Source organism: Streptomyces sp. NPDC028298 (assembly GCF_055565895.1).
Map to the genome: position 1 here is coordinate 704670 of NZ_JBVHTL010000002.1, position 56080 is coordinate 760749.

The following is a 56080-nucleotide window of genomic DNA, read 5'->3' on the forward strand; positions in this document are numbered from 1 at the left end:
GTCCGGACCTTCAGCGCGTCGGCGTGCAGCAGTCGGGGTCCAGGCCGGACGGCAGACGCTCGCCGCCGAAGACCGCGCAGGTCGGCTCGTCGCCGCCCAGTGCTGCGACCGCCAGGAGCAGGGAGCCCGCCGTCCAGGTGGTGAGCTCCTCGGGCCAGACGGCCCGGTCCTCGAAGACGTAGCCCGTCCAGTACAGACCGGACCGCGGATCGCGCAGGTGCTGGATGGACTGGAGGATCTCCAGCGCACGGTCCGACTCGCCCACCGCCCAGAGCGCCAGCGCGAGTTCGGCCGACTCACCGCCGGTCACCCACGGGTTGGGGACCACGCAGCGCACCCCGAGCCCGGGCACCACGAAGCGGTCCCAGCCCTCCTCTATACGGGACTTGGCCTCGGCGCCCGTCAACGCGCCCCCGAGCACCGGGTAGTACCAGTCCATGGAGTAGCGGTCCTTGTCGAGGAACCGCTCCGGGTGCAGCCGGATGGCGTGCCGCAGCGCGCCGACGGCCAGCTCCCAGTCGGGCTGCGGCTCCTCACGCTGCTCGGCGATCGCGAGGGCGCAGCGCAGCGCGTGGTGGACCGACGAACTCCCGGTGAGCAGCGCGTCGTCGACCGGCGTTCCGTCGTCCTCGCGCTTCCAGCCGATCTGTCCGCCGGGCTGCTGGAGCCGCAGCACGAACTCCACGGCCGCGTAGACGGCGGGCCACATGCGGTCCAGGAAGACGTCGTCGCCGGTCGCCAGGTAGTGGTGCCAGACGCCCACCGCGATGTACGCGCAGAAGTTGGTCTCGCGGCCCCGGTCGGTGACGTCCTCGAAGTCCCCGTCGGCGTAGGCCGCGTACCAGGACCCGTCCTCGTTCTGGTGCCGTGCCAGCCACTCGTAGGCGCGCTCGGCGGCCTCGTGCTCGCCGGCCGCGTCGAGGGCCATGGCGGCCTCGGTGTGGTCCCACGGGTCGAGGTGGTGGCCGCGGAACCAGGGGATGGCTCCGTCGGGGCGCTGCACCGCGAGGATCCCGCGCACGGTGGCGGCGGCCTCCTCGGCGGTGAGGACCCCGGGCAGGACGAGGTGTTCTGTCCGCCGGGGAGTGGTCACGTGGCGTCCGCCTCGGAAGCGGCCTTCGCGGAGTCGGTCGTGTCCGCGAGCTTCGGCAGGTGCGGCTTGGTGGCGTACGCCACGAAGCTCTTGCCGATCACCGGGTTCAGCGCCTGCTCGACGACCCGGGTGGCCAGCGGCTTCTTCATGATGTCCCAGACCAGCAGCTTGTGGTACGCCCGCACGGGCAGCGCCTTGTCGTTGTCGACGCCGAACGCGCACTTCAGCCACCAGTACGGCGAGTGCAGCGCGTGCGCGTGGTGCGAGCCGTAGGGCCGCAGGCCGGCCTCACGGATCTTCGCGAGCAGTTCGTCCGCCTTGTAGATGCGGATGTGGCCGCCCTCGACCTCGTGGTAGGCGTCGGACAGCGCCCAGCAGACCTTCTCCGGGCCGTAGCGGGGCACGGTGATGGCGATGCGTCCGCCCGGCTTGAGCACACGGACCATCTCGGCGAGGACGCCCTTGTCGTCGGGGATGTGCTCCATGACCTCGGAGATGATCACGACGTCGAAGGACTCGTCGGGGAAGGGCAGCGCGAGCGCGTCGCCCTCCATGGCCGTCGCGGTGGCCCCGGCGGGCGCCTCCCCGGCCTCCTTCATCGCCGCGAACCACTTCGCGACCTCGCGGATCTCCTCGCCGTTCTGGTCCAGCGCCACGACCTGCGCGCCGCGCCGGTAGCACTCGAACGCGTGCCGGCCGGCACCGCATCCGAGGTCCAGGACGCGGTCGCCGGGGGCGAGCGGGAACCGGGAGAAGTCGACGGTCAGCACGTGGCCCTGCTTTCGCGGTTGGCTGCAACTAGTTCTTCGGCGGCGGGGGTGGCTTCCGCGGCCTCGGCGCGGTCGGGTCCCGGGGTCGCCGGGGAGCCGCCGCGCGCGTCGGTGCCCGCGGTGACGGCCGCGCGCGAGCGGAGCCGGGACGCGGGGAGGGCCATCGCCGCACGGTAGTGGGCCACCGTGCCCTCGGCCGCCTTGGCCCAGGTGAAGCGCGCCAGGACGCGCTCGCGCCCGGCGGCACCGAGCCGTGCCCGCAGCGCGGGGTCGCCGAGAAGTCGGCCGAGAGCCGCCGCGAGGGCTCCCGGGTCGCCCGGCGGGACCGCGAGACAGGTCTCGCCGTCGGGGCCCGCGACCTCCGGGATCGCTCCGCCGGTGGTGGCCACCAGGGGCGTGCCGGTGGCCATCGCCTCGGCGGCGGGAAGCGAGAAGCCCTCGTACAGGGAGGGCACGCAGGCGACTTCGGCCGAGCGGACGAGGTCGACGAGCTCGGCGTCGGAGATGCCCTTGACGAACTCGACGGCGCCGTCGAGGCCGTACCGCTCGATGGCCTGGGCCACCGGCCCGTCCTCGGCGCGCTTGCCGACGACGACGAGGTGCGCGCCCGGGTGCTCGGTCCGCAGCTTCGCGAGCGCCTCGACGAGGAACACCAGGCCCTTGAGGGGCACGTCGGCGCTGGAGGTGGTGACGATGCGGCCCGGTACCTGGGGCACGGACGGGTCCGGGGAGAACAGGTCGGTGTCCGCGCCGATGTGGACGACGTGGATGCGGTCCTGCTCGACCCGGAGGTGGTCGACGATCTCCTGGCGGGAGGTGCCGGAGACGGTGAGCACGGACGGCAGGCGGCGCGCGACGCGCTTCTGCATCCGGGTGAAGGCGTACCAGCGGCGCACGGAGGCGCGGCGCTGCCAGCCCTCGGCGGCGTCCAGTTCGAGCTGCCGGTCGACGGTGATGGGGTGGTGGATCGTGGTCACCAGCGGAGCGCCGACGTCCCCGAGGAGGCCGTAGCCGAGGGTCTGGTTGTCGTGGACGACGTCGAACTCGCCGCGCCGGGCCCGCAGATGCCGGCGGGCGCGCAGCGAGAAGGTCAGCGGCTCGGGGAAGCCGCCGGTCCACATCGTGCCGACCTCGAGGGCGTCGATCCAGTCGCGGTACTCGTCACGCGCGGGCGTGCGGAAGGGGTCCGGCTGGCGGTACAGGTCCAGGCTGGGCAGCTCGGTGAGGCTCAGGCCCGGCAGGCCCTCGTCGAGCACGGGGTAGGGCTGGGAGCCGATGACCTCGACGCGGTGGCCGAGGCGGGCGAGTTCGCGCGAGAGGTGCCGTACATAGACACCCTGGCCGCCGCAGAACGGGTTTCCCTTGTACGTGAGGAGCGCGATGCGCAGGGGTCGGTCCCCGTCGGCTGCCGCGCCCTCCCCGGGGTCCGCCTCCATGGCCTCAGCGGTCACTTCCGGTCCCCTTCTCCCTGCACTTTCCCGCGAGATTACGCCGGGACGCTAATCTAGAACAAGTTTCAGACTTGATCGTTCACGGAGCACTGAATCTACCGGCAGGTAGCGCCGCTGTGAGCGGTGGATCAGGTGATTCACGCCACGACCGGGCGGCTGGATCGCCTGGTTCACCCGGTGGTGTCACGCCCTGCCGGGCCGGCTCACCGCTCCCTCTCGCTGATGTCACGGAACGGACCCATGCCTGCGGAAGCCAAGGCGGACTCGAACAACGCGCGACCGGCGCCGGGGGCCAGCACGCCCGCCGCGTCCTCCGGCGCCGCGCACCACCGGCCGCACTCCATCGCGCATCCCGCCTCCCCGCCGCTCACCGAGCGCCAGGAGGCGCGCCGCCGCCGGATCCTGCACGCGAGCGCGCAGCTCGCCAGCCGGGGCGGCTTCGACGCCGTACAGATGCGCGAGGTCGCGGAGTCGTCGCAGGTCGCCCTCGGCACCCTGTACCGCTATTTCCCCTCGAAGGTGCATCTGCTGGTCGCCACGATGCAGGACCAGCTCGAGCACATGCACGGCACGCTGCGCAAGAAGCCGCCGGCCGGGGACACGGCCGCCGAGCGGGTGGCGGAGACCCTGATGCGGGCGTTCCGCGCCCTCCAGCGGGAGCCGCACCTGGCCGACGCGATGGTCCGCGCGCTCACCTTCGCGGACCGCAGTGTCAGCCCCGAGGTCGACCAGGTCTCGCGGCAGACCACGGTGATCATCCTGGACGCGATGGGCCTCGACGACCCGACGCCCGACCAGCTCTCCGCCGTCCGGGTGATCGAGCACACCTGGCACTCCGCCCTGATCACCTGGCTCTCCGGCCGCGCCTCGATCGCCCAGGTCAAGATAGACATCGAGACGGTCTGCCGCCTGATCGACCTGACGGGCCCGGACGACCGGTAGCTCCGGCGGCTCCGGCGTCTCCGGTACGAGGGGCAGCGCCGCCCGCCCGAACGGGAAGGCCGGTACTCGCAGGAGCGCCGGCCCGAGCGTCAAGGCCAGTACCTGCGGAAGCACCCGTACGACCGGGTGCGCCGCTCCGAGCCCACCCTCTCCTAGCCCACCCGCCCCTGGCCCACCCGTTCCAGGCCGCTCCAGCTCCGCCCGATCGCCGTCTCCCCGGCCCAGCGCTCCAGCAGCCGCCGCGCCTCCGGCTCCGGGGCCGCGAGCGACACCGCCTGGGCGCCCGCCCGGACATCGCGTTCCTGCTGATGGGTGCCCTCGCTGCAGCAGGCGCACAGGACACGTACGGAACTGGCGGGTTCGGCGCCGAAGCCGTGCTCGGTGAACAGGGTGAGCAGGGCGTCCAGGTCGTCGCTCTCGCCGGCCGCGACCGTCACCTCCAGCGTCGGCAGCGGTGAGGGTTCGAAGAGCGTGAGCTCGTCGAACACCGGGTACGCCGTGCCCTCGTAGACCCGTTCGCCCTTGGGCTCGCCGTCGTGCACGACGATCTCGCCGTACCGGCGCCCGCCCGTGACGGGCACGTTCACGACGCGTCCCCGGGTCGGGCACAACCGCTCGATCCACACGACCTCCCGCTGCCCGTCGGTGTCCAGCCGTACGCAGGCGGCGCCGAAGCGTCCCGCGATCTCGCCCTCACCCTCGGGGATCTCGATGCCGAAGCCGGCCCAGGCGTCGCGGGCCGTCGCCCAGTCCCGCAGGATCGTGGCGGCGATGCCGAGGTTCCAGTACGCGGGATCGCCCTCGCCGCGCGGGGAGCGGGCCGCCGCCGCCCGTCCGAGGTCGAGCGCCTTGTCCCAGTTCCGCAGGAACTTGTGGGCGAGCGCGGCGTCGTACCACCACACCGCGCTCCGCTCCTCGTCGGGGAAATGCGCCAGAACCCGCTCGTAGAGGTCGGCGGAGCGCTGCCACTCCTCGGCGTCCCACGCCGCCTCCGCTTCGCCGATCAGTTTCCTGGCCTCGGACTTCTGCACTGTTCCCGCCCCGGTCGATCCGTCGAAAGCCGGAGGATATCGGGGACGGTGGAGCGTCCCCGTGCCCGGCGGCCTATTCCTCCGGCGGGAACACCGGTTCGCCGCCGGCCAGCAGCGAGATCATGACGGCCTCCACCGGGCAGCCCTCCGCCGCTTCGAGGATCTTCTCGTTGGCGTCGGTCTCCGCCTCGACGGGGTGGGACTGCATGCCGGTGTCGAGGCGGAAGGCGTCCGGGGCGAGGTGGACGCACTGGGCCGAGCCGATGCAGACGGACCGGTCGACCTCGACCTGCCAGCGGTCGCCCATCCTCAGGCCTCCCAGCCGGCCGGCAGGTGGATCATCTTGTGCTCCAGGAACTCCCCGTACCCCTCGGGCCCGAACTCCCGCCCCAGACCGGAGTTCTTGTAGCCGCCGAAGGGGCCCAGCATGTCGAGGCTGAAGGTGTTCACCGAGTAGGTGCCGGTACGGACCTGGCGGGCGATGTCGATGCCGTGGGCGACGTCCGCGGTCCAGACGCTGCCGCTCAGCCCGTAGTCGGAATCGTTGGCGATCTTCACGGCCTCGGCCTCGTCGCCGTAGGGGAGCAGACAGATCACCGGGCCGAAGATCTCCTCCCGGGCGATGCGCATCGTGTTGTCGACGTCCCCGAACAGGGTGGGTTCGACGTACCAGCCGCGGTCCAGCCCCTGCGGACGTCCGCCGCCGGCCAGGATCTTGGCGCCCTCCTCCTGGCCGATGCGGATGTAGTCGAGGTTGCGCCGCTGCTGCCGCTCGGCGACCAGCGGGCCGACCTGGGTGGCCGGGTCGAGCGGATCTCCGACGACCAGCGCGTTCGCCGCCGTGGCGAAGGCGTCCGCGAACTCGTCGTAGCGCGAGCGGGGCACGAGGATGCGGGTCTGGGCCACGCAGGCCTGGCCGTTGTTCATCCAGGCCGCCGAGACGATCCCGGGGACCGCGGTGGCGAGGTCCGCGTCGGGCAGCACCACGGCCGCCGACTTGCCGCCCAACTCCAGCGTCACGCGGGTGAGATGACGGGAGGCGACCTCCATTACGCGTTTGCCGGCGGCGACCGAGCCGGTGAAGGAGACCTTGTCGACGCCGGGGTGTCCGACCAGGTACTCGCTGACCTCGCGGTCGGCCGGAAGGATCGACAGCACCCCTTCGGGCAGCCCGGCCTCCTTCGCGATCTCGCCGAGCAGATAGGCGTCGAGCGGCGATTCGGGCGACGGCTTCAGTACGACGGTGCAGCCGGTCAGCAGCGCGGGCGCGAGCTTGGCCGCCGCGACGAACTGCGGGACGTTCCAGGGCACCACGGCCGCCACCACGCCCACCGGCTCGCGGCGGACGAGGAGCTTGCCGAGGACTCCGTCGCGCTTCTCCTCGTACGGGTAGTCGCGCGCGACCGTGATCGCCGCGTCCCACACCATCATCGCGCCGAGGGCCTGCGCGAGGACGCTCCAGGAGTAGGGGGAGCCGTTCTCCGAGGAGATGACGCGGGCGATCTCCTCGTGCCGTACGGCGATGGCGTCCTTGATCCGGGTCACGACGGCGATCCGCTCGTCGAGGCTCGTCCGCGGCCAGGGGCCCTCGTCGAACGCCCGGCGCGCGGCGGCGACGGCACGGTCGACATCGGCCGTCGAGGCGTGCGGCACCCGGCCGATGACCTCCTCGGTGTGCGGCGAGATCACCTCGATGACGTCCTTGCCGAGCGGGTCGGTCAACTCCCCGCCGATGAACAGTTGTCCGTGTTCCACGAGCTCGGTCATGGCCGACTGCCTCCCAAGGACGCTCTCTGCCACTACTTCTGACGCTTCATCAGATACGAGAACTGATACCAGTTCCAGCCGGATGAGTCCACGCCGCGGACACGGCGACGGACCGCGGAACATGCGGACACGACAGTCGACTTGGGCTCCCATTGGAACCCGTTCTAGTTATAGTGGCGGGAGTCGGCGATGGGTGGGAGCGCATGACGCAGGTGACCGATCACGGCGGGGGCGTACGGTCGATCAGGGTCCCCATCCCGGACAATCCGCTCGGCCACACGCTGGTGTATCTCGTCGACACGGACGCGGGTCCCGTGCTCGTCGACACCGGCTGGGACGACCCGGCCTCCTGGGACACCCTCACCGAGGGGATCACCGGCTGCGGGACCTCCGTCACGGAGATCCACGGCGTGGTCATCACCCACCACCACCCCGACCACCACGGTCTGTCGGGCCGGGTCCGGGAGGCGTCCGGCGCCTGGATCGCGATGCACGCCGCCGACGCGGCGATCGTCCGGCGCACCCGCGAGACCAGGCCCGAGGGCTGGTTCGCCTACATGGCCGCGAAACTGACGGCCTGCGGCGCCCCGGACGAGCACGTGGCCCCGCTCCGCGAGGCACCCCGCTCCCTGCGCCGCCCCAGCACCCTGCCCGGATTCTCCCCCGCCCTGCCCGACCGCGAGATCGTCCCCGGCGAACTCCTGCCCCTGCCCGGCCGCCGACTGCGGGCCGTCTGGACCCCCGGCCACACCCCCGGACACGTGTGCCTCCACCTGGAGGAGGCCCACCCGGACCGACTGCCCGGCAACGGACGCCTGTTCTCCGGCGACCACCTGCTGCCGAGGATCACCCCGCACATCGGCCTCTACGAGGACCCGGACACCCACGGGCGCCCGCCCTACGCGGGCGGCGTCGACGGCCTCGCGGAGATCGCCGACCCCCTCGGCGACTACCTCGACTCCCTGGAGCGCGTCGGCCGCCTCGGCCCCGCCGAGGTGCTCCCGGCCCACCAGCACGTGTTCACCGACGCCCCCGCGCGGGTCACCGAACTGCTCGCGCACCACGAGGAGCGGCTCACCGGCCTGCTCGCCCTGCTCTCCGTACCGCTCACACCCTGGCAGCTCGCCGAGCGCATGGAGTGGAACCGCCCCTGGGCCGAGATCCCCTACGGATCACGGAACATCGCGGTCTCCGAGGCCGAGGCCCACATCCGCCGCCTGGTGAAACTGGGACGGGCGGAGGCGGTGGCGGGCAGCGACCCGGTGACGTACGCGGCGGTGTGAGACCACCCGGGCACCCACCGAGTCCCCGGCACTGCCGGACTCCGGTCCCCACCGAGCCGGCACCCACCCGCACCCGGGGCCGCCGATCGGCGCGCCCCACCGACTTCGCCGGCCCGCGCCCTCCTCAGCCCAACAACTCCCGTATCAACTCGTCTGCCTCGCCGAGGAGTTCGACCTCCCGCGGGCTCATCGTCGGGTTGGCCGCACGGCGCCGGCCCGCCTCGACGAGTCCCGCCTCGGTCACCTGGTCCTCGTTCCCGTCGAGCAGCGCCTCCAGCGTCTCCCCGGCCACGTCCCCGATCGCCTCGCCGCCGACGGCGACCTGGGCGAGGATCACGGCGGACATCGCCCAGTCGAGACCGGGCGGCCCCTCCTCGGCGTTGGACCAGTCGATGACCTTCGGCCCGTCCGGGGTCAGCATCACGTTGTCGGGATGCAGGTCCAGATGGAGAACGCGGACGCCGGGATCGTCGGAGAGCCGGGCGGGCACGGCGTGCAGCTTCCGCAGCAGCCTGGCCAGGGTCAGCCCCGCCTCCTGGGCGGAGAGCAGCCCCTGCCCGAAGGCCTCCAGCATGGTCGGCCCCGACAGCCGCTCCATCACCAGGTCCCCGCGGGTCGCGGCCCGCACACCCGGCACCGGATAGCCGTGCGAGCGCACGTGCTGCATCACCGCCGCCTCGGCCGTCGCGTCGCCCCAGCCCGCGCGGTCCCGCCGCAGCACCCACGCCTCGTCGATCTCGTAGACGTCCGCCGAACGCCCCGAGCCGAGCAGTCTCCCCGTTCGCATGGGCCCGAACCTAGCGGATGTCGCCCAGGTCACCCCGGGCCAGTGCCGAACGCGACAACCGACGGCCTCGGACCGGCCGGTAGAGTGTGCGCGTCGTCATCACACCCGTACGAGGAGAAGCCGGTGCAAATCCGGCGCTGACCCGCAACCGTGAGCCACCTTCGGTGGTGAGCCGGATCGCCTCGCCCGGGACGTGACCGGCTCGTGCCCTCGGCAGCCCGCCGACGGCCGGCATCGTCGAGGGATACGGAGCCGGAGCCGCCCGGAAGCCTCAGTGTGCCCGGTGCTGCCCGTCTCCCCGCAGGGAGAGTCATGTCTGTTCGCCGCACCGCAGCGGTACTGGCCACCACCGCCGTCATCGGGGCGGTGATCGCCCCGGCCGCCTCCGCCGCCGACTCGTCCCCGTCCCCGTCGCCCTCGGCGGCCCTCCCCTCGGGCCTGTTCGGCTCCGCCGACCCGACCTACGACGGCGTCTGGCGGCAGTCGCTCGCACTGCTCGCCCAGCACACCGCCGGCCAGAGCCCGGCCTCCTCGGCCGTGGGCTGGCTGACCGACCAGCAGTGCGCGAACGGCGCCTTCGCCGCCTACCGCGCCGACTCGAGCGCCGCGTGCGACGCGAAGACCCAGGTCGACACCAACAGCACGGCGGCGGCCGTCCAGGCGCTCGGCGGGCTCGGCGGGCACGACGACGCCACCGGCAAGGCCGTGACCTGGCTGAAGTCCGTGCAGAACAAGGACGGCGGCTGGGGCTACATGGCCGGCGGCCCCAGCGACACCAACTCGACGTCCGTCGTGATCGGCGCGCTGAAGGCGGTCGGCACGAAGCCCGCGAGCGTCACCAAGGACGGCAAGTCCCCCTACGACGCCCTGGTGAAGCTGTCGACGGCCTGCGACTCCGATGGTGAGGGCGCCTTCGCCTACCAGCCCGACAAGAAGGGCAAGCTGGCGGCGAACGCGGACGCGACCGCCGCGGGCGTGACCGCCGGCATGGGCCAGGGTTTCGTGGCGGAGACCGGCAACGCGTTCGACCTCACGGGCTGCCACGTCGGCGACAAGCCCAACCTCGCGGACGCCGCGGGGAACGGCGCCAACTATCTCGGCCAGGCGCTGGCGAAGACCTCGTACCTGAAGTCCGCGCTCCCCGGCGCCGAGGACCAGCCCGACTACGGCAACACGGCGGACGCGGTCGTGGCCCTCGCGGCCATCGGCGCGACGAAGGACGCGCAGAAGCCGCTCGCCTGGCTGGAGAAGAACTCCGCCGACTGGGCAGCCAAGTCCGGCCCCGCCGCGTACGCGCAGCTCATCTTCGCGGCACACGCCACCGGCACCGACCCGCGCGCCTTCGGCGGCAAGGACCTCGTCGCACAGCTCGCCGCCACGGGCCCGGGCCCGGTCGCGGCCGGCGCCTCGGCGAGCCCGAGCGAGAAGAAGAACGACGAGAAGAAGGACGACGGCAACGGGCTCGGCGTCTGGTGGATCATCGGCGTCGGCCTGGTCGCGGGCATCGGCATCGGCTTCCTGATCAGCGGCCGCAACAAGAAGAAGCAGCCGTGACCCGCCGTCGGACGGCCGCGCTCGCCCTGGCGCTCGTGCCCGCCCTCCTGCTCCTCGTCCTCGGCGGCGCGGGGCAGGCGGGCGCGGTCGGCTACCGCTACTGGTCCTTCTGGGACCTGACCGGCGGAAAGTGGACCTACGCCACCCAGGGGCCGTCGACCGCGCGGCCGTCCGACGGAGACGTCCAGGGCTTCCGCTTCGCCGTGAGCGAGGACTCCCGGCACGCCGTACAGCCGCGCGGGGAGCGGGAGTTCACCGCGATATGCGCCAAGACGCCCGCCCGGCCCGGCACGAAGCGGGTGGCCCTGGTCATCGACCCGGGCACGGCCGCCGACGCGCCGTCCGGCGAGCGTCCGCCGGCCGCGCGCACCGCCTGCGCCCAGGTCGCGCCCGACGCGAGCACGGCCGAAGCCCTGGCCGAGGTCGCCGCCCCCCTGCGCTACGACACCAACGCCCTCCTCTGCGCCATCACCGGCTATCCGCGTACGGGCTGCGGCGACCCCGTCGCGGCCGGCGGACCGACCGCGACCGCCCGCCCGGGCGCCTCCGCGCCGGCCCACCAGGGCCCCTCGGTGGGCCTGCTGGCGGGAGCGGCCGCGGTGGCCGTGCTGGGCGCGGCGGCCGTATGGCAGGCCCGCCGGCGCAGGGGCTAGGCACAGCTCATGACCGAGGCCGACCACCCCACCGCCCCGAAGCCGCGGACCTCCCGCCGACCCGAACCACACCGGGAACCCGGCATGCCGGTCCCTCGACACCCGGAGCCGGACGCGAGCGAGTCGAAGGCACCGCGGAGCACGAGCACGGCGGGATCACCGCCGGACACCGACCGGGCGGAGCCATCGCCGAGCGACGCCCCGGCGGGTTCGCAGCCCCCCGCCGCGCCCGCCGCCCCCGGCGTCCCGTCACGAGGCACCCGCACCCTCCCTGACCCCCGCCCTCGCCCCCATACCCTCGGTCCCGCTGCGGTGGCCCGGGCCGACGCGCTGCATCCCGGGGCCTGGTGGGTCTGGGCGCTGGGGCTCGGCACGGCCGCCTCGCGCACCACCAACCCGCTGCTGCTGGCGCTGCTCATGGCGGTGGCGGGCTTCGTGGTGGCCACCCACCGCAGCGACGCCCCGTGGGCCCGTTCCTACGCCGCGTTCGTGAAGCTGGCGGCGGCCGTCCTCGTCATCCGTCTGGCCTTCGCCGTCTTCCTCGGCTCCCCGATCCCCGGCACGCACGTGATCGTCACACTCCCCGAGATCCCCCTCCCGCACTGGGCGCAGGGGGTGCGCGTCGGCGGCCGGGTCACCGCCGAGGGCCTGCTCTTCGCGCTCTACGACGGCCTGAAGCTGGCCGCCCTCCTCGTCTGCGTCGGCGCCGCCAACGCCCTGGCGAACCCGGCACGACTGCTCAAGTCGCTGCCGGGAGCGCTGTACGAGGCGGGCGTCGCGGTGGTCGTCGCGCTGACCTTCGCTCCCCACCTGATCGCCGACGTCCAGCGGCTGCGCGCCGCGCGCCGGCTCCGTGGCCGCCCCGACCGGGGGCTGCGCGGCCTGCTGCACGTGGGACTCCCCGTCCTGGAGGGCGCGTTGGAGCGTTCGGTCGCACTGGCGGCGGCGATGGACGCACGCGGCTACGGGCGTACGGCACAGGTCCCGGCCGCCATACGCCGGACCACCGGCGCCCTGACCCTGGGCGGCCTGCTCGGTGTCTGCGCCGGAACGTACGGACTGCTGACCGCGGCGGGCGACACCTACGGCCTTCCGGTCCTGCTGGCCGGGCTCGGCGCGGCGCTCGGCGGCCTGTGGCTGGGCGGCCGCCGCTCACCGCGCACGCGGTACCGGCCGGACCTCTGGGGCGTCCGGGCCTGGCTGGTCGCCGGGTCGGGCGTGGCGGTCGCGGCCCTGATGATCGTGGCCGCCTCCCAGGACCCCGCGGCGCTGCGCCCCGGCGTCATCCCCCTGGTCGCCCCCGACCTCCCGCTCCTGCCCGCGGCCGCGATCCTGCTCGGCCTGCTCCCCGCCTTCGCGGCCCCGGCCGCCCGGCGAACCCCTGCCCCCGAGGAGTCATCGTGATCCGCTTCGAGGATGTCTCCGTGACGTACGCGGGAGCGGCCGAACCCGCCGTCCGGGGCGTGGACTTCGAGGTGCCCGAGGGCGAACTGGTGCTGCTGGTCGGCCCGTCCGGGGTCGGCAAGTCGACGGTGCTGGGCGCGGTGAGCGGGCTGGTCCCGCACTTCACGGGCGGAACGCTGCGCGGCCGGGTCACCGTCGCGGGGCGGGACACCCGGACCCACAAGCCGCGCGAACTCGCGGACGTGGTCGGCACGGTGGGCCAGGACCCGCTCTCCCACTTCGTGACGGACACGGTGGAGGACGAACTCGCCTACGGCATGGAGTCGCTGGGCCTCGCGCCGGCCGTGATGCGCCGCCGGGTCGAGGAGACCCTCGACCTGCTCTCGCTGGCCGACCTCCGCGACCGCCCGATCGCCACGCTGTCCGGCGGCCAGCAGCAGCGGGTCGCGATCGGTTCGGTGCTCACCCCGCACCCGCGGGTCCTGGTCCTCGACGAGCCCACCTCGGCCCTGGACCCCGGCGCCGCCGAGGAGGTCCTGGCCGTCCTGCAGCGCCTGGTCCACGACCTCGGCACCACGGTCCTGATGGCCGAGCACCGCCTGGAACGGGTCGTCCAGTACGCCGACCGGATCGCCCTGCTGCCCGCGCCGGGAGCGCCGCTGACGCTCGGCACCCCGGCCGAGATCATGGCCGTGTCCCCGGTGTGCCCGCCGGTCGTGGAGCTCGGCCGCCTGGCCGGCTGGTCCCCGCTCCCCCTGACCGTGCGCGACGCACGCCGCAGGGCGGGAACCCTGCGCGAACGCCTCACCACCACACCCCCACCCGAACCCACGACCCCTCGCCCCCTCCCCCTCCCCCAGACACAGTCACAGTCACCGAAACCCCCAGCCACCCCCACCCCCCTCCTCTCCCGCCTCTTCCGCGGACGGGGACGGGAACGCGGAGGAGGCGGGAGCGCGCCGACGACCACGCCCCCTCCCCCGCCGTCGGAGGTGGCCGTCGTCGAGTCGCTGGCGGTCCGGCGCGGGCGCGTCGAGGCGCTGCGGCGGGTCGACCTGACCGCGGGGCCGGGCGAGACCATCGCGCTGATGGGCCGCAACGGCGCAGGGAAGTCGACCCTGCTCGGAGCGCTGGTCGGGCTCGTCGAACCGGCGGCCGGATCCGTCCGGGTCGGCGGGGCGACACCGCACCGCACGGCGCCGCGTGACCTCGTACGCCGCGTGGGACTCGTACCTCAGGAGCCGCGGGACCTGCTGTACGCGGACACGGTGGCCGCCGAGTGCGCGGCGGCCGACGAGGACGCCGGGGCCGCGGCCGGAACCTGCCGGGCGCTGGTGTCCGAGCTGCTGCCGGACATCGCGGACGACACGCACCCGCGTGATCTGTCGGAGGGGCAGCGGCTGGCGCTGGCGCTGGCCGTCGTCCTCACGGCGCGTCCCCCGCTGCTGCTGCTCGACGAGCCGACCCGGGGCCTCGACTACGCGGCCAAGGCCCGGCTGGTCTCCTTGCTGCGCGGGCTGGCCGCCGGCGGGCACGCCATCGTGCTGGCCACCCACGACGTGGAACTCGCCGCCGAACTGGCCGACCGTGTGGTGATCCTCGCGGACGGTGAGGTCGTCGCCGACGGTCCCACCGCCGAGGTGGTCGTCGCGTCCCCGTCCTTCGCCCCGCAGGTCGCCAAGATCCTGGCCCCCGAGCCGTGGCTCACCGTCGCCCAGGTCGGAAGGGCCCTCGCATGACCACCACCGACCCCTCCGCCCACCCCCGTTCCCGCCCTCAGCCTCAGCCCCAGGCCCGGGCCGTCCGTCTCGGCCCGCGTTCCGTCGCCGCCCTGGTCCTGGTCAGCGCGACCGGAGCGGCCGGATTCGGCTGGCCGCTCTTCGCGGGTCCCGGCTCGCAGGTCAGCGCGCACGCCCAGGACGCGCCCTGGCTGTTCGCGGGGCTCCTCGTCCTGCTGGTCGCGGTGGTCGCGGCGACGATCTCCGAATCGGGCCTCGGCCCGAAGGCGGTCGCCATGCTCGGTGTGCTGGCCGCGACCGGCGCCGCGCTGCGCCCGCTGGGGGCCGGGACAGCCGGGATCGAGCCCATGTTCTTCCTGATGGTGCTGAGCGGCCGGGTGCTCGGGCCGGGTTTCGGCTACGTCCTCGGGTCCGTGACCATGTTCGCGTCGGCGCTGCTGACGGGCGGGGTGGGGCCCTGGATGCCGTTCCAGATGCTGGCCATGGGCTGGTTCACGATGGGGGCCGGGCTCCTGCCGGGCCCGGACCGGCTGCGCGGCCGCGCGGAGCTGCTGATGCTCGCCGGGTACGGCTTCCTCGCCGCCTTCGCCTACGGCACCGTCATGAACCTGGCCGGCTGGCCCTTCATGGACGCGCTGGCCTCGAACATCGCCTTCGACCCGCACGCCGCCGTACCCGCCAACCTCGCCCGCTTCCTCGCGTACTGCCTGGCGACCTCGCTCGGCTGGGACCTGGGGCGGGCGGTGGTCACGGTCGTCCTGACCCTGACGATCGGCACGACCCTCCTCAAGGCGCTGCGCAGGGCCACGCGCCGGGCGGCTTTCGAGAGCCCGGTCACGTTCGACCCGCGGTGATCAGGGACCCACGTCACAGCGCCGGTCAGCACCGCGTGGCCTCCCCCGCACCGTCCGTCAGGGGCGGGGTGAACCGGCCCACAGGGCGCAGGTCACATACGAGGCGCCCTAGTAGACACAGCACCTGACATGCCCCCACCAATACACCCTCTGACCTGCACATTGAGAGCCACGTCACACCACACCCACCCCCCTCGAATGCGACCACAACTAGTAAAAAGGTTCATTGCGGACGGGCTCGGATCCTGTTTGTCTTGAGGACGTCGCCAGGCGCCACGAGCCCCCACGGGCCGCGGCGCCGACGTACGCCGCTCCTTCCACACACCACGTGGTCACGGCGCACCAGCGACTCCATGTCCCCGAGGAAACAGGTTCTCCGTGTCCGTCTCCGTCATCCGCCGCATCGTCTCTTCCCCGAAGAAGGCCCTCGCCGGTACCGCCGTGGCCGCCGCCACCGCCGGTATGGTCCTGGCCGCGGCGCCTGCTCAGGCCGCCACGCCGACCAGCGCCTCCGCCGCGAAGTCGATCGCCCACACGATGATTCCGGACGCCTCGCAGTTCAACGCCTTCAGCAAGATCGTCGAGCACGAGAGCGGCTGGAACGTCAGCGCGACCAACTCGTCCTCCGGTGCGTACGGCCTGGTCCAGGCGCTTCCCGGCTCCAAGATGGCCTCCGCCGGCTCCGACTGGAAGACCAACCCCAAGACCCAGATCAAGTGGGGTCTGGACTACATGAACTCCCGCTACGGCAGCCCGGCCGGTGCCTGGAGCTTCTGGCAGGCCAACGGCTGGTACTGATCAGCCCCGCAAACACAAGGCGGCACCCCGTTCCGGGGCTGCCGCCTTCGTCGTACCCGGCCCCACCCCTTTCTCCCCCTCCGTCCGACCACAACCTTCTTTCGCCCCCTCCGCCCCTACCCGACCCGAACCTGGGGCTCCGCCCCAGACCCCGCTCCTCAATCGCCGGAGGGGCTGAAACTTGCGCCGCCCGGAGCTGAAAGCGTTGGTGGGCCGGGCCGAGAGCTTTGGCGGTCCGGGTTGGAGCTTCCCCCGACCAAGGCTGGAAGCCGTGACCGGCCGGGGTTGGAACTTTCGCCGACCGGGGCGGGAAGCTTTGGCCGGCCGGGGCTGGAAGCTTTGGCCGGCCGGACTGAAAGCTTTGGCCGGCCGGGGTTGGGACTTTCGTCGGCCGGAATTGGAACCGTCTGGATCACGCGCCCGCAGTCGGGATCCGGCGTGAGGGGACGTGCCGGTACATCAATGGCCGTCGCCACCGACGCCCACATCTCCGCCCAACGGCGACGGGCTGATGCACCGGCACGGCCCCGACCCACCCACCGGCCGGAGCCGCGAGCGCGGACACGACCCCGCCCCCGTGGTGGACTGGCCCCCATGACCCCGCCGCACGACCCCGAGTCAAGAGGCCTCCGCCTCGTGCCCGCGCTGTTGTCACTGACCGTCGTCAGCGGCCTCATCGACGCGGTGAGCTACCTCGGCCTGGGCCACGTCTTCACGGCCAACATGACCGGCAACGTGGTGGTCCTCGGCTTCGCCGCCGCCGGCGCCCCCGGCTTCTCCGTCCCGCACACCCTCACCTCCCTGTGCTGCTTCGTGGCCGGCGCCACAGCCGGCGGACGGACGACCGTCCGCCTGAGCGACGGCCCCCGCCGCACCTGGGCCCGCGCCGTCTTCGGAGCCGAGGCGATCCTGACGGCCGCCTGCGCGGCGGTGGCCTTCGCCGCCCCGCACGCGACCGCCACCACCTACACCGTGATCGCCGTCACGGCCTTCGCGATGGGCCTGCGCAACGCGACGGTCCGCAGGCTCGGCATCGCCGACCTGACGACCACCGTCCTGACGATGACCCTCACGGGCCTGGCCGCCGACAGCCGCGCCGGCGGCGGCGCGGGCCACCACTCCCCGCGCCGCACCGCCTCCGTCCTGGCGATGGCGGCCGGCGCCCTGCTCGGCGCGTGGCTGGTCCTGAACCACGGCCTCGCCCTCCCCCTGCTGATCGCGGCCCTGATCCCCGCAGCCCTGGCGGCAACCGTCTCCGGCCGGGAGTAGCGCCGCAAGCCCGCGGCAAACCCGCGGCAAACCCGCCGCGAGCCCACGGCAAACGCCCCGCGCCCCCTCACACCCGCTGAATGATCGTCCCCGTCGCGAGCCCCCCACCCGCACACATCGTGATCAACGCGAACTCCTTGTCCGCCCGCTCCAGTTCATGCAGCGCGGTGGTGATGAGCCGCGCCCCCGTGGCCCCCACCGGATGCCCGAGCGCGATCCCGCCCCCGTTCACGTTCACCTTCTCCAGGTCCTGCTCGAAGACCTGCGCCCAGCTCAGCACCACGGACGCGAACGCCTCGTTGATCTCGACGAGGTCGATGTCCTTCAGCGACATCCCGGCCTTGCCGAGCACCGCCCGGGTCGCGTCGATCGGCCCGTCCAGGTGGAAGTGCGGGTCCGAACCCACCAGAGCCTGGGCCACGATCCGCGCCCGCGGCCGCAGCTTCAGCGCCCGCGCCATCCGCTTGGAGGCCCACAGGATGGCCGCCGAACCGTCGGAGATCTGGGAGGAGTTGCCGGCCGTGTGAACGGCCGTCGGCATCACCGGCTTCAGCTTCGCCAGCGCCTCCATGGACGTGTCGCGCAGCCCCTCGTCCCGGTCGACGAGCCGCCACATGCCCTGCCCGGCCCGCTGTTCGTCCTCGGTGGTGGGCACCTGCACGGCGAACGTCTCGCGCTTGAAGCGCTCCTCGGCCCAGGCCACGGCGGCCCGTTCCTGCGAGATGAGCCCGAGGGAGTCGACGTTCTCCCGGGTCAGTCCGCGGTGGCGCGCTATCCGTTCGGCCGCCTCGAACTGGTTGGGCAGATCGACGTTCCACTCGTCGGGGAACGGCTTGCCGGGCCCGTGCTTGGACCCCGAGCCCAGCGGCACCCGCGACATCGCCTCGACACCGCAACTGATCCCGACGTCGATGACACCCGCGGCGATCATGTTGGCGACCATGTGGGAGGCCTGCTGCGAGGACCCGCACTGGCAGTCGACGGTCGTCGCGGCCGTCTCGTAGGGCAGTCCCACGGTCAGCCAGGCGGTGCGCGCGGGGTTCATGGACTGTTCGCCGGCGTGGGTCACCGTGCCGCCGACGATCTGCTCGACGCAGTCGGCGGGGATGCCGGTGCGGCCGAGGAGTTCACGGTAGGTCTCGCCCAGGAGATAGGCGGGGTGCAGATTGGCGAGCGCGCCTCCGCGCTTGCCGATGGGGGTCCGTACGGCTTCGACGATCACGGGTTCCGCGGCCATGGGGGCTCGTCCTCTCCTCAGGCCTGCCCGGCGGCCAGGCCCTGGCTGAACCGCGCAGCGCGGGGCGTCCCGGCCCACCCACCGCGCAGAACTAGAACGCGTACCAGTTCTGCGTGCAGTTTGCTGAGCGAACCCCCCGCGCCGCAAGGGTCGTGCAGCTCCCGAAGTCGTGATCTGCACCAATCCCGCACGGAATTGGGAGGGCCGCGCCTCTTGCCACTTGTAGAACCCGTTACTACCTTCACGGCGATTCCATGTTCCTGATGACCCGTCAGAATTACGTGCGAGAAAGAGCCGGGAGTTGCCGATGTCCTGTCCAGCGCTGCCCGACGGGTTCGACTTCACCGACCCCGACGTGCTGCACCACCGCGTGCCCCTCCCGGAGTTCGCCGAGCTGCGCCGGGCCGAGCCGGTCCACTGGGTCCCCCAACAGCCCGGTGTGGCGGGCTTCGAGGACGACGGCTACTGGGCCGTCACCCGGCACTCGGACGTCAAGTACGTCTCGACGCACCCCGAGTTGTTCTCCTCGTTCCTCAACACGGCCGTCATCCGCTTCAACGAGCACATCCAGCGCGAGCAGATCGAGGTCCAGCGCCTCATCATGCTGAACATGGACCCGCCCGAACACACCCGGGTCCGCCAGATCGTGCAGCGCGGCTTCACTCCGCGCGCCATCCGCTCGCTGGAGGACGCGCTGCGCGCCCGGGCCGGTTCGATCGTCGCGAACGCGCTCGCGCAGGCCGCCCCCGACGGCTCCTTCGACTTCGTCACCCAGGTGGCCTGCGAACTGCCGCTCCAAGCCATAGCCGAGCTCATCGGCGTCCCGCAGGAGGACCGCGTCAAGATCTTCGACTGGTCCAACAAGATGGTGGCGTACGACGATCCGGAGTACGCGATCACCGAGGAGATCGGCGCCGAGTCGGCCACCGAACTCATCTCGTACGCGATGAACATGGCGGCGGACCGCAAGCAGTGCCCGGCCAAGGACATCGTCAGCACCCTGGTGGCGGCGGAGGACCAGGGGAACCTCGCCTCCGACGAGTTCGGCTTCTTCGTCCTGCTGCTGGCGGTCGCCGGCAACGAGACGACCCGCAACGCCATCACCCACGGGATGCACGCCCTGCTCACCCACCCCGATCAGTGGGATCTCTACAAGAGGGAGCGGCCGAAGACCACCGCCGAGGAGATCGTCCGCTGGGCGACCCCCGTCGTCGCCTTCCAGCGCACCGCGACCCAGGACACCGAACTGGGCGGGCAGCGGATCAGGAAGGGCGACCGCGTCGGCATCTTCTACTCCTCCGCGAACAACGACCCCGAGGTGTTCGAGAACCCCGAGGTCTTCGACATCACCCGTGATCCCAACCCGCACCTCGGCTTCGGCGGCGGCGGCCCGCACTTCTGCCTCGGCAAGTCCCTGGCCACGCTGGAGATCGACCTGATCTTCAACGCGATCGCCGACGCGATGCCGGAGCTGCGACTGGCGGGCGACCCCCGCCGCCTCCGCTCCGCCTGGCTGAACGGGGTCAAGGAGCTCCAGGTCCGTCACGCGTAGCGGGGCCGCGCACGCTCGGGCCGGCGGCCTCCCGGCACCGCCGGCCCGTCCCGAGGGAGGCAGGGGCATCCCCGCGTCCGCCTCTGCCTCCCCCGAGGTGATCAGCCCGGCGTACGGCCCGCCACGCCGACCGGTCGTCCCACCGCGGCCCCGGCCGGTGCCACGGCCGCCCGGACCCGCGGGCCGCTGACGAGATACGTGAGGCCGAAGCCCGCGGCGACGACAGCCGCTCCGCCGACGGCGTCCAGGACCCAGTGGTTTCCGGTCGCCACGATCGAGGAGACCGTGAGGAGCGGGTGCAGCAGGCCCAGTGCCTTCATCCACCACCTGGGCGCCAACACGACGATGACGATCCCGCACCACAGGGACCAGCCGAAGTGCAACGAGGGCATCGCCGCGTACTGGTTGGTCAGCTCGGTCAGCGTTCCGTAGTCGGGCTTGGAGAAGTCCTGCACCCCGTGCACGGTGTCGATCACGCCGAGGCCCGGCATCAGGCGCGGCGGGGCGAGGGGGTAGAGCCAGAAGCCGACGAGGGCGAGGAGGGTCGCGAAGCCGAGGGCGGAGCGCGCCCAGCGGTGGTCGGCGGGGCGGCGGACGTAGAGCACGGCGAGGATGGTGAGCGGGACACCGAAGTGGAACGACTGGTAGTAGAAGTCGAAGAAGTCCCGCAGGCCGGGGACCTGGACCACCGCGTGGTTGACCCAGTGCTCGATGTCCAGGTGCAGGAACCGCTCGACGGAGAGGACCTGCCGGCCGTGGTGCTCGGCGGTGGCCCGCCCGCCGGAGTTGGTGCCGCCCGTGGCGGCGAGCCTGACCTGCTGGTAGGCGGAGTAGCCGACGCGGATCAGGAGCAGTTCGAGGAGCAGGTTCGGGCGGGTGAGGATCCGGCCGGACGCCGACAGCGGGATCCGCCTCCACCGGGTGGAGGCGGGCGCCGCGTGGCGGGTGGGGACCGGGGCCCGGTAGTACGCGGACGTACGGGACAGGAACGGAACGGCCGTGGCGGCGGCCAGCGCGGCGATCAGCACCACGTTGTCGCGCACCGGTTCGAGGACCGGCATGTCCGGCAGCAGCATCGGGACGGGCAGCGTCATGACGAGGACGACCGCGACGGGCCACACATAGCGGTCGGAGGCCTTCCGGCCGACCCGGCCGACGAGCGCGAGCAGGACCCACAGGACCTGGTGCTGCCAGGTGGTGGGCGAGACGGCGACGGCGACGCAGCCGGTCACCGCGACGGCGAGCAGCAACTGCCCGTCCCGGGCGTAGCGCACCGCGCGGCGCAGTCCGAGGAAGGCGACGGCCGCGCCGAGCGCCAGGAAGAGGCCGACCTCCAGCGGCCCGGTGAGGCCGAGCCGCAGCAGGGCGCCGTGCAGGGACTGGTTGGCGAGGTCGTCGGCGGACCCGCCGAGGCCGACGCCGGCCAGGTGGTGCACCCAGTACGTGGTCGAGTCGTGCGGCATCGCGCCCCAGGCGAGCGCGGTGAGGGCGGCGAAGGTGACGCCGGTGGCGGTGGCGGCGCGGCGGCGGCCGGTGAACCAGAGCAGCGGGGCGAAGAGCAGCACGGTCGGCTGGAGGGCGGCGGCGAGCCCGATGAGGACGCCGCAGAGGCGTTCGCCGCGGACGACGAAGCAGCCGAGCAGGACGAACAGCACCGGGATGATGCTGGTCTGGCCGAGGTAGAGGGCGTTGCGCACGGGGAGCGACAGCATCAGCAGGCTGACGGCCACGGGCGCGGCGAGCAGTGACGTACGCCGGCTCACGGGCGGTGGCAGGGCGCGGGCGGCGATCAGGCCGAGCGCCACGACGAGCAGCAGGGTGCCGAAGGTCCAGCCCCAGCCCAGGGCCTGTTCGGCCGACCGGGTGAGGGGTTTGAGGACGAGGCCGCCGAACGGGGTGCCGGTGAACCGCGTCGAGTCGTACAGCGAGCCCTTCACGTGCAGGACGCCGTGCGGACCGACCCAGGTCTCCAGGTCGGTCAGCCGCTCCGCCTTGGGGGTGCTGAGGACGGCGGCGAGCTGTCGTACGGCCAGTACGGCGGCGACGGCCCAGAGCCCGACGCGCAGCGCGCGCACCCGGGCCCGCACCGTCTCCGGTGCTCCCACGAGGCCCTCGCCCGGCCGTCCGCCGTGCTCCACGTTCGCCACGCCCTGTCGGCCCTCCGACCCGTTGATCGACCCGCGTCTCACAGATCCCTTATGTCAACCCATATCAGGATCCGGCGTGTCACGGCCACCGTCACCGGAGGGCGCGGCAGGCCCGGATCGGCCTGAACGCCCGCTCCGCTTTGTCCGAATATCGACGGTCCGCGAAAGGGCCGGTTCCCGGCCGGGCCCGCGACATGACTCACAGACGGCACCCCGCGAGGACGGCTCCGGTTCTCCCGTCGCGCCTGCATACGCCGCCTTTACGCACTCTGAGCGCAGGTCTGCTTACCCCACGTGATGGGGGCAAAGGGTCCTAAGGTCGCTTTTCGGCCCGTCTTCGGACGGGCCGCCGGTCCGCCCCGGGTCACCCGCGGGTCACCTTCACGGGTCACCTGCGCGAGCCCCCGGGCCCGCTCCCGGGCGGACCCGTCCCTGTCCCCGGCGAAAGGAAGGCTCTTGCCGACCGCCACCCCGACCGCGACCCCGACGGCCCCCGCCGTCCGTGTCCCGGCTCCCGCCCGCCCCGGCTCCCCCGAGGTCACCGTCACCGACCCCGCGCTGGTCAGGCGCGCCGTGAAGGCGGCGGCGCTCGGCAACGCGATGGAATGGTTCGACTTCGGCGTCTACAGCTACATCGCGGTGACCCTGGGCAAGGTCTTCTTCCCCTCGGGCAACCCGACCGCCCAGCTCCTGTCGACGTTCGGCGCCTTCGCCGCGGCCTTCCTCGTCCGCCCGCTCGGCGGCATGGTCTTCGGTCCGCTCGGTGACCGGATCGGCCGCCAGAAGGTCCTCGCGCTCACCATGATCATGATGGCGGCGGGCACCTTCGCGATCGGTCTGATCCCGTCGTACGCCACGATCGGCGTCGGCGCTCCGATCCTGCTGCTCGTGGCCCGTCTGGTGCAGGGCTTCTCCACCGGCGGCGAGTACGCCGGCGCCACGACCTTCATCGCCGAGTACGCGCCGGACAAGAAGCGCGGCTTCCTCGGAAGCTGGCTGGAGTTCGGCACGCTGGCCGGATACATCGGCGGCGCGGGTCTGGTGACCCTCATGACCGCCCTGCTGTCCACCGACGACCTGCTGTCCTGGGGCTGGCGCGTCCCGTTCCTGATCGCGGGCCCGATGGGCATCATCGGCCTCTACCTGCGGATGCGCCTGGAGGAGACCCCGGCGTTCGCCGCGGAGCTGGAGAAGTCCGAGGCCGCCCGCCCCAAGGTGCCGCTGCGCGAGATGGTCACCGGCCAGTGGCGCACCCTGCTGCTGTGCATGGGCCTGGTGCTGGTCTTCAACGTCACCGACTACATGCTGCTGTCCTACATGCCCAGCTACCTGACCAGCGAGCTCAAGTACGACGAGACGCACGGTCTGCTCGTGGTCCTCGGCGTGATGGCGCTGATGATGGTCGTGCAGCCCTTCGCGGGCGCCCTGACCGACCGGGTCGGCCGCCGCCCGGTGATCGCCGCGGGCTGCGCCGGCTTCCTGGCGCTGTCCGTCCCGGCGCTGCTGCTGATCCGCCAGGGCAGTCTGCTCGCCGTCGCGCTCGGCATGGGCGCCCTGGGCCTGCTGCTGGTGTGCTTCACCGCCGCGATGCCCGCCGCGCTCCCGGCGCTCTTCCCGACCCGGGTCCGCTACGGCTCGCTCTCGATCGGCTTCAACGTCTCCGTCTCGCTCTTCGGCGGCACGACCCCGCTGGTCGTCACCGCCCTCATCGGGGCGACCGGGAACATGATGATGCCCGCGTACTACATGATGGCCGCGGCCGTGATCGGCGGTGCCGCCGTCTGGTTCATGACGGAGTCGGCGGGCCGGCCGCTGCCGGGCTCGGCGCCCGCCGTGGAACCCGCCCGACGCTGACGCCGGCGGGCCCCGCGCCCCGCCGACGCGCGGGGCCCGAATCCTGCTGGCACGCGGAGGTGCCGGGGGTTAGGTTCGAGACGAAAGTCCTTAGCGCATCTAACTAGGCTATGAAAGGCCCGGTGCATGAGCGAGTCACAGCTCTGGAACGACGTCGACGACCACTTCACCAACCTCCTGGCCCCCGCCGACGAGATCCTCACCGCCGCGCTCCACGACAGCGACGCGGCCGGACTGCCCGCCATCAACGTCGCGCCGAACCAGGGCAAGCTGCTCCAGTTGCTCGCCGAGATCCAGGGCGCCCGCCGCATCCTGGAGATCGGCACGCTCGGCGGCTACAGCACGATCTGGCTGGGCCGCGCCCTGCCCGCCGACGGGACGCTGATCACGCTGGAGTACGACCCCCGGCACGCCGAGGTAGCCCGCGCCAACCTCGCGCGGGCCGGCCTCGACAAGATCACCGAGGTGCGGGTGGGCCCGGCCCTGGAGACCCTGCCGAAGCTCGCGGACGAGAATCCGGAGCCGTTCGACCTCGTCTTCGTCGACGCGGACAAGGTGAACAACCCCCACTACATCGAGTGGGCGGTCCGGCTCACCCGGCCCGGCAGCGTGATCGTCCTCGACAACGTGGTCCGCGGCGGCGCGGTGACCGACGGGACGAGCACCGACCCGAGCGTGCGGGGCACCCGGGCCGCGCTCGAACTGATCGCCTCCCACCCGAAGTTGGACGGCACGGCGGTGCAGACGGTGGGCAGCAAGGGGTACGACGGCTTCGCGCTGGCCCGCGTACGGGCCTGACCGCCCGGTCCCGCACCACCGCGCCGCCGCACCCCGCGCCGTTCTCAGACCTCGTGGTAGAAGCCCACGTTCACGGTGTGGGGCCCGGTGCGGTCCTGGATGACCAGTTCGCCGGAGCCGCCCGCCGGGAGCCGGGCCGTCCCGCCGTACGGAAGCGGCTGGGGCTGCAGTCCCGTGAGGATCAGCCGGACCTCGGAGGACGGCTCCGGGTGCGAACCCCGCAGCCAGGTGACCTGCCAGGAGCCGTCGGGGCCGCACAGGAACTCCAGGTGGACCCGGGAGACGAACAGCCAGTCGTCGGGGGTCGCGAGACGGCACACGGCCCGGTCCCGGCCCACCCGCAGCATGGCTCCTGGGTCGCTGGGCGCGTCGGCCATCTGCATCCCGGCCGTCGCTCCGGCGTCCCCTCCGGTCACCGAGGCCATGGTGAGTTCGAGCAACGCGCGCTCCTTCGTGAGGTGCTGGTCCAATTGTCCCGCCGGGGAACGAGGTTGCCCCGCCGCCGCCGCATGATAATTCGACCTTTACCGTCGCCGCGTGACCTCCGGCACAATGGACTCATGACCGAGCGCAAGCCACCGGGCGTCAGCTTCGAGTCCTGGGTCGACCGGCAGATCCGCCAGGCGGAGGCCCGCGGCGAATTCACGGAACTCCCGGGCGCGGGCAAACCGCTGCCCGAGGTCACCGACACCCCGTACGACGAACTCTGGTGGATCAAGCGGAAGATGGCCCGCGAGGGTCTGTCGGTCCTGCCGCCCACGCTGGCCCTGCGCAAGGAGGCGGAGGACGTGCTCGCGGCGGTTCCCGCGCTTCCCTCCGAGCGGGCGGTGCGGCGGGCCGTGGAGGAGATCAACGCCAAGATCCGCGAGATGATGTTCAAGCCGCCGCCCGGACCCCCGCTCGGCCTCAAGCCGTACGACGTGGAGAAGATCGTCCAGGAGTGGCACACGACCCGCGAGAACCCGCCCCCGGACGGCCCGCCGTCCTAGGGCGTGTCCGGCCCCACCCGACTCCGAAGAATCAGGAACTCCGAAGAATCCCGGACGCGGTGAGGCCGCGTCCCGGGCCATGATCCGGGACGCGGCCTGTTTCACCGGGGAAGGTCCGGGTGGGCTCAGATCCGCAGGAGCCGCTCGGTCATCTCGCGGTAGTCCCGCAGGGCGAGCCGCAGCCGCTCGGTGTCCTCGCCGCCCGCCTTGTCCTCGTCGCCCGACTGCCAGGACGTCCGCAGGTCGCGCCGCCGCCGGGTCACCGCTTCCGTGAAGCGGCCCGCGAGCTCCTCCAGCACGTGGTCGGCCTCTTCCACGGAGGCCTGCGGCCCGTCGATGAAACCGCCGACCGCGTGCCGCATCCGCAGCGAGAACTTGTCGTGCTCGTCCAGCGGGAGCATCCGCTCGTCCCGCCCGGCGGACTCCTCCGCACGGTCCTCGGTGTCCGCCGGACCGCTCCCGGGCCGCGCTCCCGCGGCATCCCGGGACACCGGACGCGGACCGGGTCCGTCGTCGGTGCCGCCGGACGTGCGGGACACGGGGGCCACGGGACCGTCGTCCGGACGCCCCGCGCGTCCGTCGGCCGGGGCGGCACCCCGCCCGTCGGCACCGGCACCCGCCGTCGCGCGGGACGACGTCGTACCGGTTCCGGCCGGACGGACCGCGGAGTCGGCACCGTCGGCCTTGCCGGTCCCGGCCGCACCGGCGCCGGCCCTGGCGCGGTCGCCGTTCCGGTCCGGGGCGCCGGTCCCGCTCGGGGCGGGCTCGGTGGACACGGGGTCCACCCGGCCCTTGAGGGCCTCACGACGCGACACGTCCTCGGCCTCACCGTGGTCGCCGTCCGCCCGGTCGTCCGGGGAACGCTCAGGGGGTACGGGGGTCACGCGGCCCTTCATGGTGGCCTCGCGCGCCGGGGTCCGCTCGGGATCCTGCTCTGGCTTCATGGTGCTCACCTTCTTCAACTCCCCTTCGCCTGACGCCTGGTGAAGGACCAGGGAAGGTGGGAGCGAGTGTCGGGGGTGGACGTCCTGGTGCTGCTCGCGCCGTTCTCGGCGCTCTCGCCGTTCTCGGCACGCCCGGCGCTCTCCGCCGGCTCCGCGCGCCCGTCGTTCCCCGTCGTCCGCGTCTGCTCGGCGCGCCGGGTGTCCTTGGTCAGGGCGAACCGCCCGTTGCGCTCCTGGCGGGCGGCCGGGGTCCCGCTCACGTCCTCCGTGTTCCGCGCCCGGGCCGGCGAGGTGTCCTCGCGGGTCGTGGTCAGCAGCTCGTCGAAGAGGTCGCGGGCCTCCAGCATCGCCTCGCGCAGCTTCTCGGTGTCGCCGCCGCCGTTCCCGCCCCCGCCGGTACGGGCCAACGCGGCCCGGTGCACACGGCGATACCCGTGGACGTGGTGTCCGTGGTGGACGGACAGCGCCGACACCTGCTCCTCGTAACGGTCCCCGCCCGGGAATCCGCGCTCTCCGGCCAGCTCGCCGAGCAGACGGTCGGCCTCGGCCACCGCCTCCTGGGGCGAGTCGACGAACCGTTCCTGGGCGGCCGTCCAGCCGGCCGCGTACCGTTCCCTGGCCGCGGGCTCGAGCGGCCGCGCACTCAGCGCGCCGTGCTTCTTCACGCGCTCGTTCAGGTCGCGTTCGGCGGCCTGGGTGTCGCCGTCGTGCCGGGCGACGGTCCGGTCGTACTCCGGTCCGAAGCGCCGCCGCAGGGCGCGCCCGCCCGGCGGCCTTCGGGCGCGGAGGGTCAGGGCGGCCGCGACAACGGCAACGGCCGCCACGATGATCAGAGCGATGATCACGGCTGTGGACATGGGTGCCTTCCCGGTTCTCGACCCAACGGGCCGGTTCCCGGACCGGGTTGCCCGGAACCCGCTCCTCAAACGGCCCCGGGACGGCACGGACGTCAACACCCCCTCCCCGTCCCGCCGTTCGGCCGCGGCCCCATATCCGGTTGCGCGCCCGGGGTGGCACCCGCCGACAATGGCCCGCATGACCCGACCGCCGTCCGCCGCGCGAGGCTCCTGGAGCGTGGCCCCCGAACCCTTCGACTCCCCTGCCGCCGTGGCCCTTTGGCGGGCGTACTACACCGAGGTCAGCGACCGGTGGTACGAGCTGCACGAGGGACGTACGACGGATCCCGACGAGCTGGAGCGGGAGATCGCCGCGCGGACGGGCGCCGAGTTCGCGCCGCCCGCGGGTGTGCTGCTCCTCGCCCGCCACGACGGTGAGCCCGGCGGGACGGCGGGGGTGCGGATGCTCGACGCCGGCACGGGCGAGCTGAGCCGGGTCTTCGTCCGCGCGGACCTGCGCGGCAAGGGCGCCGCTCCGCTCCTGCTGGCGGCCGCCGAGGCCGCGGCGCGCGGCCTGGGCGCCCGGCAGCTCGTCCTCGACACCCGCTCCGACCTGGTCGAGGCGCGGGCCCTGTACGCCCGGCACGGCTACGAGGAGACCGCGCCGCACAACGACGAGGTCTACGCCGAGCACTGGTTCCGGAAGGACCTGGCCGGCTGACGGTCGGGCCGTCAGGCCGGTTCCCCTCGTGGGCGGGCGGTGGAGGCGCTCTCGTGCGGGCGTTCCGCGTCGGAACCGCACATCTCCTCGTTCAGCTCCGCCACCAGCTGGGTGAGGTCGGTCGGACGGTCCGGCGTCCACCAGTCGCCCAGCAGTTCGGCGAAGGACTCCTCGCGGGCCCGGGACAGATTCCCGGCGGCGACCCGGCCCTCGTCGGTCAGGACCAGGTCCACGCCCTCGCGGCGGGCCAGCCGGCGCTCCTCGATCTGGCGGGCGGCGGCCAGGACGACGTCCAGGGGGACCGCGCTGCGCTCGGCCAGGAGCGCGGGCTCCGCCCACCCGTACTTCTTGATCCGCAGCAGCAGCCAGCTCGCCGCCGGCAACAGGTCGTAGCCCGCGCGCGCGGTGATCGTCTCGTAGACCTCGCGGCGCCCCTCACGGGTGCCGAGCACGGACAGCGCCCGGCACACCTCGTCGTACGACGACCGCTCGACCGGGTTGCTCGCCAGTGTCTCCGTGACGTCGGGTGCCGTGACGGAGCCGCGCAGTCTGTCCTCGCGCAGGAACCAGGCCAGCACGAACCCGAGCAGGGCGACCGGGGCCGCGTACAGGAAGACGTCGGTGATCGAGGTCGCGAACGCGTGCAGGACGGGCTGGCGCAGGTCGGCCGGCAACTGGCCGATCCCCTTCGGGTCCGCCTTCAGGGAGTCCGTCGTGACGCCGGGTGGAAGCTGCTGTCCGGCCAGCGCCTTCGTCAGGTTGTCGCCGAGGCGGCCCGCGAAGACCGTGCCGAAGATCGCGACGCCGAACGAGGCGCCGATGGACCGGAAGAAGGTCGCCCCGGAGGTGGCGACGCCCAGATCCTCGTACGACACCGCGTTCTGCACGATCAGCACGAGCACCTGCATGACGAGGCCGAGGCCCAGGCCGAACACGAAGAAGTACGTGCTCATGATCCCGGTGCCGCTGTTCTCGTCCAGTTGGTGCAGCAGGAGCAGCCCGAGGGCGGTGATCCCGGTGCCCGCGACCGGGAACACCTTCCAGCGGCCGGTACGGCTGACGATCTGGCCGGAGACCGTGGACGACAGCAGCAGCCCGAACACCATCGGCAGCATGTGCACACCGGACATGGTGGGCGAGACGCCCTGCACGACCTGGAGGAACGTCGGCAGGTAGGTCATCGCGCCGAACATCGCGAAGCCCACGATGAAGCTGATGATCGCGGACAGCGTGAAGGTGTGGACCCGGAACAGCTTGAGCGGCAGCACGGGTTCGGCCGCGCGCCGCTCCACCGCGACGAACGCGACCGCGAGGACCACACCGAGGACCACGAGCCCGATGACCTGCGGCGAGCCCCAGTCCCAGGTGGTGCCGCCCAGCGAGGCCACCAGGACCAGGCAGGTGGCGACCGCGGCGATCAGGAACGTGCCGGCGTAGTCGATGACGTGCCGTGCCGACTTCTTCGGGATGTGCAGGACCGCGGCGATCACCACGAGCGCCACGACGCCGACGGGTAGGTTGATGTAGAAGACCCAGCGCCAGCTCAGATGTTCCGTGAACAGCCCGCCGAGCAGCGGTCCCAGCACACTCGTCGCGCCGAACACCGCACCGAACAGCCCCTGGTACTTGCCCCGTTCACGCGGCGGGACGAGGTCGCCGACGATCGCCATCGACAGCACCATCAGACCGCCGCCGCCCAGTCCCTGCACCGCCCGGAAGGCGATCAGCTCGCCCATGTTCTGCGACATGCCGCACAGCGCCGAGCCGACCAGGAAGATCACGATCGCCGTCTGGAACAGTCTCTTGCGGCCGTACTGGTCGCCGAGCTTGCCCCACAGCGGGGTCGCCGCCGTCGACGCGAGCAGGTACGCCGTCACCACCCAGGACAGGTGCTCCAGACCGCCGAGGTCGCTCACGATGGTCGGCAGCGCGGTGGACACGATCGTCTGGTCCAGGGCGGCCAGCAGCATGCCGAGCAGCAGCGCGCCGATGGAGACGAACACACTGCCGTGCACCGAATCCTTGGCGTCGGTCTCCGCGGCGCTGCGGCGGCGCACGGCCGACTCGCTGACCGCGACCGAGTCGTGCAGTCCGGGCGGCTCGCCCCTGTCGCCGCCGGTCGGCGCCTCCACCCCTTCCGGCCCCTGGCCGGTCGGTGTGTCGGAACCGTGCGCGTCCCCGGTCATGCGGCCTCCCTGAGCACCTGGGGTCCAGGTCACCCTCCATCCTGATCGGTGTGTCCGGTTATGGCCTGTCGAGGCAACCGGAATCTTCTCTTCCGGGGGGCTGCTTGAAGATTGCATGAAGGTCGTCCGCATAATCACTGGAGCTTTCAGGGGGGAGGGACCCACGCGTGACTGAATCGAACGGCCATGTCTGCCCCGAGTGCGCCGCACACCGGGCGCAGGACGGCACCCCGTCCTGCGCCTGCACCCGCAGGGCGTCCGACGCCCTGCGCGACGAGCGCTCGGCCGAGGCCGCGGCGGCGGAGGACTTCAACCCGCTGCGCATACGGCCCTACGTGGAACTGGGCACGGAGAACTCCGGGCACACCGGGGCGGGCCTGGGACCGGCCGACGGCACCGGCGTCCCGTACCCGGCCGGAACGGGCTCCTGGCAGGCCGCGCCGACGGCCGGTGAGGCCTGGGCCGGCGCGGAGGCGGGTGCCTGGACGGCTGCGCCGGAGGGGGCGTGGGTGCAGCAGGGGACGTGGGTGCCGGAAGGTGTCCACGGCGTCTCCCCCGCCGACGGAGGAGAGCCGACGGGCGCGGGCGCCCCGGCGGTCGGCGGGGTGCCGATGCCTCCGCCCGCCAACGGGGAGGACCCGGCCGCCTCGACCATGCAGCTCGCCGCGATCCCGGCGGAGGCGCACCCCGGCCCGGCGCCGGCTCCGGTCCCCGCCGACGCGACCATGCGGCTCGCCCCGGTACCGGCGGACACGGCCCCCCGCTCGGCACCGCTGCCGCCGGAGGTGACCGCGCCGCCCACGCCGATGCCGGCCGACGCGACCATGCGGCTGAAGGCGCTCCCCTCGGAGGCGCGCGCCACCGACGTCCGCCTCTTCCACGACAACGCGCGCCCGCCGGAGCCCGGAGGGGACGCCTCGTCCTCGGGCCGGCGCGGGCGGCGCCGGCGCACCGGCGTCCTCGCCGTCGCCGGAGTCGTGGCGACCGTGGCGGCCGCGGCCGGAGTCGCGAGCGGACTGCTCTCCTACGACCCTCCCTCACGCGACGAAGCCCAGCCGAAGGACGTCAGGGCGAGCGCGCCGGACGTCCTGTCGGACACGGCCTCCGCGGTGCCGTCTGCGAGCGCGTCCTCGACGAAGTCCGCCTCGTCGTCCCCGTCGGCCTCGCTCAGCGAGAGCCCGTCGCCGTCGGTGTCCGCCTCGGAGACGTCGGCCACCCCGTCCTCGTCCGCCACGGCGTCACCGACGTCCGCCCGGCCGAGCGCGACGGCGACCGCGACGGGGTCCGTGGCGTCCACGGGAGGCGGCGGCGCGAACACGGTGGCCGGACCCACCCTGCGGCGCGGCGACAGCGGCTCCGAGGTGACCGAGCTCCAGCTTCGGCTGAGCCAGCTCAGGATGTACATGCACAGGGCCGACGGCCAGTTCGACCGCCACCTCGAGGACGCCGTGCGCTGGTACCAGTGGGCGCGGGGCATCTCGGGCGACGACCCCGGGGTGTACGGCCCGGCCACCCGGGCGAGCCTGGAGGCGGAGACGTCCCAGCCGTGACTCGCCGAGGGCGTTCACCGGTCACCGGTGCGGGTCGGCCGTCGCGGGCCCGGTCCGGTGGGGGGTCGGGGCCGCGCCGGTACATCCGCCCGTCGCCGTTGGGTGAGGTGTGAACGTCGGTGGCGACGGGCATTTGATGTACCGGCCCGGCCCCTCCCGCACGTCGCCGGGTACGGGCGCGCCGTGGCGACCGCTCCACCTTCCAGCCCCGGCCGGCGATCGTTTCAGCCCCTCCGGCGTTCGAGGAGCGGGGCCTGGGGCGGAGCCCCAGGTGCGATGGGGGTCCCCCCTGGTCGAGCGAAGCCGAGACCTTGGGGGAGGGTAGGGGCGGAGGGGGCGAAATCCCGTCGCCCAGCCCCACCCACCTCAGCCTTCACCCCCGCCAGAGGGATCCGCACCCAGAGGGACCTCTCCCCCGGGGGCCGCTCAGCCGATGTGAAGCCGGACGGCTCCGGTTCCGTCCCCGACAACCTCGACCCGCACCTCGGTCAGATCCCGAACAAGCACATCCGGCCCATGGAACCCGGCCCGAGGCCCAACCCCCACGACCCGCATCCCAGCCGCCCGCCCCGCGGCGATCCCGGCCCCGGAATCCTCGAAGACGACACAGTCCTCAGGAGCGATCCCCAGCTCGGCCGCCCCCTTGAGGAACCCCTCGGGATCGGGCTTGCTGGCACCGACGCTCTCGGCGGTGACCCGCACATCGGGAAGCCCGAGCCCAGCCGCGGCCATGCGCCCACTGGACAGCGCCACGTCAGCCGAGGTGACAAGGGCGTGCGGCACTCCCGCGAGGGAGGCGAGGAACTCCGGCGCACCCGGGATCGCGACGACGCCCTCCATGTCGGCGGTCTCCTCGGCCAGCATCCGCGCGTTGTCCGCGTAGTTCTGCTCCATGGGACGGTCCGGCAACAGCACCGCCATCGAGGCGTACCCCTGCCGCCCGTGGACGACCTTCATGACCTCGTCGCCGTCCAGCCCGTGCCGGTCGGCCCAGCCACGCCAGCAGCGCTCGACGACGACGTCGGAGTTGACGAGGGTCCCGTCCATGTCGAGCAGGAAGGCACGGGCGGTCAGAACGGTGGTGGCCGTCGTCATCGATGCTCCAAAGCACAGGTAGGGGGGACCAGTACACCCCCGGGAAACAAGGCGGCCCCGCCCGCCGGTCAGGGAGATGCGGACGGGAACCACTTTGTTCCTACAACATACAAAACAACCCCGCCCAGCGCCACTCGCACGGCCCACAGAGCCACTCGCACAGCCCACAGAGAGGACAGCCGCGCCGACCGAAGGATCTTTTAGCCCCCTCCGCCCCTACCCGCTCCACCCCTGGGGCTCCACCCCAGCCCCCGTCCCGCTCCTCAATCACCGGAGGGGCTGAAGCTTTCGCCTGCCCGAGCTGAGACTTGCTCCGCACCCGAAAAGGCAGCCCGGAGTGGCCGAAACTCACGCCCGAACCCCAGCGAACGCGGACCCGCAGCCGGGATCCGGCGGAAGGGGCCGTGCCGGTACATCAATGGCCGTCGCCACCGACGGTCACATCTCCGCCCAACGGCGACGGGCTGATGCACCGGCACGGCCCCGACCCCCCACCGGCCGGGACCCGCGAACACGCCGGGAACCGCGAACACACAGCACCGCACCGCACCACCCCACCCCACGAGAGCCCGGCACCGAACCCCTGACGCCGACCGCAGCCAACGCCCAACGGCAAAAACGCCAGAGGCGAGCGAATTCAGCCCGCCACAGCCTCGTACAGGCTCCAGACCCCCAGCCCCATCATCAGCACAGCCGCCACCTTGGTGATCAACGACAACGGCACCCGCTTCATCAGCGCCTTGCCGCCCACGATCCCCAGCCCCGCCACGGCCCACAGCCCCAGCACCGCACCGAGCCCCACCGACAGCGGGTCGTCGTAGCGCGCCGCGAGGTTCGCCGTCATGATCTGCGTGAGGTCGCCGAACTCGGCGACGAGGATGAGCATGAAGCCCGCCCCGGACACCTTCCAGAACGTCTGGTTCGCCGGCTTGCGCACCTCTTCCTCGTCCTCGCCCTTCTTCATCAGCAGCACCGCGGCCCCGCCGAGGAACAGCACACCGGTGACGGCGTGCACGATCTGCTGCGGCAGCAGGGTCAGCACGCTGCCCGCCGCGACGGCGAGCACCACATGGACGGCGAAGGCGGCGGCGACACCGACGAAGACGTACGAGGCGCGGTAGCGGGTGCCGAGGACGAGCCCGGCGAGCGCGGTCTTGTCCGGCAGCTCGGCAAGGAAGACGACACCGAAGACGAGCGCCATCACGCTGAAGCTGATCAAAATCCCTCAATCGGTCGGGCTGCCCCGCCGAGAGTGTTGCGATTGCGCGTGCTGTGACTGCGCGACACCTCGGCACGGCAGCACACAGCAACACCCGCGCCGGGAGGCACGGGCACAAGCACCCACACCGGAAAGGCCCGGCAGGGCAAGTGCACTGCTTGCCGAAGGTCTCGCTGGCCGACCTCGTGATCGAGGCCTGCCTCCGGGCGCCGGCTCAGACGAGCTGAGCAGTATGTCGACGGTCCGGCGAAGAGCTACTCCCCTTCTGCGCCGTCCATAGTACGCGACCAGCGAGCCGGCTCCCCAGGGCCGAAAGTCCCCCGACCCGGACACCCGCCCGCCGGAGAAAGTTCTGTCATGAACCTTGTCATGTCATGAACGCGTCATTATTTTCTAACCGCGCACTTACCTCACGGCAACACGACGCCGCGAGCATTCGTTCGCCCGCACCCCAACACCCCCACACCACAAGGGAGTTCGCATGCCCAAGGTCTACGCGCGTCGACGGCTGAGCATACTCGCAGGCATCACGGGTCTGATAGCCATGGCCGGTGTCTTCACCGGCCCGACCGCCTCCGCCGCCCTCCCCACCCCGGTCAGCGCGGCCACCGCCCGCACCTACCTCGCGTCCCTCACCGTCGCGACCGAGAACCGCACCGGCTACTCCCGCGACCTCTTCCCGACCTGGATCACGATCAGCGGCACGTGCAACACCCGCGAGTACATCCTCAAGCGCGACGGCTCCAACGTGACCACCGACTCCGCCTGTGTGGCCACGAGCGGTAGCTGGTACTCGGTCTACGACGGCGCCACCTGGACCGCCGCCTCCGACGTCGACATCGACCACCTCGTCCCGCTCGCCGAGGCCTGGGACTCCGGCGCCAGCGCCTGGACCACGGCCCAGCGCCAGGCCTTCGCCAACGACGTGACCCGCCCGCAGCTCCTCGCCGTCACGGACAACGTCAACCAGTCCAAGGGCGACAAGGACCCTGCCGAGTGGATGCCCTCGCGCACCGCGTACGCCTGCACCTACGTCCGCGCCTGGGTCCAGGTGAAGTACTACTACAACCTCAAGATCGACTCCGCCGAGAAGACCAAGCTGAGCTCGGTCCTCGCCGGCTGCTGACCCGCACCCGGGGCATGGACCGGCGGCCACGAGCCGCCAGGGTTCCGGACACCGTCCCCCCACGGTGTTTCCCACGGTCTCCGGAACCTCCCCACAGGCCTCCGTCGTTCCGTACCGTACGGGGCGACGGAGGAGGGGGATCACCATGGCCGAGCTGCGCCTGGGACCGCTGCTGAGGTACGTGGACGGCTCGTCGGCGACCTTCTGGGTCGAGGCGAGCCGCCCGTGCACCGCCGAGGTGCGCTGCGCGGACGGCACCCGCGGACAGGCCCGCACCTTCCAGGTGGCCGGCCATCACTACGCGCTGGTGCCGGTGGACGGGCTGACACCGGGCACGACCACCTCGTACGAGATCCTGCTGGACGGCACGACCGTGTGGCCGCTGCCCGACTCGCGCTTCCCGCCCTCGGTCGTCCGCACCTCCGGGAGCGAGGACGAGGCCGTCCGCGTCACCTTCGGTTCCTGCCGGTGGGCGTCGCCGCCAGCGGACGAGAAGGACCCGGTGGGCCCCGACGCGCTGGACACCCTCGCCGCCCGGATCGCCTCGGCCCCCGACGCCGAACGCCCGGACGTACTCCTGCTGTTGGGCGACCAGGTGTACGCGGACGAGGTGTCCGGGGCGACCCGCGCCTGGATCGCCGCGCGCCGGGGTCTCGCGGACCCCCCGGGCCACCAGGTCGCCGACTACGAGGAGTACACCCGCCTCTACTACGAGTCCTGGCTCGACCCCGAGATCCGCTGGCTGCTGTCGACCGTGCCGAGTTGCATGATCTTCGACGACCACGACGTCATCGACGACTGGAACACCAGCGCGTCCTGGGTCACGGAGATCCGGGCGACCCCGTGGTGGCGCGAGCGGGTGCTCAGCGGGCTGATGTCGTACTGGGTCCACCAGCACCTCGGCAACCTCTCCCCCGCCGAGCTCTCCGACGACCTGCTGTACGCGGCCGTGCGCGAGACCCCCGACGGCACGGACGTGCTGCGCGCCTTCGCCTCCCAGGCCGACGCCGACCCCGCCTCGGTCCGCTGGAGCTACCGCCGCGACTTCGGCCGCACCCGCGTCCTGATGCTCGACACCCGCGCGGCCCGCGTCCTGGAGGAGAAGGACCGCGCGATGCTCGATCCCGGGGAGGCGGCCTGGCTGCGCGAGCAGGCCCTGGAGACGCCCGAATCCCGGGACCACCTGCTGATCGGCACCTCGCTGCCCTGGCTGCTGCCCCCGCTGATCCATCACGTGGAGACGTGGGACGCCGCCCTGTGCCGGGGCGATCGGGGCGGGCGCTGGGCCCGGTTCGGCGAGCGGCTGCGCCGCGCGGCCGACCTGGAGCACTGGGCGGCCTTCCCGGAGTCGTTCGTGGAACTGGCGGAGCTGATCGCCGAGGTCGGCTCGGCGGAGCGGGCACCGGCGACAGTGTGCGTGCTGTCGGGGGACGTGCACCACGCCTACGTCGCCGATCCGGTCTGGGCCGACCCCGCCCGGCAGCCCTCGGCCCGCGTTCTCCAACTGACCTGCTCCCCCGTGCACAACTCCATCCCGCGCTCCGTGCGGCTCGGCTTCCGGTTCGGCTGGAGCCGTCCGGCCCGGCTGCTCGGCACCCTCCTGTCCCGGCACGGCGGTTGCGCGCGGCCGCCGGTCGACTGGCGGAAAACCGGCGGTCCTTGGTTCGGCAATCAGCTCATGACCCTTACCCTGCGCGGCCGTTCGGCCTCCCTGCGTCTCGAACAGGCGCGGCGGGGCCGCGGCGGCGGCCCCGGCCGGGCGGCCGGAGGTGCCCGGCTGACGACGGTGGCGGAGTCCCGGATCACCCCGGAATAGGCCCATTCCACGCGGTCGTCGACGCCCTCCCGCGTACCGGAGCGTGCGGGCGTGTGAACGTGATGTCACCGACACATGCGTCCCCGGAGGATCATCCGACCCATCCGCGGCGTACGCTGTGTGGCGGTCACAGACCGCACGCCACCCCGTCGCGAGGAGTGGCAGGGTCGGGCTCACGGGGTGGTCGGGGGAGAGTTTCGGTGCTGGAGAGTGTGGGGTCGCTGACAGGCAGCCCATGGATCTACGCGGTGATCGCCGTGTCCATCGTTCTCGATGTCTTCCTGCCCGTCCTGCCGAGTGGAGTCCTGGTCATCACGGCGGCGACGGCCGCGGCCGGCTCCGCCACGGCGACCGGCAACGTCCCGCACTCCGTGCCCGACATCCTGGTGCTCACCCTCTGCGCGGCCACGGCCTCGGTCCTCGGAGACCTGGTGGCGTACCGCGTCGCCTGGCGGGGTGGCGACCGTCTGGTTCGCGCCATCGCCCGCTCCCGCCGCCTGACGCGGGCGCAGGAACGTCTCGGCCAGGTCCTGGCGAGCGGCGGCGGCGTGCTCGTGATCGTGGCCCGTTTCGCTCCGGCCGGCCGCTCGGTGGTCTCGCTCGGCGCGGGCGCCGCGCACCGCCGGGTCCGCGACTTCCTGCCCTGGTCGGTCCTCGCCGGCCTGGCCTGGGCCGGCTACAGCGTCGCCCTCGGCTACTACGGCGGCCAGTGGCTGGGCGCCACATGGCTCACGGCGGCCGTCTCGGTCGGGGCCCTGTTCATCGCGGGTGCGGGCGCGGCCTACGTCGTACGCCGTCCCGCCGTGCGGGAGCGGGAAGCGGGCGCCTGAGCCCCTGGCCCGGGGCCCGTGACGGCACACGGGCACACGGGGACGCCACGCGGGCACACCGACCTCCGTACGCCCGTACCGACGCACGTACGGCTCAGAGCGCGTTCGGGTGGACGGGTGACGGGCGCCCTCACGCGAGGTCCACGGGCACGCCCGCCTTCGGACGACGCCCACGACCGTGCGCCGGGCCGACCGTCCGGTCCGTCATCCGGCGCGCTGGGCCGCCGCCCCACGCACCTCCAGGTGGTCCAGCAGTTCGGCCGTGGCCGCCGCGACCGCCTCGACGGCGCGGTCGAAGGCCTCACGGTTGTGGGCGGCCGGGGCACGGAACCCGGACACCTTGCGGACGTACTGCAGAGCGGCGGCGCGGATCTCCTCCTCGGTCGCTTCCTCGGGGATCGCGGGCGGACGAAGTGTCTTGATGCTGCGGCACATGGGTCCAGTCTCGCGCGTTCGGCGCCGTCGTGGTCACCGCTCGCGGAAGGCGGCCCGCCCGGGCCGGGGAATACCGTCACCGGCCCGGCGGATTGAGCGGAACATGACCTCAGTGGAGATCACCTACGTCGGCGGCCCCACCGCCGTCATCGCGATCGGCGGCCTGCGGCTCCTGACCGATCCGACCTTCGACGCCCCCGGCGAGTACCCCGTCGGTTCGCGGAAGCTGGTGAAGACCGCGGGACCCGCGCTCCCGGCCGAGCGGATCGGCCCGGTCGACGCCGTCCTGCTCTCGCACGACCAGCACCCCGACAACCTGGACGCGTCCGGGCGCGAGTTTCTCCAGGGCGCCCCGGTGGCCCTGTCGACGGCATCGGCGTACGAGCGGATCGGCGCCCCCGTTCGCGCCCTCGGCCCCTGGGAGTCCGCCGAACTGGCGCGTCCGGACGGCGGAACCCTGCGCGTGACGGCCGTTCCGGCGCAGCACGGGCCCGACGGCTCGCTGCCCCTCGTGGGCGAGGTGACCGGCTTCGTGCTGTCCGGGGAGGGGCTGCCCAAGGTGTACGTGAGCGGTGACAACGCGTCCCTGGACGTCGTACGGGAGATCGCGGACCGGGAGGGCCCCTTCGATGTGGCCGTGCTTTTCGCAGGCGCGGCGCGCACCCCGCTGGTGCCGGACGCCCCGCTCACCCTGACCAGCGAGGACGCGGCACGGGCCGCGGAGATCCTGGGCGCCGTCCGCGTGGTCCCGCTGCACTTCGAGCACTGGGGTCACTTCACGCAGGACGGTCCGACGCTGGCGAAGGCGTTCGCGCGGGCGGGTCTCACGGACCGGCTGCGGCTGCCGGAGCCCGGGGCCTCGGTACGGGTGCCGTAGCGGCCCCGCGCGGCCCGATCCGCACAACACCCGAGCGATCACTTGGAGTTCGGCAAGGTTCTCCGAGGATTGACTCGGGTCGCCGCGTCTTGTGACCATCTCCGGGGCCCGTTCCGGGGGCCCGTGGAGAGGAGCGAGGATCTATGGCGAACGACGTGCTGACAGTGGCCGTACTGGGTCCGGGCGGGGTCGGCGGGCTGCTCGCGGCACTCCTGTCCCGTGCCGGCCACCGGGTCGTCTGCCTCGCCGGGGACGAGACCGCGCGGAAGCTGGCCGCGGACGGCATCGAGGTGCGCAGCGGGCACTTCGGCGATTTCACGGCGCGGGTGGAGGCGGACACCGAACTGCGCGAGCCGGCCGACGTGTGCCTGATCGCGGTCAAGGCGACGGCACTGGAGGCCGCGCTGGAGCGTCTTCCGGCGAAGGCCCTGGGCGAGGACGGACTGGTCGTCCCGCTCCTGAACGGTGTCGAGCACCCGGCGCTGCTGCGCGAGCGCTACCGCCCCGGGCAGGTGGCCCCCGCGGTGATCCGCGTGGAGTCGACGCGGATCGCCCCGGGAGTGATCGAGCACGGCAGCCCGTTCGCCGAACTCGACCTGACCGCCGACACGGCACCGCGGGCGCGGGTGGAGGCGTTCGCCGGGGCGCTGGAGTGGGCCGGACTGCACGCCCGGGTCCGGGACGACGAGTCGGCGACACTCTGGGCGAAGATGGCGTTCCTCGCGCCGTTCGCCCTGCTGACGACCCGGTACGGGGTGCCCGTGGGCGACGTACGCACGCTGCACCGCGCGGAGTTGACCGCTCTCGTGGAGGAGACGGCCGCGGTGGGCCGCGCGTGCGGAGCCGCCACCGATCCGGCGACCGCTCTGGCCCGTTACGACGCCTTCCCGGCGGCCACCAGGTCCTCGATGCAGCGGAACGCCGAGGCGGGCCGCACCCTCGAACTCGACGCGATCGGCGGCGCGTTGCTGCGCGCGGCGGAGCGGACCGGGGTGCCGGCCCCGGTGGCGGGCGAACTGGTCCGGTATCTGACGCCGCCCGCCGGGACGGGGAGCTGAGGGTCGACGTGCCGGGTCCGGCTCCCCTGGACCCGGCCCGAACCGCCCGGCTGTACAAGGGTGTTCGCCCGGCTGGGTACGGGTGCTCGCCCGACCGCGTACGAGCGTCACGGGGCCGGAGTCGGTGCCGGTCCTCGGCACCGGGCCGGGGTCAGTCCCCCGCCGCCGTGCCGGGGTCCGAGCAGTGCCGGGCCACCGTGTCGGCGAAGGCGTGCGCCGCGGGTGACAGAGCGTCCCAGCGGCGGACCGCCCAGCCGACGGCGAGCGGCGGCAGGGCCGGTACGGGGAGGAAGCGCAGGCGGGGGTGGCCGGGCCCGGGCAGACCGGGCAGGGCCGGGACCACGGCGTGGCCGAGGCCGAGTTCGGCGAGCAGGATCGCGGTGTCCCAGTCGGCGACGCTGGTGTCGGAGGTGCTCGCCGGTATCCCCAACTCCCGGTAGGCGGAGTCGAGATGGGCGCGAGAGGTGGACCGCTCGGGAAGTCCCACGATCCGCAGTCCGGCCAGTTCCTCCGCCTCGATCCGTTCCCGCGCGGCGAGTTCGTCGTCGGCGTGCACGGCGAGCACCCAGGGGAGTTCGACCACGGCCCGCTGCTCGACCCCGCGCACGGGTGGGCCGAGGGTGACCCAGGCGAGGTCGAGTCCGTGGTCGGCGAGCGCGTCGAAGCAGCTCCGGCTGGAGTTCTCGGTCTGGAACTCCAGGCTGACCTTGGGGTACCGCCCCCGGAACTCGACCACGGCCTCGGCCATGAAGTGCCGCACGGTGGTGCCGCCGGTGGCGATCCGCACCGTACCGCCGCCCCCGCGTGCCAGTTCGTCGAGCCCGCGGAGTGCGAGGTCGAGACCCGCGATGCCGTCGGCGGCGGCCCGTTCGAGGAGCCGCCCGGCGCGGGTGGGCACCACGCCCCGGGCCTGCCGTTCGACGAGTCCGAGCCCGACCTCGCGTTCCAGCCGGCGGACGTGCTGGCTCACCGCCGACTGCGTGCAGCCCAGTTCCCGGGCCACGGCACTGAGGCTTCCGGCCCGGCAGACGGCGACGAACACGCGAAGATCATCCAAGGTCACGGCCCCAAGGTACTCGCGGGCCCGGCGAGTTGGCCGGTCAGACCCGGGTCTTGTCGAGCAGCTCGACGATCTCCTCGGTCGTGCCGGTCTCGCCGAGGCGGGGGAAGATCCGCTCGACGCTGTTGCGGTGCGTCTCGGCGTCGAGGTCGGACATCGCGTCGGTGGCGAGGGTGACGTGGTAGCCGTGCTCGTGGGCGGCGCGTGCCGAGGACTCGACGCCGATGCTGGTGGCGATGCCGGCCAGCACGATCTGGGTGATCCCGCGGCGGCGCAGGTGCAGGTCGAGGTCGGTGCCGTAGAAGGCGCCCCAGTTCCGCTTGGTCACGTGGATGTCCTCGGGGTGCCCGGTCAGGTCGTCGACGATGACGTCCCAGCCCTCGGGGAACGTGCGGGCGCGGCTCGGGCCGTCGATCCGGCCGCGTACGGCGTCGGCACCGTCGGCGGCGGCGGTGACCCGGACGAGGACGACCGGGAGGTCGTGGCCGCGGAACGCGTCCGCGAGCCGGACGGAGCGCTCCACGACGTCGGCGCCGGTGTGCGGGGCGACGGCCGGGTTCCCGACGATGCCGTGCTGAAGGTCGATGAGGACGAGCGCGGTGCGGGGGTCGAGCGTGGTGACTGCCATGGTCAGGCCTTTCGGGGGGTGGGATCGCGAAGGGATCGGTCGATGAGGGTCACCGCCAGGAGCAGTACGGCTCCGGCGAGCATGAAGAGGGCCAGGTGGTGCAGGCCGCCGGTGTCGGCGCCGTGCGTGAAGAAGGCGGCGTCGGCGGCGGAGGCGGCCATCGCGCCGAGGTACATGAACGTGCGCAGCAGCCCGGCGGCCGAGCCGATCCGGGCGGGGTCGGCCTGCCGGTAGAGGGCGTTCTGATTGGCCAGGCCATTGAGTCCCTGGGGCACACCCATCAGCGCGCCGACGGCGGCGAGGGCCCAGATCGCGCTGCCCGCGTCCAGGGTCAGCATCGCCAGACACCCGGCGACCTGGACGAGACTGCCGACCACCAACTTGCCGCGGACGGACTCCCGCCGTCCGGTCAGGCCGGAGACGACGAGTCCGCTCAACGACAGCGGCAGCAGGACCAGTCCGGCGCCGGCCGCGTGCAGCCCGCGCCCCTCCTCCATCCACTGCGTGAACCCGTAGAGGAAGGCGTAGGCGGTGGTGTAGCTGAGGAACTGGCGCAGGAAGGTGGCCAGCATGGGTGCGTTGCCGCCGAGCACCCGCAGGTCGACGAACGGGGCGGGGACCCGGAGTTCCCACCGCGCGAAGGCGGTCCCGGCGGCGAGCGCGAGCACCGGCAGGTACCAGTCCGCGGCCCGCGGTCTCATCAGGAACAGCATCAGCGAGACGAGCAGGGCGGTGAACAGGGCCATGCCGACGAGGTCGACACCGCGCGCGCCGGACGCGGACGGCCGGGACGCCTCCGGGTCGGCGGAGTCGGCGGGGCGGGCCGTCGTCGCGGGCTTCGCGGCCTTCGGCAGCCGCAGGGCTCCGAGGACCAGACAGGCCAGGGACAGCGGCACATTGACGAGGAAGATGGTGCGCCAGCCGCCGACGCCGATGAGCAGGCCGCCCAGGGTGGGCCCGACCACGGCGACGGTCTGCGCGGAGACGGCGAGCGCGGTCAGCACGCCGGCCGGGCTGCTCTGCCCGGTGCGCTCCGCCTCGCTGCGGGTCAGGTTCATGGCGGCGGGGTACGCGGCCGAGGTGCCGAATCCGAGCAGCACCCGGGCGGCGACGAGCACGCCGAGGTTCGGGGAGAGGGCGCCCAGGAGTCCGGCGACGCCCACCATGGCCGTACCGATGAGGTACAGGCGGCGTGGTCCGTACAGGTCGACGAGCCGTCCGATGACGGGCTGCCCGACGGCGGTGGCGAGATAGAGCCCGGAGACCAGCCACGCGGTGTCCGCCGGGGACGCGCCGAGCGCCCTGCCGATGGGCACCAGCGCCACGGCGATCATGGAGGAGTTGACGGGGTTCAGTACGGTCCCGAGGACCATCGGGGCGATCAGCCGACGGTCGAACCGGTCGGGCGGGCGGTGACGCGTGGGGGTGAGCCGGTGCTGGACCCAGTCGCGGAGCGTGGGTATCACGAGCGGGTGAGCCGTTCCAGCAGCGCCATCGCCGCGATGACGGTCTGCCGCTCGTCCTCCGTGCAGCGCTCCTCGAAGGCCCGGGCGAGCCACTCCGAACGGGCCTGCCGGGTGCCTTCGACGCGCTCGCGCCCGGCGTCCGTGAGCGTCACGAGCTGACGCCGGCCGTCCCCGGGGTCGGGGTTGCGCTGGATGAGCCCGAACTGGTCGAGGGCCGCGAGCGTGGCGGCCATCGACTGCGGGCGCACCCCTTCGACCGCCGCCAGCGCGCTGGCCGTGGCGGCCCCGCTCTTGCTCACCAGCGTGAGCGCGGAGATCTGGGAGGGGGTGAGGTCCTGCGCCGGGTCCTGAGCCGGATCTTGAGCCGACCCCTGCGCCGGACCCTGTGCGGGGTCCCGCGTCTCGGAAACCTCGCGGATCCGCCGCCTGAGCAGGCTGAACGCGACGCGCAGATCCTGCGCGGCACGCGCCGCGGAATCCGATACGCCCGCTTCGTTCGGCGGGTTGCCGCTGTGATCCATGCGCCCACCGTAAATCGCCCAGCTCAAACTGTCCAGTTCAAACTGCGCAGTCCAACCTGCCTATCTTGTTCACTTTCGAACTCCCGTTCGGAACACCCGTTCGCGTGAAGTCCCGGAAGGAACTCGCACCACAAAATCGAACAGGCGTAGCATTGCCGTGTGGCTGCGACCTATGACTTTCCAAGTGACCTCCTCGCCGGTCAGGAGGAGCTGCACCAGGTCCGGGCCGAGCTGCTGGCCCTGCTGAAACGACTCCCCTGGTCGGTGGAGCCCCTGGACGGCTTCAGCGACACCGGCGGCTGGCGCAAGGTGGAGCGCCCGGCCTCCCCCGGCTGGACCGACGACGAACAGGCCGAGGTCGAGAAACTCCGCCGACGCGAGCTCGAACTCACCGTGTTCGTCTCCGGCCACCGGTTCTGGTCGGAGATAGCCCCTCCGGAGAAGGTCGACGCCCGGATGCGCCTGAAGCACACGGACGACGAGCCCTCGTAGGCGATGCGGCTTTCTCTACGAGGGCGCGCCGGCAAGCCAGTCGGCCACGCCCCCGTGATGCGAGCACGTACCCCGTCGGTGCGCGGAGTAGCTGTACGTACCGTCGTCGCACAGGGCGGTGGCGCCGGCGGGGGCCTGCTGCGAGCCGCCCGAGGACGTGGAGGCACGGGAGTCACCGGGATCGCTGTCGGACGCGTCGGAGCCGCCCGCCGAAGAACCCGCGCCGTCGCCGGAGGAGTTGTCGCCGTCGTCGCTCGCGGCACCGGCGGCGGCGGACGAACTGTCGTCGCCATAGGCGTCCTCCGCGCCGGAGACATCGGCGGTGCCGGCTTCGCCGTAGTCGTCACCAGTGCCGTCCGCCCCCGCGAGGTCGTCGCAGGTCTCGCCCTCGCTGGACTTGACGGTGTCGAACGTCAGCGTGTCGTCGGTGCTCATCGTGTCGCCGGCCGCGGGCGTCTGGGCGCAGACCGTCCAGTTGCGGTCCAGGAGCTGCATACGGCCCTGGCCGGTGGCGTCGGTCGAGTCCAGGTCGTAGATACCGGCGCCCTGCGCGGCGTCCTGGGCCGCCTGGAGCTCCATGCCGACGAAGTCCCCGACCGTGACGATGTCCGCCTCGTCGCCAGAGCCGGACGACCCGTCGTACACAGACGACGAGGACGACGAACTGGACGACGCGTCACTGTCGTTGTCGTCGATCAGGGCGTTGCATCCGCCGACCACCAGAAGCGCGGCGAGCACGATGCCGCAGCCGAGTCGAGCGTTCTTCCCGTCCTCCGCCGTCGGCCCAGGTCTCTGATTGCGTGCCACGAAATGGCCCCCCTTTGCTGCTTGTCACTGCGCGCTCCCCTGCGCGCATGGCCCCGCTCGCCGCCATGAAGGGGCGCTCGCGCATCGCGAGGGGCAGGGGCCGTGAGGGCGCTGACGTTAGCCGCGTACCGCCCGATAGATGACCTTTCAAGGAAAGGGGCGAGCGGATGGTGTCGGTACAGGTACGGTGAGTCATGATCCCTGCCTGAGGGATCTTCTGCGCGGGAGCCCCCTCCCGGGTTGACGATCGTCGGGCTGGTGGCCCTGACCCGCTGAACGGGTATCGGCCCCGGGGAGCGCCCTTGGCCGATGCTGCGTTGGTCGTCGCCGGCGCCACCCGCGGAGGTGGGCCGGAACGGCGTGCGACTGGAACGGCGTGCGGTCGTAGCGGCGTGCGGTCGTAGCGGCGTGCGGTCGGAAAGAACGAGGCCCAGGCCACCCGGCTGCTCGCGCCGGTTGACCTGGGCCCGTGTCGTGTCGCGTCGTGTCGTGTCGTGTCGTCCTGAAGGCTAGGCAAGCAGTGATGCCCGCGGTGGCGTCACTTCTTGCGGCCGTCCACGATGACCGGCGTTCCGCTCGAGTCCGTACCGCACGGCACCGCGTACACCGGGTTGGCCTTCGCGGCTTCCTTGTAGGCCTCGAGGCACTGGTTGTACAGCACCTTGTCGCTCAGCGACTGCTCGATGATCTTGTTGGCGCGGGCGATGCCCTCCGCCTCGATCCGCTTGCGCTCCGCCTCCGCCTTCGCCGTACGCGCGGCCTCGGTGGCCCGCTCGGTGGCCTGCTCCTGCTGGATCTTCTTGTCGATCTGGTCCTGCAGCTTCGAGGAAGGCCTCACATTGCGCAGGTTGACGGAGGTGACGTCGATGCCGCGGGGCGCCAGGCGTTCCTTGACGAGGGCGGCGATCTCCGAGCTGATCTGCTCGCGCGCGGACGCGTACCCCTCCTCGCTGGTGTGCTTGGCGAAGACGTTGCGGATGATCTCGCGGCTGTCCGGCAGCACCAGCCGCTCCTCGACCGCGTCCTCGCTGCCCGCCAGCCGGTACAGCTCGACCGCCTTGGTCGGCGCCACGGCCCACTTGATGGTGACGTCCGCGTAGAGCACACCGCCCTGGGAGGAACGGACCTCGACGACGTCCTTGCCGTTGAGGTCGAGATCCACCGGACGGGTGGAGAAGGACGTGACGTCGGTGAACGGGGACTTGAAGTGGATGCCCGAGACCAACGGGGTACCGGTCTTGCCGAACGTCACCGGCACGCCGACCTCGGAGGCGCTCACGACATGGACGCAGGCGAAGAGACCCGCCAACAGGCCCGCCACGGCACTGAGCACCGCGCCGAGCTTCCAGTTGCCCGCGGCGGTGCGGCCGCGGCCGACGAAGAAGAGAACCAAGGCAGTTATGAGCAGCAGAATGGACAGGACGAGCACAGGTATCCCCCTCGGAAACGTTTCCGCGCCTCATGGGGCGCGGAGCCGCGCGCATCGTAGCGATCTACGGTGACAAGCTCGGGTACGGCCAGGGCCGGGCAAGAACACTGACGGCGTGAGGGGTTGCCGTGGTTGCGCCCCTTCGCCGCCCCATGCGATGCAACTGGCCCAGAGAGCAGGCGAGTTCGCGCGTGCACGCGCGCCGGGAGGGGTACGTCGACTGCGGCAGGGGCGACAACGGAAACGTGCCCGACTACATGCCGCACCGCATCCGTCGGACCACCCAGGAGCCGTCACTTGTCGCACCGAACAACCGTGGGGCTGGGCGTCGCGTGCGCCGCCGCGCTCCTCACGGTCGCTGCCTGCACGTCGGATCACACCGATGCCGGGCGGCCCAGCCGGCCCACGCACTCGTCCGGGCCAGGCGCAGCCGTCGCCACCCCGCCGAGCACCACTGAGCCTCCCGCCCAGAAGCCCCCGGGGCTGGACAGCGACGAAACGCTCGCCGGCCACCAGGACGTGACCAGCGGGAGTGCCAGTATCGCGTTCAGCGAGGGCAGGAAGAGCGACGCGCTGATCGTCGCGGTGAACTGTCGGGGCACGGGGACGATCAAGGTCGCGGTGCAGTCCGTCAAGGTCTCGTTCCCGCTGGACTGCGTCGCAGACGAGGTGAACACCACCTACAACGAGGTGGCGGTCAAAGGCGCGGACCGCGCCGGAGTCGTATCCGTCCAGGCCCCGTCGGGCGTGCGCTGGTCGATGACCATAGGCCGAGGCACACCGGCCCAGGAGGAATAGCCCGGAGACGGATCGCACGCGGCATGAGGTGACCGGGAGCGGACGCTTCCGACCGTCGAGGTCCGCTCCCGTAGACGTCGGTCGCCCGCCCAACCGCTTGGGGTCTTGAGGCCTTGGGGCCTTGGGGCCTTGGGATCGATACGACCCACCGAACGCCGCCACCTACCCCATGGTCTTGGCGCCGTCCAGGGACTCGCGGATGATGTCGGCGTGACCGGCGTGCTGGGCCGTCTCGGCGATGATGTGCATGAGCGCGCGGCGGGCCGACCATCGCCCACCCGGCTCGGACCACGGGGCCTCCGGCAGCGGTTGCGTGGCGCCCAGGTCGGGCAGGGAGGCAACCAACTCGTCTGTCCGACGGGCCACTTCGGCGTAGTCGGCGAGGACGCCGGCCAGCGTCTCACCGGGCAGCATCCGGAACTCGTCGGCCCGCCGGGCCCAGTCGGCCTCGGTCATGTTGGTGAAGTCGGGCATCGCGGACGGCCCGTCCAGGATGAACTGCGCCCAGGACCGCTCGACCGAGGTGACATGCTTGACCAGGCCGCCCAGACACAGCTGACTGGCGGTGGTCCGAATCCCGGCCTGCTCGTCGGTGAGGTCCCGGGTGGTGAAGATCAGGAAGCGCCGATGCTTGGCCAGTACGTCCAACAGGTCGGCACGCTCACCACTGACGCTCGGCTCCTCGGCCGGGTCGCAGGTCGCCAGTTCGTCGCCAGTCACGGTCTCACTCATGATCGCTGCCTTCCATGGTTCACGTTCCGCCGGACAAGAAGAACGCTATGAGCCATAGAGGTCAGATCCTGACCTAGATAAGAACGGATCAGGCGCGAGCACCGAGAAGGAGACCGGCCCGGGCGGGTAACCCCGTGGCCGCGGCGACATGTCCTGCCTGATGATCGAGCCCATGGATGCTGTCGTTCAGCGGGTACTCACGTCGTGGACCAAGAAGTCACGCGGCGGCGCTGAAGCTGCCCGGAGGAACGCCGCTCCGACGGCCTTCTTGCTGCCTCAGGGGTTGAGTTCTGCCCTGCACGAGGTCGCCATGCGGGAGTCCGAAGCCTTCGCGCCTCGCATGCGGGTGCGGGATCTCTCGAGTCCCGGGACAGTCCTTCGCGAGATGGACGGGCTCCTGCGCGTGGATCCACCAGAGGTGACCATGTTCGGCATGCCTCGACGCAACCGACGCCCGCCTGCCGTTCGCCTGGCTCCCGGTCAGTGGCTGCAGTGGCAGATCAACTACCGGTTGGTAGGGAGCTGCGGCGGTGAATGGTCGTACCGACTGGAGACGTTCAACATCTTCTACGGCTCCACGGAGCCCGGCACGTTCCTGGGAGACCCACAACGCCGTGTGGACGAACGCCGCTCACTGCGCTGAACAACACGCGCTCTGGCCGCATTGGTTCGCCGAGTTCAGACCGATGGAAGCGGTCCGGCGTTGACGACCGTACCGGTCCACGAGTCCGGTAGATCGGATGCATGTCCCCGGTGCAGTTGGGGGCTGTTGGTGTCAGCCCTTGATGTCAGAAGCCCGGCTCCCTTGGCGTGGCGTCCCGAGGATCTGAAGCACAGCGCCACTAACGAAGAGGATCAACCCGAGCCCCTGCCCCTCTGAGGTCTGACAGGCACGTCATTCGGCTGCTTGGGCCTGGTGACGGTCGTTCGGAAGCGCGGAGGTTGCTGTACTTCGCCGCTGTACAGCACCCCTAGATGGTCCGCCTGGACGGAACAGCATCGACGGCTGGCGCTTGCGCGATCATCAGCACATGGAACCGTGGACGATCAAACACTTCTCCCAGGCCAACCCGGAGGGAACCGGGCAGGGTGATGTGCCTGCGCTGCTCCGTAGAGTCGCAGACTCCATCGAAGGCCTTGGCTCGGTCGAGGTTCAGGATCTCGTCATGCATACGGAGATCACCGCGGACGGCTATCGGCCAAGCCTTACGGTCTACTACCACGACGCCGAAGACTGATCCGGGCTGCACACGGACGCTTTGCGCTAGGTCCGCTTCCTCATCAGGTCGATCACAGGGGCTGTCGACATCGGTCAACCTGGCCTGCGCCTCGGCCGATCGTCCACTGAGGTCCACCGCCGATGCTGCTGTTCGTGCTTGTTGGTGTCAGCCGCTGATGTCAGCCGCCACACGCGCTTTTTGCAGGGGGCGGCGCTGTTGAACGATCGGGGCTGTCCCTGGTGTGGCGGAGGATGGTGCGCATGTGCGCTCTTTTCGACCCCCCCGAGCCTCGCCGCGTCTCGCCGGGCGAATACCCCGTGTGGGACCAGGCTCTCGCCCTTCTGAACCGGGACCTGGCGGTGACGCTTCCCCAGCTGGAACCCCTGCAACTACTGGCCCTTCCGTCCTACGATGCGGATGAGCCGGAGAACGTCTACGTCGCCATGGCCAACGGCGAGTGGCACGGCAATCACCTGGACCCGGACTCACAGGACAGCCTTGCCTCTGCACTGGCGAGCGTCGCCGATGCCGCGCAGGAGACCGTCATAGAGCTTCTGTGGCAGGCGTGGCCCCTGTGCCCCGAGCATGGCCTGGGCATGCATCCAAGGGAGGATGCACAGGAGCGACTGTTCTGGTGGTGTGCGGGAGAACGATTGCGTCGCGGCCCGGCTCATATCCACACGGCCGTGGGCGCACTCGACGCCTTGGGAGCGTCGATCCGTACACGGTCTTGAAAACCGTCATGGCGCGAGTCACCGCGGGTCCAAGTCCCACACCCACCGCCAGCAGAAACGGCGCTTGACCAGGTGACACGGTCAAGGGCCGTTTTGCGGCTCGGTGCCTGACGGCGACTGCGGTTCCCCGTGCTTCCCCGCCCGAACGGGCACGCGAGGAGCACGGCCCCTAGTCAGGTAGTTCTACGACTGTGACGCCTGCAGCGAGCATTCTCGCGATCACTTGGTCTGCCAGGTCGTCATCGCAGATGGCTTCGGCCATCGGTGGATCACCTTTCAAGATCGGCAGGTAGCCCAGGCCCGTGTGCCAAGGCTCCCAGCGATCACGTTCAGTGGTCCACATCGGCTCGAATTCGAGCAGATCCCGGTCGTTCATGCCCACCCCCTGGATGCACGGTAGCGCGCGGTCGGTGGAACGGCTTTGGGCGGGAGCTGCCATGGGGCGAGTGATCATGGCCCCTTAAGCTTCCGGCGAGTCGGGCAGTCTCAGCCACGACGGGTTCTGACCTGATGCCGCCGGCCAACCCATCTCAGGGCGCGGCGGCGCAGCCCGCGCGGAGCGGAGCGGAGCCGGGGCTTGATCAAGTAGAGAAAGTCCTACCGCGCTGCGCACTCCTGGGGTGCTCTTCCACGGCGGAGTCGAAGCTCAGTCGTCAAAAGGCAGTGACCCACGGACCGGAAGAGGGAACCGGTCACAGCCGGGTTGCCCGGCTGCGGCCAGTCCGCGGTCGGCTGCGATCCAGGCAAGATCCGCTGATGTCAGGTCTGGATGACAAAGACCCCCAGCCATGATCGGCTGGGGGCCTTTCCCTGGTGGGCGCGGACGGTTTCGAACCGCCGACATCCGCCTTGAAAGGGCGGACGTGGCCGGCAGCGCACTTCCCCAGGTCGCTTCGGCTATACCTGCTGCCCAGGTGCACGGCGCATCTCTACTGTGGCGAGCCGTCATTGACCGTGGTTGACCGCACGATGTGGCACGCGGCCTTCTGATCCGTAGCTCTAGAGAGAACGGTCGGGCACGGTCATGTCGGCCGAAGTTGAGCCCATGGCCACCGCTGCCCATCGCGGGCGGGCGCTGGGATCGCGGTACACCGCTGCTGTACGGGTAGCGTCCCCCTGGTGGATCTCAACCTCATCAAGGATGTTCCCGGCGGGCTGACTCGGCGGGCTCGCAGCTTTGTCGCTGTACACGGCATCAGGGTCGATACCCGGTCTGTCGAGCAGCACAGGCAGTGGTGGCTTGATCGGGGAATCCCAGAGGATGTCGTTGACCGCATGGCGGCCTATCAGGAGCACTGGGGCGGCCTGCTCCTACCGCCGGCCTCCCAGTACGACGGAGGGCCGAAGTACTTCGACGCTGACTCCCCCGAAGGAACGTCCTCCGAGGGCTGGTGGTTCGAGGCCGGCACACAGCGGACCGCCGTTCCTTACGCATTCATGATCGGTCCGGCCGGTGAGTTCGGGATCCACGCGGACAGCTGGGCGCCGTTGCACGCGAGTATCGAAGGGTGGATCGAGGCGGTCGCGCTGACTCATCACGCGTCGATGTGGGCCAAACAGATCACGAAGATCACGGGCGATGACGTCGATGGCATCGAACTTGATGCCATGGAACCGGTCCTGGAGGTACAGGGCCTCGCTGACAACTGGTGGCGCGGTGCGGATTCGCTGGTCGCGATCTACACAGGCGAGGCGCGATGCTTGTCCTCTCCAGGGGGGCGTACTGCGCTGATCTACTCCGGCCTTGACGAGTGGGGGCTATACGGAGGTGTCGGCGACGGGTCGCCTCGGGCGGAGCAGTCTTGAAATCCGTCGTGGCGCGAGTCACCGTGGGTTCGAATCCCACGCCCACTGCAGTGGTGGAGAGCCTCTGACCAGCAGGATCGGTCGGGGGCTCTCTTCGGTCCTGTCGCCGCGAGCGACCGTGGTTCCCCGCGATTCCCCGCCTGACCGGGCACGGAAGGGGCACGGTTCTTCCGTGCATGAGCATGGTCAGGCAGAGGGATCGCATACTGGCGGCATGCTCTCGCCACAGCGGTTCCGAGATGCCCAGCACACGAAGTACCACTTCATTGATCATGTGCTCGTGAGCTGTCCGAAGTGCGCTGGGATTGCACACGTTGCCCCGGTGGCGCCTGCGGCTGAGGACGCTGTTCCCTCGGTGTTCGCGCGCCGCCGTCTCGTCTGTAGGGCATGCGGTCTGTCACGAGAGGCTGCTGGGGGAGGGTTCCGCCTCTTCCGAGGGCGAGGCGAAGCGACAGATCCCTACTTCGGTCTGCCGCTGTGGTTGCAGACAGAGACGCGACACGGCTGGCTGTGGGCCTACAACCCGGAACACCTGGAACTGATCCGGAAGTTCGTACAGGCACCGTTGCGTGAACGAGCACCATGGGACGCGCAAGTAAAAAAGATGACCCTCGTCGCGCGGCTACCAACCTGGATCAAGAGCGCGAAGAACAGAGATGAGGTTCTGCGCGCCATCGACCGGATCCGGTCGTCCCTCGCCTGACCAGCTCAACCACACACCTACCCCAGCTCCCATCCCGTCTGCCGTCGACCCACACACCGTGGAGCGGGCATGGTTCAGGGTGTCAAGGTGGAGCGCCCTGCCGGACGAACGACCTTGACGCCCTGGGCCGCGACTGCTCGGCTCTGCCTGGGTCGACGGCGGGCGGGGTGGGAGCACCCCACACACGCCACACTCGGTCGGCACCCGCGAACGGCGCCCCCGCCATCTCGGAGCCTGAGCGCCCCCGCCGGAGGCTCGTTCTGACCGTGGCCGCGCTACGTGGTGCCCGACTCATGGCCTCCGGGCCTTATCCACCTGTGGGCGCCGTCGGCGCAGCCCGCGCGGAGCGGGCCGAAGGCAGGAGCGTCGCGCGGAGCGGAGCGGAGCCGGGGCTTGATCAAGTAGAGAAAGTCCTACCGCGCTGCGCACTCCTGGGGTGCTCTTCCACGGCGGAGTCGAAGCTCAGTCGTCAAAAGGCAGTGACCCACGGACCGGAAGAGGGAACCGGTCACAGCCGGGTTGCCCGGCTGCGGCCAGTCCGCGGTCGGCTGCGATCCAGGCAAGATCCGCTGATGTCAGGTCTGGATGACAAAGACCCCCAGCCATGATCGGCTGGGGGTCTTTGTCCTGGTGGGCGCGGACGGTTTCGAACCGCCGACATCCGCCTTGTAAGGGCGGCGCTCTACCACTGAGCTACGCGCCCAGGACGAGTCGACAGCCTACATCGCCCGGGGGGATGCCCCGCAAACCCGTATCGGGCGAGTTGGTGGCCAGGCAGGGGCAGCGGCAGGGGCAGAGGTGGGCCGTGGCGAGGGAGCACATGGGGTTCTGCGGGTGGGGGCTCGTCGGGGAGCGGTCAGGGGGCGCCGGGCGGGGGTTATCCCCACCTCTCATTCGGGAGCGGGCCGGATCGATCCGGGCTTCGTGCGTGCATACCGTCGAAGAGGCTTCGGCGGCCCGCTCGGGCGAGGGGCGAGGCGTCCAGGCGTTCAGGCATGCACGTGATCGCAGACCGGTATCCAGGGGGAGATCGACATGGCCAGTACACGTCATCGCGGCATCGGCGGGAGCCGGAACCGTACCCGCGCCGCCGCTCTCACCGCCCTCGCGGTCGGGCTCGTCGCCACGGTCGGTGCGTGTGGGGCTTCCGCCGGGGACGACAAGGAGCCCGAGCAGCGGTCCTTCGGGCTGCACGGGCGGGTCCTGACCGTCGACTCCGACGACTCCGCGCTCGATGTCGTGGCGTCGGACTCCGCGAAGGCCGGTGAAGTCCAGGTCACCCGGTGGTTCCAGGGGCACGTCGCCCTGGGCGGAGACCCCCGGGTCACCTGGGCCATGAAGGACGGGGACCGGCTGGTGCTGCGGATGAAGTGCTCGGGCGTCGTCGCCGACTGCTCGGCCCGGCACCGGATCGTCGTGCCGCGCGGGGTGGCCGTCAAGGTCGAGGACGGGGACGGGCGGGTCAGCGCGAAGGGCTTCGCGGAGGCGCTGAGCATCCGTACGGCCGACGGCTCGGTACACGTCAGCGACTCCTCGGGCGCACTGGATCTGCGCAGCGGCGACGGCTCCATCCGGGCCGTCGGCGTGGACACCCGCAGGGTGCGGGCCCGTACCGACGACGGGTCGATCCGGCTCGAACTCGGCACCGTGCCGGACCTGGTGGACTCCCGCAGCGGCGACGGTTCCGTCTCGATCGTGCTGCCCCGGGCCGGCTACCGGGTGACGGCCGCGAGCGGCGACGGCTCGGTCCACGTGGACGTGCCGCGCGACGGTTCCAGCTCCCACCGGGTCTCCGCGCACACCGACGACGGAAAGATCACGGTACGAACAGCGAACTGATCGGCCCGTGTGTTCGTCTTCAACCGGTGGGAGAATGACAGCCGGGCAAGGCGGATGACAGCACGGGAGAGGGATGTGACGGCGACACCTTCGCGGCCGTATTCGCCGTTCTCGGGACCCACGCGGCCTGCGCGCCCAGCACAGCCTGCACAGCATGCGCGCCCAGCACGCCCAGCACGCCCTGCACGCCCTGCACGTCCCTGGGGCCTCCGGGACCTTCTCGGCCTCCGGGGGCGCTTCGGCCTCCCGGGTAAGGGCAATCTCGGGCTCCGGCAAGGGCGCCCACGGATCCCCTTGATGCCGCCGGTCCCGCCGGTCCCGCCGGTCCCGCAAACGCGGGCGACCTCACCGACACGCCCGACGTCCGGCACCGCCCGTGACGTGCTCACGCTCGTCGCCCTGCCCCTGCTGGCCGCCCTCGCGCTGCCCGCGGCCTTCGCGGGGGGCGGCACCCGGCGCTGGTTCGGCGGGCGGTCCGAGGAGCACCGGGCCGAGGCGCAGGCCGCCAAGGACGCCGCCGCGGCGGCGTTCTACGAGCTCGACACCGCCCAGCGCGACCTGCGGATCTCGATCGAGACCATCACGGCCGTCGACGACTCCCCGGCCGCCCGCCGCGCGGTCTCCGACTTCGCGGCGCTGGGGCGGCGCATCGACGAGGCCAGCCAGAAGTACATCACCGCCGTCGACGCCCACGATCTCGACCGGGACGAGCTGGAGGCGTCGGTCGCGGTGCGGGCCCGCACCGAACTCGTCGCCGCGAAGGACGAACTCGGCCGTGTGAAGGCCGATCTGGACCGGTTCGAGCAGAGCCTCGGGCCGCTGCTCGGCAAGGCCGAGACCCAGCTCGCCCGGCTGGCGCCGGCCGTCGAGCGGGCCCGGCAGGCACTGCTCGCCGCCTCCAACGCCCTCGATTCCGTACGACAGTCGGGGCTGAAGGCCGACGATCTCGCGGCACGGCTGGCCGCGCTGGCCCCCGAGCTGACCAAGCTCAACCAGGGCGCCGGGCAGCACGGCGTGCCGGAGACGCTGGAGCGGGCCGAGCGGGTCTCACGCGAGGCCGCGGCGGTGCGCTCGGAGGCGGAGCGGCTGCCGGAGCGGGCCGCGGAGATCGACCACCGGCTCGTTTCGCTGCGGACCCGGGCGCAGGCCCTGACGACCCGCTCGGGGCAGGTGGAGCCGG

General features: G+C 71.9%; 53 protein-coding genes and 1 tRNA gene (1 of these 54 running past the window's edge). 29 read left to right on the plus strand and 25 right to left on the minus strand.

The features are described 5' to 3' along the window. Positions 1-10: 10 nt before the first annotated feature. Genes ACZ4TO_RS11655 through ACZ4TO_RS11665 form a run of 3 tightly spaced genes read right to left on the minus strand, consistent with a single transcriptional unit; the run spans position 11 to position 3314 of the window. Entirely contained in the window at positions 11-1093 is a 1083-nt protein-coding gene (locus tag ACZ4TO_RS11655; protein ID WP_382781612.1) for a prenyltransferase/squalene oxidase repeat-containing protein, read from the minus strand. Further along, complete coding sequence (locus tag ACZ4TO_RS11660) at positions 1090-1863, minus strand: class I SAM-dependent methyltransferase (protein WP_382781615.1); 774 nt, start codon at positions 1861-1863, stop codon at positions 1090-1092. Before ACZ4TO_RS11660 ends, ACZ4TO_RS11655 begins: the two co-directional genes overlap by 4 nt. Continuing rightward, on the minus strand, positions 1857-3314 hold the full coding sequence (locus tag ACZ4TO_RS11665; protein ID WP_468024065.1) for a glycosyltransferase family 4 protein: 1458 nt from the start codon (positions 3312-3314) through the stop codon (positions 1857-1859). The genes ACZ4TO_RS11660 and ACZ4TO_RS11665 overlap by 7 nt, the downstream gene beginning before the upstream one ends. A 240-nt stretch (positions 3315-3554) precedes the next feature. Between ACZ4TO_RS11665 and ACZ4TO_RS11670 the strand changes: the two genes are divergently transcribed. Beyond that, complete coding sequence (locus tag ACZ4TO_RS11670; RefSeq protein ID WP_385042153.1) at positions 3555-4256, plus strand: TetR family transcriptional regulator; 702 nt, start codon at positions 3555-3557, stop codon at positions 4254-4256. Positions 4257-4408: 152 nt separating this feature from the next. Here the strand turns inward: ACZ4TO_RS11670 and ACZ4TO_RS11675 are convergent, their stop codons facing one another. The 3 genes from ACZ4TO_RS11675 to ACZ4TO_RS11685 form a co-directional block, all read right to left on the minus strand. Then, on the minus strand, positions 4409-5287 hold the full coding sequence (locus ACZ4TO_RS11675) for a tetratricopeptide repeat protein (RefSeq protein ID WP_382781624.1): 879 nt from the start codon (positions 5285-5287) through the stop codon (positions 4409-4411). 73 nt (positions 5288-5360) lie between these two features. Further along, complete coding sequence (locus tag ACZ4TO_RS11680) at positions 5361-5594, minus strand: ferredoxin (RefSeq protein WP_382781626.1); 234 nt, start codon at positions 5592-5594, stop codon at positions 5361-5363. 2 nt (positions 5595-5596) lie between these two features. Further along, on the minus strand, positions 5597-7054 hold the full coding sequence (locus ACZ4TO_RS11685) for an aldehyde dehydrogenase (protein WP_382781630.1): 1458 nt from the start codon (positions 7052-7054) through the stop codon (positions 5597-5599). 203 nt (positions 7055-7257) lie between these two features. Here ACZ4TO_RS11685 and ACZ4TO_RS11690 point away from each other — a divergent pair, with 203 nt between their 5' ends. Continuing rightward, on the plus strand, positions 7258-8337 hold the full coding sequence (locus ACZ4TO_RS11690) for an MBL fold metallo-hydrolase (protein ID WP_468024066.1): 1080 nt from the start codon (positions 7258-7260) through the stop codon (positions 8335-8337). Positions 8338-8461: 124 nt separating this feature from the next. Here ACZ4TO_RS11690 and ACZ4TO_RS11695 read toward each other — a convergent pair whose 3' ends face one another. Beyond that, a complete protein-coding gene (locus ACZ4TO_RS11695; protein ID WP_382781637.1) occupies positions 8462-9124 on the minus strand; it encodes a phosphotransferase in 663 nt (220 codons plus the stop codon). A 312-nt stretch (positions 9125-9436) separates the two neighbouring features. Between ACZ4TO_RS11695 and ACZ4TO_RS11700 the strand changes: the two genes are divergently transcribed. From ACZ4TO_RS11700 to ACZ4TO_RS11730, 7 genes are all read left to right on the plus strand, one after another. Further along, positions 9437-10678, plus strand: coding sequence for a prenyltransferase/squalene oxidase repeat-containing protein (locus tag ACZ4TO_RS11700; RefSeq protein ID WP_468024067.1), 1242 nt, complete (start codon positions 9437-9439; stop codon positions 10676-10678). Then, the gene (locus ACZ4TO_RS11705) at positions 10675-11331 is read left to right on the plus strand and encodes an SCO2322 family protein (RefSeq protein ID WP_451074914.1); all 657 of its coding nucleotides are present in this window, start codon (positions 10675-10677) and stop codon (positions 11329-11331) included. The genes ACZ4TO_RS11700 and ACZ4TO_RS11705 overlap by 4 nt, the downstream gene beginning before the upstream one ends. A 312-nt stretch (positions 11332-11643) precedes the next feature. Further along, positions 11644-12735 (plus strand): CbiQ family ECF transporter T component, encoded by a 1092-nt coding sequence (locus ACZ4TO_RS11710; protein ID WP_385042158.1) that lies wholly within the window; start codon positions 11644-11646, stop codon positions 12733-12735. Then, positions 12732-14474 carry an ABC transporter ATP-binding protein gene (locus ACZ4TO_RS11715; protein WP_468024068.1) on the plus strand — a complete coding sequence of 581 codons (1743 nt, stop codon included), beginning with the start codon at positions 12732-12734 and terminating at the stop codon, positions 14472-14474. Before ACZ4TO_RS11710 ends, ACZ4TO_RS11715 begins: the two co-directional genes overlap by 4 nt. Then, positions 14471-15328: an ECF transporter S component gene (locus ACZ4TO_RS11720; RefSeq protein ID WP_468024069.1), complete on the plus strand. Its 858-nt coding sequence runs from the start codon at positions 14471-14473 to the stop codon at positions 15326-15328. The genes ACZ4TO_RS11715 and ACZ4TO_RS11720 overlap by 4 nt, the downstream gene beginning before the upstream one ends. A 378-nt stretch (positions 15329-15706) precedes the next feature. Next, positions 15707-16126, plus strand: a complete 420-nt coding sequence (locus ACZ4TO_RS11725) for an aggregation-promoting factor C-terminal-like domain-containing protein (RefSeq protein ID WP_382781656.1) — start codon at positions 15707-15709, stop codon at positions 16124-16126. Positions 16127-16720: 594 nt separating this feature from the next. Continuing rightward, a complete protein-coding gene (locus ACZ4TO_RS11730; RefSeq protein ID WP_382781659.1) occupies positions 16721-17395 on the plus strand; it encodes a YoaK family protein in 675 nt (224 codons plus the stop codon). Between the two features lie 67 nt (positions 17396-17462). Here the strand turns inward: ACZ4TO_RS11730 and ACZ4TO_RS11735 are convergent, their stop codons facing one another. Further along, complete coding sequence (locus ACZ4TO_RS11735; protein ID WP_382781662.1) at positions 17463-18632, minus strand: steroid 3-ketoacyl-CoA thiolase; 1170 nt, start codon at positions 18630-18632, stop codon at positions 17463-17465. 307 nt (positions 18633-18939) lie between these two features. On the opposite strand from ACZ4TO_RS11735, the gene ACZ4TO_RS11740 reads away from it, so the two are divergent. Beyond that, positions 18940-20184, plus strand: coding sequence for a cytochrome P450 (locus tag ACZ4TO_RS11740; RefSeq protein WP_382781665.1), 1245 nt, complete (start codon positions 18940-18942; stop codon positions 20182-20184). 101 nt (positions 20185-20285) lie between these two features. Here ACZ4TO_RS11740 and ACZ4TO_RS11745 read toward each other — a convergent pair whose 3' ends face one another. Beyond that, positions 20286-22331, minus strand: coding sequence for a bifunctional glycosyltransferase 87/phosphatase PAP2 family protein (locus ACZ4TO_RS11745; RefSeq protein ID WP_468024070.1), 2046 nt, complete (start codon positions 22329-22331; stop codon positions 20286-20288). A gap of 456 nt (positions 22332-22787) precedes the next feature. Here ACZ4TO_RS11745 and proP point away from each other — a divergent pair, with 456 nt between their 5' ends. Together proP and ACZ4TO_RS11755 are read left to right on the plus strand one after the other, a co-directional pair. Beyond that, positions 22788-24185: a glycine betaine/L-proline transporter ProP gene (gene proP, locus ACZ4TO_RS11750; RefSeq protein ID WP_382781672.1), complete on the plus strand. Its 1398-nt coding sequence runs from the start codon at positions 22788-22790 to the stop codon at positions 24183-24185. Positions 24186-24311: 126 nt separating this feature from the next. Beyond that, on the plus strand, positions 24312-24983 hold the full coding sequence (locus ACZ4TO_RS11755) for an O-methyltransferase (RefSeq protein WP_385042164.1): 672 nt from the start codon (positions 24312-24314) through the stop codon (positions 24981-24983). Positions 24984-25027: 44 nt separating this feature from the next. Here the strand turns inward: ACZ4TO_RS11755 and ACZ4TO_RS11760 are convergent, their stop codons facing one another. Beyond that, positions 25028-25423, minus strand: coding sequence for a hypothetical protein (locus ACZ4TO_RS11760; RefSeq protein ID WP_382781678.1), 396 nt, complete (start codon positions 25421-25423; stop codon positions 25028-25030). 120 nt (positions 25424-25543) lie between these two features. Between ACZ4TO_RS11760 and ACZ4TO_RS11765 the strand changes: the two genes are divergently transcribed. After that, entirely contained in the window at positions 25544-25972 is a 429-nt protein-coding gene (locus tag ACZ4TO_RS11765) for a DnaJ family domain-containing protein (RefSeq protein ID WP_468024071.1), read from the plus strand. A 125-nt stretch (positions 25973-26097) separates the two neighbouring features. Here the strand turns inward: ACZ4TO_RS11765 and ACZ4TO_RS11770 are convergent, their stop codons facing one another. Both ACZ4TO_RS11770 and ACZ4TO_RS11775 read right to left on the minus strand, forming a co-directional pair. Then, positions 26098-26916, minus strand: a complete 819-nt coding sequence (locus tag ACZ4TO_RS11770) for a hypothetical protein (protein ID WP_468024072.1) — start codon at positions 26914-26916, stop codon at positions 26098-26100. Positions 26917-26930: 14 nt separating this feature from the next. Continuing rightward, the gene (locus ACZ4TO_RS11775; RefSeq protein WP_468024073.1) at positions 26931-27773 is read right to left on the minus strand and encodes a hypothetical protein; all 843 of its coding nucleotides are present in this window, start codon (positions 27771-27773) and stop codon (positions 26931-26933) included. A gap of 178 nt (positions 27774-27951) precedes the next feature. On the opposite strand from ACZ4TO_RS11775, the gene ACZ4TO_RS11780 reads away from it, so the two are divergent. Then, positions 27952-28473 (plus strand): GNAT family N-acetyltransferase, encoded by a 522-nt coding sequence (locus ACZ4TO_RS11780; RefSeq protein ID WP_468024074.1) that lies wholly within the window; start codon positions 27952-27954, stop codon positions 28471-28473. 11 nt (positions 28474-28484) lie between these two features. Here ACZ4TO_RS11780 and ACZ4TO_RS11785 read toward each other — a convergent pair whose 3' ends face one another. Continuing rightward, positions 28485-30659, minus strand: a complete 2175-nt coding sequence (locus ACZ4TO_RS11785) for an MDR family MFS transporter (protein ID WP_385042169.1) — start codon at positions 30657-30659, stop codon at positions 28485-28487. A gap of 167 nt (positions 30660-30826) precedes the next feature. On the opposite strand from ACZ4TO_RS11785, the gene ACZ4TO_RS11790 reads away from it, so the two are divergent. After that, positions 30827-32209: a peptidoglycan-binding domain-containing protein gene (locus ACZ4TO_RS11790; protein WP_468024075.1), complete on the plus strand. Its 1383-nt coding sequence runs from the start codon at positions 30827-30829 to the stop codon at positions 32207-32209. A 426-nt stretch (positions 32210-32635) separates the two neighbouring features. Here ACZ4TO_RS11790 and ACZ4TO_RS11795 read toward each other — a convergent pair whose 3' ends face one another. Then, on the minus strand, positions 32636-33304 hold the full coding sequence (locus ACZ4TO_RS11795) for an HAD-IA family hydrolase (RefSeq protein WP_467839067.1): 669 nt from the start codon (positions 33302-33304) through the stop codon (positions 32636-32638). Between the two features lie 637 nt (positions 33305-33941). Continuing rightward, positions 33942-34523, minus strand: coding sequence for a TMEM165/GDT1 family protein (locus tag ACZ4TO_RS11800; RefSeq protein ID WP_382781699.1), 582 nt, complete (start codon positions 34521-34523; stop codon positions 33942-33944). A 481-nt stretch (positions 34524-35004) separates the two neighbouring features. On the opposite strand from ACZ4TO_RS11800, the gene ACZ4TO_RS11805 reads away from it, so the two are divergent. From ACZ4TO_RS11805 to ACZ4TO_RS11815, 3 genes are all read left to right on the plus strand, one after another. After that, a complete protein-coding gene (locus tag ACZ4TO_RS11805; protein ID WP_382781702.1) occupies positions 35005-35649 on the plus strand; it encodes an HNH endonuclease family protein in 645 nt (214 codons plus the stop codon). 145 nt (positions 35650-35794) lie between these two features. Then, a complete protein-coding gene (locus ACZ4TO_RS11810) occupies positions 35795-37465 on the plus strand; it encodes an alkaline phosphatase D family protein (RefSeq protein WP_385042171.1) in 1671 nt (556 codons plus the stop codon). A 200-nt stretch (positions 37466-37665) separates the two neighbouring features. Further along, on the plus strand, positions 37666-38295 hold the full coding sequence (locus tag ACZ4TO_RS11815; protein ID WP_382781707.1) for a DedA family protein: 630 nt from the start codon (positions 37666-37668) through the stop codon (positions 38293-38295). 204 nt (positions 38296-38499) lie between these two features. Here the strand turns inward: ACZ4TO_RS11815 and ACZ4TO_RS11820 are convergent, their stop codons facing one another. Next, positions 38500-38730, minus strand: a complete 231-nt coding sequence (locus ACZ4TO_RS11820) for a DUF2277 domain-containing protein (RefSeq protein ID WP_382781710.1) — start codon at positions 38728-38730, stop codon at positions 38500-38502. Positions 38731-38833: 103 nt separating this feature from the next. Between ACZ4TO_RS11820 and ACZ4TO_RS11825 the strand changes: the two genes are divergently transcribed. Both ACZ4TO_RS11825 and ACZ4TO_RS11830 read left to right on the plus strand, forming a co-directional pair. Continuing rightward, positions 38834-39607, plus strand: a complete 774-nt coding sequence (locus ACZ4TO_RS11825; RefSeq protein WP_468024076.1) for an MBL fold metallo-hydrolase — start codon at positions 38834-38836, stop codon at positions 39605-39607. A gap of 143 nt (positions 39608-39750) precedes the next feature. After that, positions 39751-40665, plus strand: a complete 915-nt coding sequence (locus ACZ4TO_RS11830) for a ketopantoate reductase family protein (RefSeq protein WP_468024077.1) — start codon at positions 39751-39753, stop codon at positions 40663-40665. Between the two features lie 151 nt (positions 40666-40816). On the opposite strand, the gene ACZ4TO_RS11835 is transcribed toward ACZ4TO_RS11830, so the two are convergent. The 4 genes from ACZ4TO_RS11835 to ACZ4TO_RS11850 all read right to left on the minus strand — a co-directional run bounded on the left by ACZ4TO_RS11835 (position 40817) and on the right by ACZ4TO_RS11850 (position 44340). Further along, complete coding sequence (locus ACZ4TO_RS11835; RefSeq protein WP_468024078.1) at positions 40817-41728, minus strand: LysR family transcriptional regulator; 912 nt, start codon at positions 41726-41728, stop codon at positions 40817-40819. Between the two features lie 37 nt (positions 41729-41765). Further along, positions 41766-42353, minus strand: coding sequence for a hydrolase (locus ACZ4TO_RS11840; protein WP_468024079.1), 588 nt, complete (start codon positions 42351-42353; stop codon positions 41766-41768). 2 nt (positions 42354-42355) lie between these two features. After that, positions 42356-43726, minus strand: coding sequence for an MFS transporter (locus ACZ4TO_RS11845; protein ID WP_468024366.1), 1371 nt, complete (start codon positions 43724-43726; stop codon positions 42356-42358). Between the two features lie 89 nt (positions 43727-43815). After that, on the minus strand, positions 43816-44340 hold the full coding sequence (locus ACZ4TO_RS11850) for a MarR family winged helix-turn-helix transcriptional regulator (protein WP_382781722.1): 525 nt from the start codon (positions 44338-44340) through the stop codon (positions 43816-43818). Between the two features lie 159 nt (positions 44341-44499). Here ACZ4TO_RS11850 and ACZ4TO_RS11855 point away from each other — a divergent pair, with 159 nt between their 5' ends. After that, on the plus strand, positions 44500-44832 hold the full coding sequence (locus ACZ4TO_RS11855; RefSeq protein ID WP_382781725.1) for a hypothetical protein: 333 nt from the start codon (positions 44500-44502) through the stop codon (positions 44830-44832). Between the two features lie 15 nt (positions 44833-44847). Here ACZ4TO_RS11855 and ACZ4TO_RS11860 read toward each other — a convergent pair whose 3' ends face one another. Continuing rightward, positions 44848-45639: a DUF3761 domain-containing protein gene (locus ACZ4TO_RS11860; protein ID WP_468024080.1), complete on the minus strand. Its 792-nt coding sequence runs from the start codon at positions 45637-45639 to the stop codon at positions 44848-44850. A 538-nt stretch (positions 45640-46177) separates the two neighbouring features. After that, the gene (locus tag ACZ4TO_RS11865) at positions 46178-47068 is read right to left on the minus strand and encodes a prohibitin family protein (protein ID WP_468024081.1); all 891 of its coding nucleotides are present in this window, start codon (positions 47066-47068) and stop codon (positions 46178-46180) included. 297 nt (positions 47069-47365) lie between these two features. Between ACZ4TO_RS11865 and ACZ4TO_RS11870 the strand changes: the two genes are divergently transcribed. Continuing rightward, positions 47366-47866 (plus strand): hypothetical protein, encoded by a 501-nt coding sequence (locus ACZ4TO_RS11870; protein WP_468024082.1) that lies wholly within the window; start codon positions 47366-47368, stop codon positions 47864-47866. Between the two features lie 162 nt (positions 47867-48028). On the opposite strand, the gene ACZ4TO_RS11875 is transcribed toward ACZ4TO_RS11870, so the two are convergent. After that, the gene (locus tag ACZ4TO_RS11875; protein ID WP_468024083.1) at positions 48029-48598 is read right to left on the minus strand and encodes a DinB family protein; all 570 of its coding nucleotides are present in this window, start codon (positions 48596-48598) and stop codon (positions 48029-48031) included. A gap of 433 nt (positions 48599-49031) precedes the next feature. Between ACZ4TO_RS11875 and ACZ4TO_RS11880 the strand changes: the two genes are divergently transcribed. The 3 genes from ACZ4TO_RS11880 (at position 49032) to ACZ4TO_RS11890 (ending at position 50552) form a co-directional block, all read left to right on the plus strand. Then, positions 49032-49241, plus strand: a complete 210-nt coding sequence (locus ACZ4TO_RS11880; protein WP_468024084.1) for a hypothetical protein — start codon at positions 49032-49034, stop codon at positions 49239-49241. Between the two features lie 388 nt (positions 49242-49629). Continuing rightward, positions 49630-49836, plus strand: a complete 207-nt coding sequence (locus tag ACZ4TO_RS11885; RefSeq protein ID WP_468024085.1) for a hypothetical protein — start codon at positions 49630-49632, stop codon at positions 49834-49836. A 242-nt stretch (positions 49837-50078) separates the two neighbouring features. Further along, on the plus strand, positions 50079-50552 hold the full coding sequence (locus ACZ4TO_RS11890; protein WP_468024086.1) for a hypothetical protein: 474 nt from the start codon (positions 50079-50081) through the stop codon (positions 50550-50552). A gap of 169 nt (positions 50553-50721) precedes the next feature. Here the strand turns inward: ACZ4TO_RS11890 and ACZ4TO_RS11895 are convergent, their stop codons facing one another. Beyond that, positions 50722-50991: a hypothetical protein gene (locus tag ACZ4TO_RS11895; RefSeq protein WP_468024087.1), complete on the minus strand. Its 270-nt coding sequence runs from the start codon at positions 50989-50991 to the stop codon at positions 50722-50724. 680 nt (positions 50992-51671) lie between these two features. On the opposite strand from ACZ4TO_RS11895, the gene ACZ4TO_RS11900 reads away from it, so the two are divergent. Further along, on the plus strand, positions 51672-52358 hold the full coding sequence (locus ACZ4TO_RS11900; RefSeq protein WP_468024088.1) for a hypothetical protein: 687 nt from the start codon (positions 51672-51674) through the stop codon (positions 52356-52358). A gap of 214 nt (positions 52359-52572) precedes the next feature. Beyond that, complete coding sequence (locus tag ACZ4TO_RS11905; RefSeq protein ID WP_468024089.1) at positions 52573-53061, plus strand: hypothetical protein; 489 nt, start codon at positions 52573-52575, stop codon at positions 53059-53061. Between the two features lie 628 nt (positions 53062-53689). Here the strand turns inward: ACZ4TO_RS11905 and ACZ4TO_RS11910 are convergent. Then, positions 53690-53764: transfer RNA gene (locus ACZ4TO_RS11910), tRNA-Val, on the minus strand. A gap of 332 nt (positions 53765-54096) precedes the next feature. Here ACZ4TO_RS11910 and ACZ4TO_RS11915 point away from each other — a divergent pair. Both ACZ4TO_RS11915 and ACZ4TO_RS11920 read left to right on the plus strand, forming a co-directional pair. Next, a complete protein-coding gene (locus ACZ4TO_RS11915) occupies positions 54097-54900 on the plus strand; it encodes a DUF4097 family beta strand repeat-containing protein (protein WP_468024090.1) in 804 nt (267 codons plus the stop codon). 297 nt (positions 54901-55197) lie between these two features. Next, positions 55198-56080, plus strand: partial view of a hypothetical protein gene (locus tag ACZ4TO_RS11920; protein WP_468024091.1) — the 5' portion only. The gene runs 503 nt beyond the window's last position; the window shows 883 of its 1386 coding nt (coding positions 1-883); the start codon lies at positions 55198-55200; its stop codon lies beyond the right edge, outside the window.

Bases quoted from the DNA above. Each gene is read 5' to 3' on its own strand.
- ACZ4TO_RS11775 (WP_468024073.1), bottom strand. From the start codon at position 27,773: ATGTCCACAGCCGTGATCATCGCTCTGATCATCGTGGCGGCCGTTGCC.
- ACZ4TO_RS11695 (WP_382781637.1), bottom strand. From the start codon at position 9,124: ATGCGAACGGGGAGACTGCTCGGCTCGGGGCGTTCGGCGGACGTCTAC.
- ACZ4TO_RS11820 (WP_382781710.1), bottom strand. From the start codon at position 38,730: ATGTGCCGCAGCATCAAGACACTTCGTCCGCCCGCGATCCCCGAGGAA.
- ACZ4TO_RS11720 (WP_468024069.1), top strand. From the start codon at position 14,471: ATGACCACCACCGACCCCTCCGCCCACCCCCGTTCCCGCCCTCAGCCT.
- ACZ4TO_RS11825 (WP_468024076.1), top strand. From the start codon at position 38,834: ATGACCTCAGTGGAGATCACCTACGTCGGCGGCCCCACCGCCGTCATC.
- ACZ4TO_RS11880 (WP_468024084.1), top strand. From the start codon at position 49,032: ATGCCTCGACGCAACCGACGCCCGCCTGCCGTTCGCCTGGCTCCCGGT.
- ACZ4TO_RS11680 (WP_382781626.1), bottom strand. From the start codon at position 5,594: ATGGGCGACCGCTGGCAGGTCGAGGTCGACCGGTCCGTCTGCATCGGC.
- ACZ4TO_RS11915 (WP_468024090.1), top strand. From the start codon at position 54,097: ATGGCCAGTACACGTCATCGCGGCATCGGCGGGAGCCGGAACCGTACC.
- ACZ4TO_RS11905 (WP_468024089.1), top strand. From the start codon at position 52,573: ATGCTCTCGCCACAGCGGTTCCGAGATGCCCAGCACACGAAGTACCAC.
- ACZ4TO_RS11770 (WP_468024072.1), bottom strand. From the start codon at position 26,916: ATGAAGCCAGAGCAGGATCCCGAGCGGACCCCGGCGCGCGAGGCCACC.
- ACZ4TO_RS11845 (WP_468024366.1), bottom strand. From the start codon at position 43,726: ATGGTCCTCGGGACCGTACTGAACCCCGTCAACTCCTCCATGATCGCC.
- ACZ4TO_RS11780 (WP_468024074.1), top strand. From the start codon at position 27,952: ATGACCCGACCGCCGTCCGCCGCGCGAGGCTCCTGGAGCGTGGCCCCC.
- ACZ4TO_RS11895 (WP_468024087.1), bottom strand. From the start codon at position 50,991: ATGGCAGCTCCCGCCCAAAGCCGTTCCACCGACCGCGCGCTACCGTGC.
- ACZ4TO_RS11730 (WP_382781659.1), top strand. From the start codon at position 16,721: ATGACCCCGCCGCACGACCCCGAGTCAAGAGGCCTCCGCCTCGTGCCC.
- ACZ4TO_RS11755 (WP_385042164.1), top strand. From the start codon at position 24,312: ATGAGCGAGTCACAGCTCTGGAACGACGTCGACGACCACTTCACCAAC.
- ACZ4TO_RS11740 (WP_382781665.1), top strand. From the start codon at position 18,940: ATGTCCTGTCCAGCGCTGCCCGACGGGTTCGACTTCACCGACCCCGAC.
- ACZ4TO_RS11875 (WP_468024083.1), bottom strand. From the start codon at position 48,598: ATGAGTGAGACCGTGACTGGCGACGAACTGGCGACCTGCGACCCGGCC.
- ACZ4TO_RS11840 (WP_468024079.1), bottom strand. From the start codon at position 42,353: ATGGCAGTCACCACGCTCGACCCCCGCACCGCGCTCGTCCTCATCGAC.
- ACZ4TO_RS11890 (WP_468024086.1), top strand. From the start codon at position 50,079: ATGTGCGCTCTTTTCGACCCCCCCGAGCCTCGCCGCGTCTCGCCGGGC.
- ACZ4TO_RS11830 (WP_468024077.1), top strand. From the start codon at position 39,751: ATGGCGAACGACGTGCTGACAGTGGCCGTACTGGGTCCGGGCGGGGTC.
- ACZ4TO_RS11700 (WP_468024067.1), top strand. From the start codon at position 9,437: ATGTCTGTTCGCCGCACCGCAGCGGTACTGGCCACCACCGCCGTCATC.
- ACZ4TO_RS11885 (WP_468024085.1), top strand. From the start codon at position 49,630: ATGGAACCGTGGACGATCAAACACTTCTCCCAGGCCAACCCGGAGGGA.
- ACZ4TO_RS11685 (WP_382781630.1), bottom strand. From the start codon at position 7,054: ATGACCGAGCTCGTGGAACACGGACAACTGTTCATCGGCGGGGAGTTG.
- ACZ4TO_RS11765 (WP_468024071.1), top strand. From the start codon at position 25,544: ATGACCGAGCGCAAGCCACCGGGCGTCAGCTTCGAGTCCTGGGTCGAC.
- ACZ4TO_RS11795 (WP_467839067.1), bottom strand. From the start codon at position 33,304: ATGACGACGGCCACCACCGTTCTGACCGCCCGTGCCTTCCTGCTCGAC.
- ACZ4TO_RS11785 (WP_385042169.1), bottom strand. From the start codon at position 30,659: ATGACCGGGGACGCGCACGGTTCCGACACACCGACCGGCCAGGGGCCG.
- ACZ4TO_RS11810 (WP_385042171.1), top strand. From the start codon at position 35,795: ATGGCCGAGCTGCGCCTGGGACCGCTGCTGAGGTACGTGGACGGCTCG.
- ACZ4TO_RS11690 (WP_468024066.1), top strand. From the start codon at position 7,258: ATGACGCAGGTGACCGATCACGGCGGGGGCGTACGGTCGATCAGGGTC.
- ACZ4TO_RS11850 (WP_382781722.1), bottom strand. From the start codon at position 44,340: ATGGATCACAGCGGCAACCCGCCGAACGAAGCGGGCGTATCGGATTCC.
- ACZ4TO_RS11805 (WP_382781702.1), top strand. From the start codon at position 35,005: ATGCCCAAGGTCTACGCGCGTCGACGGCTGAGCATACTCGCAGGCATC.
- ACZ4TO_RS11735 (WP_382781662.1), bottom strand. From the start codon at position 18,632: ATGGCCGCGGAACCCGTGATCGTCGAAGCCGTACGGACCCCCATCGGC.
- ACZ4TO_RS11670 (WP_385042153.1), top strand. From the start codon at position 3,555: ATGCCTGCGGAAGCCAAGGCGGACTCGAACAACGCGCGACCGGCGCCG.